Here is a 43141-nt window from a genome sequence, read left to right as displayed (position 1 = left end):
TGTCAACAACTAATAGTAACACTGGTATACTTGTACTGGTTTGTTTTACTTTACTTACCTTTTTTCTATAGCTTACCTGAACATCACCATTACTTAATTTTATTACCGATTCAGGAATTAGTTCAGTATCATACGCCGTTTCTTTCCCTACTAAAGCTAAAATAGATTGTTTGCTAAAATTAATCTTCGTTGGTGTCTCATGCATAGTAGTTGCTGAGCCAAAAAGATTATCAAATTCAGTTTGATTATCAATTTTCTTATATTCGCTATGATTTACATTGTTTTTTGCAAAATAATGTTTCGCTACGCGGTAAGGAATTGGAGTATTAGTTTTGACATCACTAAGCATCAGTAATGTTGCTCTAAAAGATCTGTTACTTACAGTTCTTTCCACTGATGCATACACTTCTAGACTTAAACAAGTCATAACTACTGCCATTATTACAATAGATTGACCTAATACTTTTTTTGGTTTCATGGTTTTATTAATTAAATGTTTACGAGTGCAATGAACTTGATTATTACAAGGGTTCTAACTTACGATCTTGCAATGCCTAAACTGTCTTATTTTTTAATCAGATTAGTATAGGTAAACTTTATAGAAGCACTATTCATCACCTGACCGTCTACAGTTATTTGAGAAGTTTCCATATCAAAATTCAAGTTTTTGGTTTTTGTATTGTAAACGGGTAAGTCCTTTGTTTTATAACTTACAACCACTTTTTTAGTCTTCCCATCCTCTTGCATATCGAAAGTTATATTTTTAGGAGAATTAATAAATTCAATGTTCTTGTTTTCGTCAAGAATACTGGTATATTCAATCTCAAGATTTTGCTTACCTATTTTATTTACAGCATCCTGAGCCTTATTCGTATCTTTAATAACCGAAGCAATGATTTCAAACATTGGAACATCTTTGAGGATCATAGTAGTATCATTGATAGTTATGGATGTTGCTTGAGGCGATTTACCTTGTACACTTACACTTCCCGAATATTCTCCTACTACAACTTTAGTATCACCAGGATTGATGTAAAAGCCATCATCCTTTTTACAAGAAGTAAAGAATAATCCGACAAGCGTTAATAAGGTAAATAAGGTTTTGTACAATGGCAACGTTTTCATGTTTCTCTTTTAATTAAGATAAGATGTATATAATTTGTTTGTTTGATTGTAAATACTTTCATGAACGATATCTTGCATAAAAAAAAATATTTTTTTCAAATAAATAATTAATGACCTGATAATCAGTAAATTATAAATTTATTTATGCAGGATCCTTTGTGTGGAATTTTTAATATTTGGCCCATCAGCTCACTCATTTTACACGTTACAATAGATTATTTTTAAATAGTTAACCTAGATTTAACTACTGGATAGCTATGCTTTAAAGAAGATTTGTTAGTCGATCTTAAGAATATACTATTTGTATGTATAGATATTATATCTTTACTTATTATTTGAGCCTAAATGTTTGTCTTAACTACAGTTTGTTTGTATTTTTAATATATAATCTATTTTCCTATTAATGAATTAGCTTACGTATAGTTTCTTCGAACATCAATTCATAATATTTTGCAAGACTTTTTATTTAATGATTAGATCTTTTATTGAGAGAGGCATGGCTCTAACTAAAAGCACTAGGTAAGTATATATTGGCCCAAGTCTACGTGTAATAGCATTTCAATGAACTAAAGGGAATAAAGTGCTTGTTTTAAATGGATCTCAAATGTATTTTATGGAATATTATTAGTTTGCGGGATGCAGTAGAGGGACAAATGTGTTGAATTAATATCCATGTAATCGTTTTAAAAGCAATGCTTGTCAGCATCGTGGTCAAAGTATTCTTATTAAATGATATGGCATCTGCGATTGTGGGATCAAGCTCACAATCCACATGTAGAAACCGTATTAGTAAACTAGTACTCAATGGCAGCGGAGTTTGCGATACCGCTTGCGTGCTGAAATTAGCCATTTAGAAAGTGCCACGTCATTCTAGCAATCCTGTTTTTAAGAATCGAAATATCATTCTGAAAGTCGATGTAAGCCAGATCTTCGTAGGCAGAAAAAACAATCGTGGTGGTTATGGTGGCGGAGGATCATTTCAGTGGTCAAATCGTTGCTTTCGTTTTTTGGACAACCCACTTCGTATCCCTTCCCTCAACTGCAAGGAATCAGGTTAAAATCAGTGAACTTCGGATTCCTGGTAGCGTAGCCGCCCTAGCTTACAATGACTACCTTGATCAAGAGACCAGTTCTTTTTTGCTTATCAACGTATTTGAGTCGCTACCGTATCATACTAAAAATAGTTGACAATCTTGGGGCAAATTAAACAGGTAAATTCGTTTCAGAGTATTGACTATCTTTTTGCTTCAAAGATTCATAAGTTTCTTATTTTTAGGTAGTTAACTTTTATTCGATGAGCTTGAGCAGTACCAGGCTGCCGGTGCGGTTAGATATTCACAGCTACGGTGTAACCGGAGGTGATTGTAATTGTTAATAGATTTTTGGACTACTTTTTGAGCCATTTCTTTGATCGTTAGGTAAACAAACCTTTACAGGGCAACGTCTGACCCCCTTTATTCACCCTTTGGTCTGGCACAGTTATGAGATAAAAATCTATTCAATCATTTAATTTTAGATTGTTCAACTGATTTTGTACAAAGTCACTTCTACGCAGGCATGTTTACTTCCAATCGGGAATACTTACTCACGATTGGGGTTTTCAACTTAATTAACCTATGGAATCAACTATTACATAAAAATCACCTAACTTTGTACTGTAATAAAAAATATTACAGTTATGAATAACGTAAGGTTTGCTACAGCGTTACATATACTTACCCTGCTTCAACTTAATAAGGAGCAATTACTTTCGTCTGAATTTATCGCGAATAGTATCAATATTAACCCGGCTGTGGTTCGAAAAGAGATCCGCAATCTTCGGGCGTATGGCTTTGTAGAGAGTAAAGAAGGTAAAGGGGGAGGGTATTGCTTAGGCAAACCTGCTTCGAAAATTCCCTTATCTGAGGTGTATCGGTCAATAAACATATCCTCTGTGCTCGGACGATCCAACACGCCTAATCCTGATTGCCCCATTGGTAAACAAATCAATACTCATCTGACCGATTTGTTTGCCTCGGCCGATGCTGCTTTTTTGAAACAGATCGGAAAAATTACAGTCGAAGATTTCAGTAAAAAGTTTAGTTAATTTTTTTACCCAATACTGTAATAATTATTATTACAGTAAACACAATTAAAAATATGATGATGAAAGTTGCATCAATTGGTGCCTGAATGATTAGAAAACAAGCAAGAGTTGGATTGGACCTTTTTGAGTCCAGCCATTGAAATGTATCAAGGTACTTGCGGCGAAAGAAAAGGATACTCTCGGATTAGGTACTCCGGTCTATAATGCTAAAGGTGGAAGTATTTTTAGATAGAAGACCTGGCCGTCGATGAGATCGAAAATCTCCAGTATATGGGCTGCCGTTTCACTGTAGCCTATTACAGTGTTAAATCACATGTGAAGTCGTTCACCACGACATGCACTTAAACAAAAGTCTGAAAAATGAAAATCATTTATGTCATGGACCCAATCTGTGGTTGGTGCTATGGAAATATCGACAATACCGTACGTTTATTTGAAGATTTCAAAGAGCAGGTAGAATTTGAAGTACTGCCAGGTGGCATGTGGTCGGGAGCAAATACTCGCATCCAGTCTACGGCCATGATGAATTACTTTTTAAAGCATGATGCCTCCATTACTCATCATACGGGCGTATTATTTGGATCCGCTTACCTGGACTTCATAAAGAATCGCCATGACGTGGTATTAGATAGTGAAATACCCTCAAAAGCCATTGTGACGGTAAGCATGATTGCTCCGAATCAAATCATGCCCTTTGCGGTAGAAGTGCTAAAAGCAAGATTTCTTCATGGCAAAGACTATAATCTGGATTCAACCTACATAGAGATACTTGCAAAGCTTCAAATCAATGAAAACCAATTTTTAAATTTCTTCAAAACAAACGAATTCAAGCAAATGACGCAGGACGTATTTAAAAAGGCAGCTAGTTATGCCCGTTCTTATCCGACGATGTTGGCTGAAAAGGACGACCAACTGTACCTACTTGAACAGGGGTACCTTCCTTATGAAGAACTAAAAGCACGGGTAGTAAGCCTTTTAAAGTAAGAGTAGAAATAAACAGCCCTTAACCTTGGAAAGAAGGGCTGTTTGTATTCTTTATATTCGTCTAGAGCGATACCTGATAAGCTAATTTTTTTCGCCATCCTGAATCAGCATAAAACCGATATACACCAGTAATTCAGCTTACAGTTTCCAACATGAAAGGATACATGATCATGACATATGCAAACTTACTCCCCCTGCTGTGAAGCGTCTATCAAGTACTCAGAATGTTCAAGTGTGATAGAATTTTCATGCCAAGACTTACAAGGTCTATCAGCACTGCTTTTGCTAAAAACGAATGGAGCTAAGTAGGGATCGGTAATTAGTACCATAAAATCGCGAATCTATACTTTATAACCCTAAGGAATCTCACTTACTTTTGGACTGCTAATATCTACGTGAGAATTAATAAGGGAGTATCCCTTCATCTTCACTAGTATGGGGAACAGGATACCGAAACGAAGTTACTGAGTCTGTTTCTCCTATGAAAAAGCTTCGAGCGTAACAACTAACTCAAGCGATGATTAGACATTTGTACGATGAAACCATAAATTATGTAGGGGAAACGGGCTTGGTGACGCTGTTTTATAATCTCGATCTATCAACCTGTGTGCAGGTGCTACGTAGTTGCTACACAGCTGGAATCCGCATCTTTGAGTTTGCTAATCGGGGTGAGAATGCCTATACACTTTTCGTGGCTTTACGTAGGTAGCTATATATACATGCATTTGCCCGATCTATCATTGGGGGCAGACACGATCTATGATCCAGCCACGGCAGAAAAATTTATTCACGCAGGAGCAGATTTTATTGTAGGTCCCATTTTATAATCCATCCGTAGGCTGTAGTATGTAAGAAGGCGTGCCTACCCTAGATTCCGGGCGTGGGTACATTCACAGAAATTTATCAGGCTCAGCAGGCCGGAGCGGAAATCGTAAAGCTATTTCCAGCCGAATCAGGCCAGTATAGAAAGCTGATTTGAGGCTGGAGCCGTGGTTATCAGTGTCAGTACGGCATATATGGGGAGATCTTAGTGATCTTCATCAACTGGAAATAACGATCAAGCAATGTCTGGGTTGTATTAAAGCCTATCAAACCGGGCAAGCCCGACTAATCAATCAGGAAGAGACTGCTTTATGAAACATTCATCTACTGCTGCCAGGATTCCGATGATTAACATTCATTCCCTGACCTAATACCGGCCAGAGGATTTTTTGATCCAGAGGTTCGATGAATACCTCCAAGAACATAAGAATTTACGACTCCTGCATCGTCATGATTTTTACCATCTTATTCTTTTTACGAAAGGAGCGGGTAGCCATGCCATTGACTTTGAAAGTTTTATGGTTCAGCCTTTCCAGATTTATTTTATGATTCCAGGCCAGGTTCATTCCTGGGATTTTACGAGTGAGGTAGATGGCTACGTGGTGAATTTTTCCAGTGCCTTTTTTCAATCCTTTCTCTTACGACCCGATTACCTGGAAACGTTTTCATTTTTTAGCGGCATAGCCCAGGAAAGCGTCATTAATTTGCCCGAAGCTATTCATGAATCTTTGGTTAGCCGATTTGAGCAACTCCTTTCACAACATAATCATACATCCTTGCCACGTGTAGATCGATTGAGAACACTACTTTTAGACATCTTTTTCTCTATTGAATCGTATACGGCGGCTAAGTCTACGCTTTCTGTAACTAATTATAACTACATCATTTTAAAAAACTATCAAAAGCTCATTGACAAAAACTTTCTGACCATGCGTCTTCCCATGGAATACGCTAAGTTACTTTTTGTAACGCCTAATCATTTAAATGCTCTTTGTAAGGAACACTTAGGAATGCAGGCAGGAGAGTTGATTCGCAATCGAATTCTATTAGAAGCTAAACGCCTCCTCATCAACTTCGGAATGAATATTTCGGAGATTTCTTATGCTTTAAATTTCAGTGATAATTCTTACTTCACGAAGTTCTTTAAAAAATACACGAAAATCACTCCAGAGGAATTTCGGAAACGGAATTCTTAGTGATATTAAGCTCCATATACGCCTATGAAAAGAAGTCCATTACAAGGCATGCTCCTGGCTAAGTGCCCCCATTGCCGGCATGGTAACATGTTTAAGTATCCCTTTTGGAAATTAAAAAAGTTTGATCAGATGTATACCTTTTGTCCCCACTGTGGACAGCGGTATGAAAGCGAACCGGGTTTTTTTATTGGAGCTACTTATGTGAGCTACGCCCTTTCAGTCGGAATTGTACTGGCTACAGCCATTGTGCTTTATAACTTCTTTGGCGACCCTTCTGCTTTTGCTTACATTGGCGTTTCCATCGGTTTAATGTTAGCATTAATGCCTTTTAATTTTAGAATTTCCAGAGTCATTTATATCTATCTATTTTCTGGAATTGAATACGAAGAAAAACCTCGTATTATTCCCAGAGAGAAGGAAGTTTAAGCCATTCCCATCTAAAAGATAAAAGGTATTCCATCTAAATGGAGTGCCTTTTATTTTTTTATCCTTTGGAAGAATACGTTTAAAAAATATAGTTCCACAGCGGAGAAGAAACCCCATAGTTAAGTGTATCGTTTTTATAATGGTGAATGGCGTGATAGATCCACAACCATTTAAATACATTTCTGGGAGGTTTATAGGCATGCACAATAAAGTATACAAACAAGTAACCAGCATAGCCTGCTAGGGAGCCAGGAAAAAAGCATAAGCGGCTTCCCCTAATAAGATAAAGCTTTTCCAAATGAACTTTTCATAGCCTATATAGACCGTTGGTGTTTCAATAAAAGAGACCCTATGACATTTCCTTTCGTTGGAAAGGTATGTATTACACTAAAAATAGTTGACAGTTTTGGTATCAAATTAAATAGGTAAACTCGCTTTAAAATATTGACTAATTTCTTGTTTATAGGATTTACGAACCCGCCATTTTTTAGGTAGCTCACCTTTCATTCGATGAGCTGGATTAGGACCGGGCACGCCGGTGCGGTAGGATATACACAGCTACGGTGTGGGCGGAAGTGATTGTAACTTTCAATGGCTTTCTCAACCGCTTTCTGGGCCATTTCGAAGTTAAAAAAAGTCCGATTAAGCAGCCATCTTCCTTTACTGTACGATTGACTCGCTCAGCTACTGCATTCTCGTAGGGGTCTCCTTGCTGAGTCATGCTGATGGTAATATTTGCTTGTTTTAGTAAGTCAGTATACTGATAACTACAGTACTGTAACCCTCGATCTGACCGGGTCGCCGGAGCGATGATGGATTAAGCTTGCACCAGTCTTTACTTTTAAAGCATTTTTAAAGCAGCTAAAGGCCTTCCAGTTGCAAAGACGGATATAAGTCCAGTCTACAATTTTTCTTGAGTACGCGTCCGTTACTAAGCTCAGATAGGCGAAGCCTTTTAGTAAAGGAATATACGTTATGTCACTAACCGCAGCGGCGGACCGTCCATAACCGATTAGGTTCATTTACTTTCAATTCTTTTATCAAGTTAGGATACTTGTAGAAGTGATGATGAGACCAAGTGGTTTTAATATATGATTTCCGCCGATTTTTAATTAATCAGCTGACTATCAATAACTTATTAAGCTTATATCGGCCTATTTTTATCCCGTGGAGCTTTCGGAACTCTTTGAGCTGATGATGTAAGATCTCAACACCAACGCAGGGTAGTTCTAATCTGATTTTTCTGACCTCATCTAATAATAGAGCTTGATGAAGTTCGCATTTTTCTTGCCGATTCTTTCGCTCATACCAAGCTTGCCGACTCATCCCAATCGGACTGTCGTCACAGCAGGCTACATAGTGTCTGCATGCTTACTAAAGGGTGATGCAAACTCATATAATCTACTGCTTGGACGGTACGCCGTGCGGCCCAGACTTTTTTCGGATGGGAATTTTGAGTCGCACGGGCGACCCCGTCTTTTCGACAATGTCTCCAACGACTCAGACTTGAGTCGTTCATACTTAAGTAACTTCTGAGTATCCGCTAACTGCTTCTGGAGCAGGGCTATCTCATCTTTTTCCTTGTTCATGATTGATTGAGGATCGTAGCGTCGCCGCCGATAGTACTGGTAGGCTCGATTCCAACCACGAAGACAAGTTCGACAAATTTTAGTGTGCTTCAAAATCTGGTTTTCGCTGATTAAACCGATTCGGTACGCTTCAATTAGTCGCCAACGAAAAGCAGCATCTTTTAAACTTTTCTTACGATTTAGTATAGAGTTGACTTTCTTGATTTTAAAGATTCACTGTCAAGCTCTTTTAGGGGTATACAATAGTCCGTTGCATCTTCTACCTTAGTAGGCAAGCTTAGTTGCTGCTTAGTTACTACTTAGTTACTTTTGATTCTCTTCCGCTAGCCAACGAGCCATATTTTGTCCCCTTTCGGTAAGCATATACCGCTGTAAAGGGCTGTTAGGCCTTGTTTTAATGACTGGGCTAACTACTTTCAGTAGAATCAAGGGTTCTAAGTACCGCTCCGCATTTTTGGTTTGATTACTCAAGCCAATCCTTTCTAAAACCTCTTTTCTTTTCATTGGGGGATTATTAGCCATGGCTGAAATAATGGCAAGCGAAGAAGGTTCTAGGTTCTCTATGATTGACTGATAGGTTTTTATTTGTTCCTTAGATAAAGGTGCTTCTTCAAAAGCAAGAACTTGTTCTGATAAATACTTTAGAAATCTACTCGTTTTTGGCGTTCTAAAATTGAAGAAAGGCCTTTCTTCCCCCTTGACAAACTCAGGGTGTATGGGAAAGGTGACTTCGAAGTACGTACGCTCGTCATCTATATCAAATTCAGCCACTGGGGAGCCGTTCTGCTTTAAGGTTTTCATGATCAAAGCTATACCCGTGGCATGGCCTTCCGTCAATCGCAAGGCTTTCAGGAAATCGCCCAATCTTCGATTCCGATAGCGTTTTGGTCTGGGGTGTCCAAGGCGTAGATCATCCAGCTTTACAGACCGATCAGGCCCTCCCGAATTAAAAAGTATAATCTTATCTGGATGGATAAATACCTTAATGGGTTCTCTTACCTGATAATCCCGGTGGAAAATGCAGTTAGCAATGGCTTCTTGTAAAGCAATCAAGGGGTAATTGAAAACTCGAATCGATTCTGCCTGGGATTCGAGTTTAATCACTTTTTCTAAAAGGACCTGTGAAATCAGGTAATCGGTGAGTTGCCTGATCTGATGGTGAACGGGTCCAGTAAAACGAGTTTCTGTAAAGTCTCGATCGGCGGGGCCCTGTGTGTACCGGACTACTTCGATATAGGTATAAGGAAAGAACCGATCTGGCCGCTCCGAGAAAAGCATCAAGGAGACGTTGCGAGGGAATTCTTGTTCAAGGGGTCCAGAAAGCAAAGCCATTTGCTGGAGTAAATCCCGCTTGGCAGTTTGTTCCAGGTTATCCAAGAGCCGGCTATTCGTTTGCTGCAAGTACTCTCTGATCCAGAACAAAGAAATATCTTCCAAGCTGGCCTGCGTATTCGGGCGATCATCGAAAGGTACCTGATTGGCCAAACTAATGAGTTCCTGCTGCTCGGGCAGAGAAGCTTTGACGGAATTAGCATACTTTCGAATATAGTAGTGAAAGGTCTTTTGCTTATCGGTAATGACTTCTGGTACCTGGTGAGGCCGGTTAGAGCTTCCCGGTATCCAGATCACCAATAGCTTCTTTTGATCTACATCTTCAATGAATAGCCTGGGGTAATATTCGGGCCGAATTAGTTGATTGAATCCGATCATTTCCCGTTGAATCTTATCCAATTGCTCCAATGGCAGTCCCTTCACCGGACGCTGAGCAATGCCATCCTTTTCCTCAATCCCCACGATGATGTACCCCCCTCCAAGGTTATCAAAGTCATTAGCAAAGGCACAGATACTGCGGTAAATGGCATTCGGATTCCAGCCTTCTTTGAACTCAACGCGGTCTGACTCGACCGAAGTATGGTTAATAAGACTTTCAAAATCAATAGGTAAGCTCATGGAGGTGTTAAAATAGAAACTTGAAAATAAGTTCTTTTTCCAAGTTTTTTACATTCATTTCGAAAATGAATGGATCTACAATTGATAAAATCGCTACTCAATAGTTAGGCTAAAAACCGTATTTCTTAAAAATGTCCAATATAAGAGAAGAGAAATGACAAAAAATCCTATGGCATTTTACAAACGAACCCTTATAAGACGTTCAGCAGTAACGCAAAGAAAAAAATTACGCATACCCTTAATTGCCAGAACGGCTCGAACGTCCGGCTTATGAAAATGGTCTGAAGGGTAAAGAAATAGTAAATGAATAAAGGATTATTTTACATGCTTTAAAGGTACATCGGTAAAAGGTTAACCTTAATGCTAACATAAGGAACCACTATACTTTGTCAGACTAGCAGCATATGGATTTCAAGGCATACTCATCGGTATTTTTCTGAAATAGGTTTTGCATGGTTACTCGGAAGAAAGAATACGGACAGAGTTATAAGAATGGATTTCTGCACCAAAAGTGGTGTTTTGAGACCGTACTCAGCTAACTACTCCTCAAAAGCCCCCCTTTTGGGGGGGCTGAATCGTTACGGTTTTCGGGCGAGTTGAGTCAACAGCAGATCAATGTCCTTGCCTTCCACCCGTGGAGCATTCGGATACATCAGCCGACCCGATTTATCGAAGATCATGTACCGGGGAATGGCCTCGAGCTTGGCTTTCTTTAAAAAGGCCGATGTCCGGGGGTTGACAATGAGGTAGTTTTCGGGGTAGTCACTCAGCTTTTCTTTGACGCTGGCTTTCTGCCAGGACGTCTTGTTATCATCAATGGACAGGTAGACAAATACCACTTTCTCCTTGGAAAGTGACTGGCGTAGCTCCTGGGACGCTTTCATGGCCGCCCGGCACGGCATGCACCAGCTCGCCCAGAAGTCCACGTAGACGATCTTACCGGCGTGCTTCTCAAGAACCTGCTCCAGCTTAGCCTTCGCACCGGACTCCTCCAGCAAAGCAACGGAGGTAATATCTTGTCGGCTGCTGTTAAACTCCAGGGAAAAATCGTTGTAACTTCGAGCGAGCAGATCCTGATCCCTGACTTCTTTTTCATAGATCTGATAATATTTCCTGAAATCTTCCAGTGCAAACGTGGAATAGATCCGGTGGATTTGTTTGGTTAACAGGTAGTCTTTAGCCGGCGTTGAAAACAGATCCGAGCGGCGGGTTTGATCAAACATGACTCGGTAATCCCGGCTCTCGCCATCCGTTCCCCGAACGAAAGGGGCCTGATTGACAATCAGCTGTTCTTCAACGGCATCCACTAGCCTGGGATAGTAGAAATGATCGACGATGGCGGGAGCCTGCAGGTCTTTGGCATGCAGGAGCGTGGTGATGGCTTCTTGGGATAACTCGCGGGCTTCCACCGCCACCAAATGCCCCATCAAGCGGGTTCTGGTCGAGTAGTGGGCACAACAGGCCGGCGAGAGTGCATCCTCGGATAAGAAATTCCAAGGTTAAAAGTGAGATGATATGTAGCTATGAAAATTTCATAGTTACAAGGTAATTTGAGGTTTTTAGTGATAAATATGAGAAATAATAATATATGCAATTGCTAAGATACGGAAGCCCAGACAAGATTATAATTAATTTTGGAAATTTATATGACCGCGGTCTCTTACTATTATAGTTAACTATTAAAGCCTAAATCTAGCTCGATAGGGTATATTGATACCCCTATTGCTTGTGATCTATTATAAGAATAGTTGTTCAATGATAAGATAAAATATTATAGATTTTATTTGCATTTTAATTAGTAAGTATCAATTATTAATCCTAACTTTCATAAAATGAAAATTATAACAATAGTACTATTACATAATATATATATATATTCTATGAAAGAGCAATCACGTCTAAGCAAAAAAGAACAAATTAAACAATGGGATGATTATTTTGAATATTATCGTTTTAAAGAACATCCGATTGGGCATACTTCTTTAATCATTAGAGCAAAATATATTCCTGCCAAAGCTGTTAGCCGCTATGCTGATTTAGAAAATAAGCGTTTTTCTTCCGGTAATTTTTCTTCTCAATCTATTCAGGAAGTAATTGCTACATTTGCAAAAGAATTTCCAGGAGTTCAATTGTTTGAATTGATTCATTGTTATGTTACTGGACAGGATAATAAAGGCCGAGTAACCTATGAAATTAAAAATATACACCCTTATTAATATTTTTACAAACAGTAATTATATCAAACAATATACAGTAATTAGGTATCGGTATCTTTTTAAAATAAAGATATCCCTCGTATCTTATTAAATTGATAGCTTTACTATCAGGAAAGATCTGTATTTCGAGTATAAAAATTAGGTATCAAGCACTTCATAATTTTCATAGCCTAGTCTCAAGCATTTTTAAACTACGCATTCATATCCCTTCCATGTTTCTTTCTAATACCTCTCTTACCCATGAAATTTTAACGCTCTCTTCGTATCTGACTGAGGAAGATAGTGTTGCTAAGTATTCTAAAAACTTATTAAATACTGTAGCTAATAAGTTTGGCCATACGTATTCTTCAAAAGTATGTGCTTTGAAAACTGAAAATACCATTCACGTATATCCTCCAGAAGTTATTTTTCAGTTGAATGTAAATAATATTGAAAAATTCCAATCTTTAGCCGAAGCTATTAATGAAGATACTAAAATTAAAATTATTCTCATTCAGTATGAATTTGGTTTATTTCCTGTAGGATCTAAAGAGGCTTTTTTTAGTCTTATAGAGAAAATAAATAAGCCTATTATTCTGGTTTTTCATACTGTTCTATCGGAGCCTGAATCAGACGAGCTTGAATGGGTAAGGCGTATAAAACATGCCGTTAGTAAAATAGTGGTACTGACTTATCATTCTGCTCAGTTATTGCAACAACAGTATGGAGTGGAATTCAATTTAATTGAAATTATACCTTATGGTACTCACTTGGTTCATTATAAAGATCGACAAGAACTTAAGCGGACGCTTGGTCTGTCTAATCGAAAGGTATTGGCTTCATTGGGTTTGCTGAGTCCAGATAAAAGTATCGAAATGACTTTAAGAGCCTTGCCTACAGTCATTCAAACTAATCCAAACGTTTGTTTTTTAATTATTGGCAAGACACATCCAAGTGTTCTTAGAGCCCAAGGAGAACAGTACCGAAGTTTGCTTAAAGCTTTGATAAAAGAGTTAAAACTGGGTCATTACGTTCGTTTTATTGATGATTGCCTGCCCTTAAATGATTTACTAGATTACATCCAGCTATGCGATATTTGTATATTTACTTCACAAAATACTAATCAAATAGCAAAAGATACTTTTGCTTACGCGATGAGTTATGGTCGTCCAATCATTTCGACCCCTGTTCCTTATGCCTTGGAGGTACTATCAAACGGTGCAGGCGTTATCATTGAATTTCAGAATTCTGCTCAATTAGCTGAAGAAGTCAGTAGTCTGTTAAATAATAAAGCACTTCAAGAAACCATGCATGAGAAAGTTTTACAGAAGATGGCTTCAACGTGCTGGGAGAATATCGCCATTGCCTACGCTAAACTTTTTTCTAGTCTTCATTCACCCAGTATACCTCTTCATTATGATTTGCCTGATATAGAACTTTATCATTTTAAAAAATTGAGTACCCACAAAGGCATGGTTCAATTCGCCCAAAACAATCAGCCTGATCTCGAAACGGGTTATACGTTGGATGACAATGCCCGGGCCTTGGTAGCTTTATGTATGCATTATGAACTAACCCTAGATAGTATAGACTTATCCTATGTAGAAATTTATTTATCTTTTATTGAATATTGCTGGAAGGAAGAAGGATATTTTCTCAATTATGTGGATAAACATGGAAACTTTACGGCTCAGAACTGGGAAACAAATTTAGAAGATGCCAATGGCAGAGCTTTGTGGTCCTTGGGATTTATGGTATCGAAAGCAAGTTTACTGCCACCGTTGATGCTGGCACGAGCTAAACTATTATTTGAAAAGGCTACTTCCTATTGGAATAGCATTTATTCTACTCGGGCAATGGCTTTCGCTATTAAAGGTATGTATTATTATTTGGATTCAGTTCAGTCGCTTCAACACTTAACCTTATTAGAAACCTTAGCCAATCGCCTGGAACGCATGTATAGGCATGAGGCTGAAGTCAATTGGAACTGGTTTGAAAGCTACCTTACCTATGGGAATAGTGTCTTACCCGATGCTATGTTATGTGCATTTCTGCAAACAGGTAACACCAACTATCAATCTATTGCCAAAGAATCATTTGATTTTCTGCTAGACCAGACGTTTACTAATCATCAAATTAAGGTTATTTCAAATCAGCAATGGCTTATGAAAGGAGGACACGCCGCCCCCTATGGCGAACAACCTATTGATGTAGCATACACGGTATTGGCTTTAGCCCGATTCAACGAAATATATCCGCAAGAAGGTTACGATACAAAAATGCGAACGGCTTTTAGCTGGTTTTTAGGTAACAATCATTTGCAGCAAATTATCTACAATTCCTGCACCGGTGGATGTTATGATGGTCTAGAAGAATTTCAAATTAATTTGAACCAAGGAGCCGAATCGACGGTGAGTTATCTTATGGCTCGACTTTGCATGAAAAGCTAATAGATCTATCTTGAATCACATTAAGAAAGTCTCCTTATGATTAAGGAAATATTTATTACAATAGAGGAATTCATTTAGTATAACTAATTCTAATAATACTCTTTAGTATTTATAAGTAAATGGAGTTGTAGATTACAGAATAATAGTGCTAAAGGCACAAATATTTAATCATTACAAGTACTGATATAACCTTATGTTTTACATATAAAACATAATTATTTAAATAAAGTTTGTAGATATAAGTTACTTAATTGTAAAAATTAAGCCTAATGAATCACTAATTTTAAAAGCAATGCCTTTCTTCTAGCTTAAGAGGGAGAATGAAATAATATTTCTAATTCTCTCAATACTCTTTTGATCTGTTGATTTAAATAAATTCGTTGATCATCAATGAAAAATCCCAATTCGTCGTCATATTCAACTGTAAAAAAAGCTCCATTTTCAAAATACCCAGTACCAGCATTGTAATACCGATTTAAACGGCTTGTAGAGGAGCCACCTATTAGCTCAGACTCTAATTCTGATAGTTGTTTTCGCATCCAAGCCACTAGTGAAGTAATGTCTTGAACTTTCCCACCTACTCCAACCCCCTTTATGAAGTCAATGCGATGTCCTGCATTACTAGCCTTCATTAATAGATTGTCTGTAAGAATAATCATTTCTGCAAAATCTTTTTTCCAAAACCTTTCTTCTAAAGAACCAACTTTAAATGAAGGCTTTTCTATCAATTTTTTTAATCGAGCTAGTAAAAGCAAAGGAGGGAAAGCATGATTGGCAGTTAATGAAAGCCTTTTTTCTTTATAAAAGGTTTGGCCTAATTGTTCTACTCTTGTAAGCACTACCGATTTTGGATTATAAGTAAACTCGAGTTTATTTTTCATGAGATATCTTTATAAACAGCATAATGGAGTTATAATAAAAATGATGACAGAACTTAATAATTATTTTACTGAAATGAAGACAATGTAAGAGGTAAGGTTCAAAAGATATTTAAATTACGCTTGTAAGCAAAAGAAAAACGAAATATAAGTAGTTAATAATTATAATTGATATTTATCAATTATAATTATTATAATCACTCAAATAAGCGAATTTCAGAATGGAATATTTTTTAAAAAAAGTTTAACTTTATTAAAAGTCGTTACTATAATTAAACATATTTGAACGTTAATAAGTTTGATTATAGATTAATAAATAGTTTGGCGGTGCTGTTGTGTGACTTTAGATAATAATCAGTGTAAATACCTATCATTATAAGTAAAATAAAAATATTTAATAGGTGTATTTATGCTTTCTTCCTGTTTTAAATTTCAGGACATAAATCAATTTCAATAAAGAAGGTAAATAGTATGAAATAATTCATATGAATAAAATAGTCTGAAGAATTCCGTTCCTTATTCATTTGCTCGCATTTTTAATAAATTATACTAGATAAATATTTAATCTTATGAGCAAAAAAACCAGTTCGTTAGAAATACAAACCGCCATAAATCGATTACAGCTTATGTTGGACGATTCTAATATAGAAGAGCCTTTCAATTTTTCGCAAAAAGAAGGGTTTACTGAAGCGGTTACGATCTTAAAGGAAAGGAGAGAAAAATTCATAGGATTTGAACACTTAAAAACGGTACGAGGGCGAGCCATTGCCGTAGCCGCAATCGAGTACTTACAAGGTAAATGTTCTCAGGAAATTATTTGCGGAATTTCTTTAAATAGATAATATCTGTAGCTAGATATAAACACCTTTGCAATAATCTTATCTAATATTAGTCTTAAATTATCTATTTAATAAATAATCTGTAAACAGTTCAAATTTAACACTATCTTTCATATCTGTTTTACCATTTGGCGGAATGGAGTAATCAGAATGGCCATTATTGCTCCCGATGTGTTGCAAACCATCGGGAGTTTTATATTGACTAATTTTTTATCAATTAAGGTATCTTTATTTGACTTAGATTAATTTTATCAACTGTTTTCTACCTTAATTATTACCACGAATACATTTTAAATATCAATTCTATATCAGAAACATACACTACTATAAATTTTATGTCCAAAAGAGCCTATTTTATTCTAATATAATGATCCAGTATTTATTGAGGTATGCAAGGTATTATTTTTAGCTTTAAAATATTTTTTACAATAATGTTTTTTTTAAGTTAAGTAGATTGAGTCAGTCCTGTGCAGTATCCTTTTCTTCAAGCACTCGGAGTTGCCATTGTGTTTTGAGCTTCCTGGGTATTTACTTAATGTATATTCAATTAATAGGTATGCTTCTCTTATATAAAGGTTAGTTGATGCTTTTCTACACCTTTTCGCTCCTGATTCATTGCTTTAGTAGCCTGTTATCAAATCGATAAGGAACGCATCACCTTTCATCGAAGCATCGAAGTGTCCGCTGAGCCATTAAGAAGCTTAACTGTACATGAGCAGGCTATCCAGGGTACATTTTGCTTGGCAATCCCTCAGGTACAGTTTGATTTTCCTCCGACGGAGCTAAAACGTTTTTGAAAATAACTTATTAATGGTAACTCTTATGCCGAAGCTTCGCTTTATTAGTAAATGATCTCGTCTACCTAGTTCTCACTAGTAATAGCTTAGCATTAGCCTTTTTGTCAGGGATTTACGTGAATTTAATTACGAAGGCTATCGATCGTTTCTTACACTCACTTTTAAATTACCAGTAAGCAACTTCCAGACTATAGAAGCGTTACAAACCAAAGAAGAATCTAAGATATAATCACTACTTACGTGTATCTGGGCGATGAGAAAAATTTCGAAACAGATGAACACCAACCTTTGCATTTGAGATGCCCCCTGTCAGGCCTATGTGAATGACATTTTAGTTGCGTAAACAATGGAGCAGCAAATCTCCAGAGTTGGAGTATAGCAACCATGCTTATGAGGTAAAAACTTATTTTAACCTGAATGGGGTCCGTATACCAGAACCCCAAACGGAGTATATTTTATAGCAAATCAAAAACATACGCGAGTTTGTAGGTCAGGATATAGCCTTGAATAAGAAGATACCTACTTACTTGAGGGAAGACAATGGTTCATCAAAGACTGCATTGGTTACTTTATTAGTAGTGAAGCAAGCCCTTTAGATTGGTAACGTTGCACAGAAGCCTGCCTGATTCGCTTTTGAATCAGACAGAGCCTACTTTCTATAACTATCTTTTAAGGTTCATCTATCTTTCTGAAGATGCTTTAAGTCCATGACTTGACTTATCCAATCATCGATAGATGGATCAGTGAAAAGGAAGTAACGTATAGTGGATATCGTTAATAATTCTTATTCTATGGCTATCCTTGAGTTCTTCCACTCTCGAATCGAACCACAGCATAATTGATCATGGGTCTGCTTTTCTGGATCCTTTTGTAGGCTGGGTAATGCTTTTATCTATTCAACTGTATTTTTATTTTCTTTTCAATCAAAGAAAATACTTATTAGGACATTTTAGGCAATAGATCCAAAATAATGAAGAGTATTCAACCAGGATAGATGTATTGGCACGCACGTGACACCTGAAAGTACTTCTAAAGCAGATGGCCAGTAACGAGAATTTCAAACAATGGAAAAGGCCGCAATTACAGATTGCTTTAGCGATTATGATTTCATTACTTAAAAAAAGGACAGGTGATTCACCTGGCAAGCCTACTGCCAAAGCGTACGGTCGAAGCATTGGCGTTAGTGAGGTCTTAGAAAAATGTGTAGAATAGGCTGTGAATTAGTTTTATTAAACATGTAGCAGACAAATCATAACCAGTAAAATACCAATAGCTATGAACCTATCCATTTCTATAGCAACATGTTAGGTTTTATGGTGTATATTTATTATCTTTCATCTACATAGGTTTTATTGTATCTAAGCTAAGTCTGAAGAGCTTAATTTAATTAGTATTACGTTCGACCTGTGTGAACGTTTGAAGAATCGAACTTCCTTTTTCTCACTACTTACCTTTCACGCTCCTGCTGCCTATTGCTTTAAGGGTTCAAGAGATATTTTTCTATGATTCAATCCCTGATTACGGGCACTGGTGCCTACATTCCGACGCTTGCAATTCCGAATGAAGATTTTCTTTCTTCCCAATTTTATAACCCTGATCAAACCCCGGTATCTCATCCCACTGAAACGACCATCAGAAAATTTGCGGCCATCACGGGTATTCAGCAACGCCGTTATGCGGCTGCGGGCATGACCGCCTCTCTGATGGGACTGGAGGCTGCCAGACAGGCTCTTGACCAAGCTCAGATCAACCCCGAAAAGCTGGATCAAATCATTGTCGCTCATAATTACGGAGATATGGCCCATAATGGGGCTCCCCGGGATCAGGTTCCGTCTCTGGCCGCCCGTATGAAGCAGGGCTTGGGAATTAAAAACCCTTATTGCATTGCCTATGATCTTATTTTCGGTTGCCCGAGCTGGCTCTTGGCTCTGATGCAGGCTGATCAGGCTATTCGCAGTGGAGTAGCTTCGAGCATTTTAGTGATCGGAACGGAGACCCTTTCCCGCGTGATCGATGCGAGTGATCGGGATGCTATGATTTTTGCTGATGGAGCTGGAGCCTGTATTCTAACTAAAACGGATTCTAAGCGTGGTTTTTTGAACAGTATCGCCCGCTCGGATACGCAAACCGAAGCTTCTTTTATTTATTCTCAGCAAGCAAACGATGGTTCAGAAGAGTCTCCCTTGTTTATTAAAATGAAAGGCCATAAGGTTTATGAATATGCCCTTCGGGAAGTACCTCCGGCCATGAAAAAATGCCTGGATGAGAGCGGAAGATCCATTGATGAATTAAAAATGATTTTTATTCATCAGGCCAATGAGAAAATGGACGAAGCCATTCTCCGGGAGTTCTATACCTTGTACGGGAAAACGCCTCCGGATTATGTTATGCCCATGAATATCAGCTGGATGGGGAATAGCTCAGTGGCTACCATCCCTACGCTGCTTCATCAGGTTCTTACGGGTGAACTAGAGCACTATCAGCTACATCCCAATGATCTTATTCTGTTGGCTTCCGTGGGGGCAGGCATGCACATCAATGCCGTGGTCTATCAGCTATGAACGATGCCTTTACACCAGAAACTTTGCTGGACCCTCTCTTTTCAGGGACTTTAATTTTACGCTATGATTCATGAAAACTTATTACTGATCATCACTCTTTTTTTCATCATGGCCTTGCTTTACATGGTGAGTCAACGCCTGAAGATCGCTTATCCCATATTTTTAGTAATCGGAGGTCTGGGTATCAGTTTTATTCCGGCAATCCCAGCCCTGATCATTGAGCCGGATCTGGTATTTTTAATATTTTTACCTCCCTTACTTTTTGAAGCCGCCTGGGAATCTTCCTGGCAGCAGCTCTGGAGGTGGAAAAGATCCATCCTGAGTTTAGGGTTTGGCCTGGTACTGGTTACTTCACTGGCCATTGCCTATTTTTCTGTAGCTCTAATTCCTGGATTTACCTTGTCTTTGGGTTTTTTACTGGGGGGCATTATCTCACCGCCCGATGCCATTGCGGCTACTTCCGTCTTGCGGGGACTGGATGTACCCAAGCGAGCACAGACGATTCTGGAAGGCGAAAGTTTAGTTAATGACGCGGCTTCGCTAACCATTTTCCGCTTTGCTCTGGCGGCTCTGTTAACGGGGAGTTTTACCTTTCACGAGGCAGTCGCTGATTTCGTAATTCTTTCCTTGATGGGAGTAGGCGTCGGGGTAAGTATAGCCTATATCCTTTACCTGATCATGCGGTATTGGGGTGGTACCTCTCGTATCATTACGCCCATTACCCTAATCGCTCCGTATCTCATGTACGTAGCGGCCGAGCACTTTCACTGGTCAGGCGTGATGGCAGTCGTCAGTGGGGGCTTGCTACTATCGGCTCGTTCGAGTACCTTTCTCAATTACCAAACCCGCCAGCAAACCCGGGAGGTTTGGGCAACGGTTGGTTTCCTCCTGAATGGATTTGTATTTACCATCATCGGTCTTCAGTTACCGCTGATTATCCAGGGGCTACAGGATTACACAGTAGGGCAGGTCATTTATTATTCTTTACTGATGAGTGCTCTGGTGATAATCATTCGTATCGTTTTGGTGTATCTTTCCTTTTTTGCCGCCCAATGGCTTTCGGCCAGCCCGTCCTCATTAGAGCCTCACCCTGGATTGAAGTTTTCTTTTCTCATTGGCTGGGCTGGTATGCGGGGCGTAGTGTCGCTGGCTTCAGCCCTGGCTATACCTTTGACGTTAGCAGAGGGGGGCGAGACATTCCCGCATCGAAATCTGATTCTGTTCCTTACGTTCGTTATCATTCTAATCACACTGGTGTTACAGGGGCTTACCTTACCGCTCGTGATTAAATGGCTGGGCATTAAAGAAACTGCTGAGCAGATTCCTGCTCAAAAGCAAATGGAATCCCTTCGTCTGGAACTCAATCAACTCTCCCTGGAGCATCTGGAAACGCATTATAGTTCCGAAATAGAGCAATACGAAGCCATTGAGCGAATTAAAGCTCAGCTTGATTCGTATCTTTTGATTACGCAAAAGACGTTACAATCCAGGGATCAGGGCTCTGGCTTACGAACGGTTCAGGATCTGTATCGAAAAATCATGCTTGAACTCATTGAAGTCCGGAGGCGGGGCTTGAGGAGAATCCAAAAACAGAATCGATTTGATGATGAGATTCTTCGGGCTAAAGAAAAAGAGCTTGACTACGAACAGGCTCGCTGGTCGCGTCATTAGCCTTTATACGTATGACGTATAAATAATACAGTTATCTGCACTTAACTACGCATGGCTTCGATGAGTCTCTATAGGTCATCGAAGCCATGCGTAGTTAGGTAATCTTTGTAAAGGGGCATCGCGTCCCATAAACTGAATAGTAGGGATCCAGGGATAAGATGTACGAGACCCGGTACTGATTCCTCGTTCCAGTTTACTCTAATTAAATCCGGTACGATCACGGGTCGAAAACTTCGTTGTTTAAGATCCGTCCAGTCGGCGGTTTTAAGAAACAAAAGAACTTGATTTAGCAGAGCAAACAGCAAATGCGTCATAATCAGAAGTATAAAGTGTGAAAACGGTACCAGATCAGGCGAGGCCTGCTCCATTACACAAGAGCGGGCTGACCCTGAATTTTTAACAAGCGATAATGAGAGCGTAAGGCCGATAAAAAGCTTCGGTTTTCCAGATAGGGTAAATTAAAGTCAGCCGCCGTCTGCTTCACGATTGCCGTCAGGGCTGGGTAGTGAATATGGCATACTTTGGGAAACAAATGGTGTTCAATCTGACGATTCAGACCGCCCAGGAAAAACGCCGCTACCTTGGAATGAGGAGCAAAATTAGCCGTCGTTCGCAGCTGATGAACCGCCCAGGCTTCTTCGATATCGCCCTGTTGGGTAGGCGTAGGAAAAGCCGTCCCTTCCACTACGTGAGCAAGCTGAAAGACCAGCCCCAGTACGATGCCTTCCGTCAGGTGCATAGCCAGAAAGCCAATACCCACCTGCCACCAGCTTAAGTCAAGGATTAGGTAGGGTAATACCAGTAGACAGAAATAGTAGATGAATTTACCGGCAAACAGGTTTATGTATTCGCTTTTGGGATGACCGGTATTCTCCTTTTGCCCGATTTTAGCTTTGAAAAACTTCAGATAGTCCTTTCGGAAAACCCATGAAAGCGAAGCCAGTGAATACAAACCAAAAGCATAAACATGCTGGTAGCGTTGCCAGGAACGAAGGGGTTCATCGGAATCAAGCCGGATTAAGCCCGGTGCAATTTCAATGTCTTCATCGTGGCCGGGGATGTTGGTGTAGGTATGATGAACAACATTATGCGTCATTTTCCAGACGTAGGGATTAGCCCCCATGAGATAGAAACTCTTCCCTAACCACCGATTAATCCAGACTTTGGATGAAAAGGCTCCGTGCAGGGCATCGTGAGAAACGTTAAATCCAATAAAAGCGGCAAACAGGCCAAGGCCTACGCAGAAACCCAGCATGGTCCAGGGGCCAAATTGATTAGACAGTAGAAGTCCGTAAAGCAGCAGAAAGCCACCCAGAAACAGGCCCGCCTTAAGCCACATGGCAGGATTGGCATGCGGGGAAAGAGCCTGCTTTTTAAAATAAGTATCTGTTCGCTCCCGCAGCGTAGCAAAAAATTGCGATTGGGAGACGTTGGTAAACCTGAGTTGATGGTTCATAGAAAAAGGGTTGGTACTGTGGTAAGTATAGCATAAGTCCAAAAGACGCCTGGAAGCAAAGCCGCAGGCTTTAGTGGTGAATACCAGAAGCGATAGCGTAAACGATCGCTAGCAGAAAGAGACTATCGCCAGCGAAAACGAAGAAACCAGGACTAAAAAAGCAGCAGGAGAATGGAATCGTTTGGATGTAGTCATGATCGTTGGTAAAACCGAACCGAATCAGGGGGCTAACCCAAAAGCGAGGCAGTGTGAGAAAGTAAAATGGAGTACTTTTAAAAGGCTCTGTTATGAATAGACCCCTCTTGTTCTTGTAAAACCTATGCCCAAGGTAGTTAGTTCATTTTCAATAACTAATAAAAAATGTATTAGCCTTAAAGGCAGGTATTCTTACTCTTTCAATACTTCTTTACCAGATAAGGTTAAAATCGGATGACTGAATTTCTATTCGGACTCAACGTGTACTAATAACTCTAAAGTATAGGATCTATGTTTCTAAGTTAATAGAAATAGTTATCGTACTATTACGATTAACATTCATTTATTTAACTTTGTCTCATGGGAGTTACTAAAACGGAGCGTTTCACTGCCGACCAAAACCGGATTGCGGATTTGGCTAAAGCCTTTTCACATCCTGCTCGCGTGGCTATCCTACAAATGCTGGCGGCTAAAAAAGCGTGTGTGTGTGGAGATCTGGTCGATGAATTAGATCTGGCTCAAGCTACCGTTTCGCAGCATCTCAAGGAACTCAAACGCATTGGCATCATTCAGGGAGAAATCAATCCCCCCCGCGTCTGCTATTGCATTAACCCAGCGGTCTGGCAAGAAGCCAAACAAGCCTTTGGAAGCTTATTAGAAACCAATACCGAAGTTTCCTGCTGCAAGTAGTGCTGCTTTTTTTTGAATATATCTATCGTAATATTACAATAAACCAATAATCACTATGGCCAATCAAATCAGTCCTATGATCTGGCAGGCGTTTAAAAGTACGCTGGAAGCAAATCCAGACCTACACCTGGCCTTTGAGTACCAACCCGGGCAACACGTGGATGCGTCGTTTCACATTACGGAGATCAAGCAGGCTCCCATTATATCCGTTGATTGTGGGGGAAAGATGAACAGCTGGACGGAAGTTATCGTACAGCTCTGGGAACCACCCGTCAGGGAGGCAGAGCGTTCCATGAGAGTGAGCAAAGCCCTTGAGATTATTAACCTCGTTGAAAAATCCCTGCCCCTGAATCCTTTAGCCGTAGTGAAAATTGAGTTTGGTAATGCCAGGTTCGACACCCGCCAACTATATCCCGGTGAGTTTTCCACTTCCTCAGAAGACTTTATTGTTCACCTCGTACCTGACTATACGCAATGCAAAGCCCTGAGCCGTAACGAAGCTTGTGGCATAACAGCATCGGATTCGGCGTGCTGTGCCCCTGTTGCCGAAAAAACAGCGTTAGAAATCGTAGCCGAAGGTGCTACCTGTACACCCGGTTCTCTTGGTTGTTAACCATTCTTTCTTATGAAAAAGATTCTGGTATTATGTACGGGCAATTCAGCCCGCAGCCAATTGGCCGAAGGCTATCTGCAACACTTTGCCGGAGACCGGGCTCAGGTCTACAGTGCCGGAGTAGATCCCAAAGGAGTAAACCCGGTTGCTATCCAGGTCATGGCTGAAGATGGAATTGATATTTCCCATCACACGTCTAATCATGTCGATGAGTACACCGGAATGGCCTTTGACTACGTCATTACCGTCTGTGATAACGCCCGGGAGCAGTGCCCCTATTTTCCATCCGCGGGGCAAATGATTCATCAAAGCTTTTCTGATCCGGGACATACAGAAGGGGAAGATTTGGTAACGTCTTTTCGGCGGGTACGGGATGAAATCAAGCAATTTAGCCAGAAATTTATCAATCAAAACGTGCCTGCTTAGAGGCAATTCGGAATGCAAGAAAAACGGCTTTCTTTTCTGGATCGTTATTTGACGCTCTGGATTTTCCTGGCGATGCTCATAGGCGTATCGCTGGGTTACTTTTTCCCGGATGCCCCTGCCTTCGTCAATCAGTTTAGTTCAGGCTCAACGAATATCCCCTTAGCCATTGGCTTGATCCTAATGATGTATCCGCCACTGGCAAAAGTTCGCTATCGGGAATTGCCCCTCGTGTTTGAGAACACCCGGATCTTGCTTTTATCGCTCGTGCAAAACTGGATTATTGGGCCGGTATTAATGTTTGGGTTAGCAGTCGCGTTTCTAGCTGATAAACCGGAATACATGACGGGCTTAATCATGATCGGTATTGCCCGTTGTATTGCGATGGTCATCGTCTGGAATGATCTGGCCGGAGGAGATCGGGTGTATGCCGCTGGGCTGGTAGCTTTTAACAGTATTTTTCAGGTACTCTTTTACTCGGTCTATGCGTATGTATTTGTAACCCTGCTACCTCCCTTATTCGGTTTGCAAGGCTTTGAAGTAGCTATTACCATGGGTGAAGTAGCTCAAAGCGTCTTTGTGTACCTGGGCATTCCTTTCCTTTTGGGTATTTTCTCCAGAGAAGTATTAAGCCGGGTGTTTAGTCAGGAATGGTACGAAACCAAGTTCCTGCCTGCCATTAGCCCGCTTACTTTAATTGCGTTACTGTTTACGATTGTAGTCATGTTTAGTTTGAAAGGGCAGTTGATGGTAAGCATTCCTCTGGACGTGGTACGTATTGCTATGCCGCTTACGGTCTACTTTGCCATCATGTTCTTTTCAGCCTTCTACCTATCTAAACGAGCGGGAGCTGGCTATTCAAAATCGACATCACTGGCATTCACGGCCGCTGGCAACAATTTTGAATTAGGTATAGCGGTAGCTATTGCTGTTTTCGGGATCAATTCAGGAGCTGCCTTTGCTGCCGTGATTGGACCCTTGATCGAAGTACCCGTGTTAATTTTGATGGTAGGGTTTGCTCGCCGGCAGCAAGCTACATTCAGGGTATAAGGTCTAATTTTCATGAACGGCTAGTCAAATAATGGAGGGCATTCACGCAACATCTGAATGTCTTCTTTCATGTGTAACATTTTACAAACAATCCCCTTTACGAATCTTTATAATTTTAAAAAGTCACCTTCCTGCTATTCTTTTATTCTTTCTACGGTAATTCGAATAAGGTCATACTCAAGACTAATTTAAGCAGTAGATGTCGTTGCCTAACCAACACTACTGTGGATTAAAGTAACGATTTCTAGTGAAAGGCGTTTCCCCCCATCACTCATTGAAATAGAGCTAATTACCTGAAAAAGAGTTTTTGATAGAGATTACTAATCTTCATGAAAGTAAGATGAATTCATCTAACGCGAGGAGTAACGTACGTTTAAACACTTTTCCTACCCTTGGAGTTAAATTACCATCATCTCTTACTTTGCCTTCGTCTTCTTTAAGAACGTAAAATTGTTAACGTTATAACATTCTAGTCTCTATATGTACCCTCTTTTTCAAAATACGGGAGAAATGGGGCAACAGCTGGCTTCTTTGGATTGGAGTGCTTCTTCACTGAGAGATCCGGATCTTTGGCCTCTTAGCCTTCAAATTACGCTTGGTACCGTGCTTCGGTCTCCAACTAAAATAGCTTTATTTTGGGGGCAGGACTTTCTTTTCTTTCCCAACACATCTTATAGTGCTCTACTGGATCATCCCACATCCTTGGGTCAGCCAATTCAGATCGTGTGGAAAGAATTAGGTCCATCGCTTGAACAGACCTGGAGGGGAGAGAAAACGGATGTGTTTATTTACAAGCCTGTACAACCAGCAGAAGAAGCTAGACAGTACCAGTTAAGCTTTAGCCCAGTGACAGATGAAACAGGACAGGTGGTAGGTATATTGTCCACGGCAGAAGAATCCCTGCCAGACTTTGCTAGAAATCAGGAAAGCGAGACGTATGCCAGGAGAGTTACGGATACCGTACCGGCTATGATTTGGACGACTGAGCCTGATGGCAGCTGTAGTTTCCTAAACAGACAATGGTATGAATACACGGGTCAGACCAAAACTCAGGCCGAAGGATTTGGATGGCTCAATGCCACTCACCCCGAGGATAAACAGGCGTCAGCTCAGAGGTTCCTGGAGGCTAATGAGAAGCACCTTTCCTTCGATATCCTTTACCGCCTGCGTAGGAATGATGGTACCTACCGCTGGGCCATTGATAAAGGGAGTCCTAGATTTGATAATGAAGGAAATTATCTCGGCATGATTGGTACAGTAGTAGAAGTACATGAGCAGAAACTAGCCGAAGAAAGTTTACGAGCTAGTGAAGCTAAACTTCGTTCCATTGTTTCCACGGCACCCGTAGCCATTGGTCTGTTTATGGGTCGGGATTTAATCATTGAAAACCCAAACCAGACCTTTATCGATATCGTTGGCAAAGGTCCCGATATTGTAGGGAAGCCTTTACGGGAGGTAATGCCTGAGCTGGTTAGTGAAAATCAGCCTTTTCTACAAATTCTGGATGATGTTTTTACCACTGGTCAACGTTTTCACTCGTATGGCTCTCAGGTGAAAATTGTACAAAATGGGGTAATGACCCATAATATCTATAACATCACCTATAGCCCCGTTTTTAATGAAGAAGGAAACGTATATGCCATTCTTGATATTGCCGTAGATGTAACGGGAGAAGCGAGAGCGAAGCAGGCTTTTAAGGAAAGTCAGGAGATTCTTCAATCCATGATCGATCTAGCTGATCTAGGTACCTACACTATTGACTTAGCTACTAATAAATTAGTTAAATCTCCCAAAGTAGCTGCCTGGTACGGCCTGCCTGAAGTCACAGATATTGAAAGTTCAGTGGGGGTAATTCTAAAGAGCGATCAGCAAAAAGTCCTTCAAATTTATAGGGATTCGTTACAGCCGGGTTCCAGTAGTGCTTACCAGGTAGAATATACCGTTATTAATGCTCAGACTGAGCAAAAGCGAATATTGCAAACCGTTGGTCAAGTCAGGAAAAATCTGGAAGGACAGCCCACGCACGTAGATGGATTAGTTAGGGATGTAACCAATCACTACGAAACAAAGGCAGCCCTGGAATTCCTGGTTCAGAAGAGAACGGAAGAATTAGAAGCGACCAATGAGGAACTGACCTCATCCATTGAGAATCTGGCCGAACTCAATGAGAAATTAGTACGCTCGAATGAGAGTCTGGAGCAGTTTGCTTACGTAGCTAGTCATGACTTGCAAGAGCCGCTCCGTAAGATTCAGCAGTTTAGTGATCGGCTGTATCTTCGCCACCGCCAGAGTTTAGGAGAAGATTCCCGTTTGCTGGATTGGAACACATGCGGACTATGATAAACTCTGTAAAAACAATGAACAGTATACTGTAAATCGATACTAAAATGGAAGAGCTAAAATACAAGGTAATTAAGACAGAACAGCAGTATCAGGAGTATTGCACGGTATTAGAAGGACTTGTAGACCGTTCGGATGTAAGTGCCCAGGATGAAATAGAGCTGCTGACGTATTTAATTGAAAAGTGGGACGAAGAACACGAAGCCCTATCTCTGGCAGATCCAATTGAGTTACTTTCTTCACTGATGAAAGACCGATCAATAAAAGCGAAAGACTTGGTTGAAATCTTAGGCGTGAGTAAAGGATTAGTTTCTGATATTCTTCATTATAAGAAAGGATTATCTAAAGAAGTGATCCGAACACTGGCCAGTTATTTTAAAGTGTCTCAGGAGGCCTTTAATCGGCCTTATAAATTAAAGGTGTCTGAAAATAGCCACTTGAAGAATGCTAGTGTAATAAATACAACTAAAGAGTTAAACGTAGCATAACTCTGTCATGAAAACGATATATAAAATGAAATAATAAATTATTATAACGATACTATAACGATATTAAATCATAATTTTTTATTTTTAAACGATAAACAAGATTCTACGTCTTCAATACTGACCGAGATTTTTGTCACCAACCTTACTACTTTATAATCTGGATATTTATTACAACTAGTATCTAGATACCTGAAAATCAATAAATTATTTTTTATGAATCACTTTAGTGACAAAAATCTCGAATCCTCAAAAGTTTTGATTATTACTTTGATTTTATTTTGATATCTATTTTGCGGCTTAATAAGTATTTGATATTCAATTTATTACGGATAGCTCAGTGACACATTTCTCGATTTAGGTGACATATTTCTCGGAGTAAATGACATATTTCTCGGTCTCGGTGACACATTTCTCGATTTCGGTGACATATTTCTCGGAAATCACTGATTTTGGAAATATTGATGAATTCTTATTTAATAATGAATTGATTTTAAGGCATGTAAATGTTTATATTGGGTGAATAAAAGGTTCTTCCATGACATATTTCTCGGTCTCGGTGACAAATATCTCGGTACAATCAAAAGTTTCGGCTATATTTGACTAAAGTTGCATTATGCATCTGATGTATAGTAAAGCTTTGATTTTCTGACCTTTAACCTTTCTGGTCGGTGACATATTTCTCGGAGATTTATTTCTGAATTCGTTACACCGCTGGAAACGTGAGTACTATGGCAAAGCCTTCCAAGCCTCTTTTCATTGAAGAAGTCCGGGATGTAGTTCCGGTGAAGAAATACATCCAGATCAAAGCTGGTAAGGATGGCCTGATAGAAGCTCAGAGCAGTTTTTCTATTAATGAATATCGGGTCTTCTTTCATCTGCTGGCTACTCTACACAGAGATGACGATGAATTTGCCTTGCAGCGAATCAGCATTAGTGATATCATCAGGGAAAATGGCCTGAAAGATTTTGGGGGCCAGTATGAGTTGCTGCGAGAAGCTGTATTTAATTTATCCCATCGAACTTTTTCCCGCATCGGTGAACTCGATGGCGAACCTTATAAGATTACTATTCCAGTGCTGGATAAGAAGGCAGAACCCTTACTAGAGGAAAATAAGACGCACATTCTGGTTCGCTTTCATCCGGATCTGAAACCATACCTGCTGCAACTGAAAAGTGAATACCTGAGTATTTCGACTAAATATCTCACGCAGCTGGCTTCCCCCTATTCCATCAAGCTGTACATGATCCTGAAGCATCGGCTTCGGCAACACACGGCTTATCCCAAATATCCGGTTGATGAGTTAAGATTCATGCTTTCTGTGCCTCCTGACACTTACAAGAGGTATGCTGAGTTTAAAAACCGGATACTGCTCCGCTGCATGGAGGAGATTAATCGCGAAACGGATATTCAGATTCTGGACATTACGGAGCTAAAGCGGCAACGGGTAGCCCATACGGTTTGCTTTGCTTTGAAAGGAAAACCGTCGTTAGAGCTTTCCGATCCGGATGAGCTGGAATTAGCTGAACCGGTTCCTGCCCCCGAGGATCCACTGTTTACCCGGCTGAAGAAGTACTTGGTGTCCCGATCCATTTATCAAGGCTGGATTGATAAGCATGGCACGGAGCAGGTTAAAACTAACCTGGAGCTGGGCCTTGCTTATCTGGAACAACGGAATGATATCAATAATCCGGTGGCCTATCTGTCTAAGATGGTAGCCAACAAACGACCTCCTGTTGCCGGTAAGGTAAAAGAGGTCGTTACTCCGGTGGTGCATAAGGTAGCAAAGCCTAAAGTACAGGATTCTCAGGAGTCGGCCCGTAACACCCTGCGGGATATCTACGCCAACCGAATCAACGAAGTGATGGTGGTGACTTTGCAAAACCCTCAGGAAGCTCGCCTGTTCATGGATTTCGTTCAGAACCTGAGCCAGCAGGAACGCATACCCGTACACCTGGAAATTGCCATTTCGCTTTTCAACAAACTGAACCTGACGCCTGAAACCCTGGCCGACCAGGTAAAGGAAGGCTCAGGTATGATTCAGGGGCTCAAGCTTCATTATTTTCAGCAGATCTATCCTGAAAAACTGAAGCAGGTACTGGACATCTATCAGCCTCTGGCTGAGAATATGGGATTTTCACTGGTATAGTAGTTACTAACTATTCATTTTACTAGTGAAAAGTATTGGTGTACAATTAATTAAGGTAATGATATAGCACGACATTTTGTGCAATAAATAATGCTACTTCTGGTGTAAAGAATAGTACTGATTAGGACTGTTTTCTGGCACTAATCTTCTTATCCCGCTCAATCCGCTGTTCGATGGCTTCGGCCAGATACTTCCGCAGAGAAGGTCGTTTACGTTCCGGCATGGATTCAATGATTGATTTAATGTCATCGATCTGGCTCTGATAAATGGGAACATTATAGGCCCGTTTGACATCGCCTGATTCGGCAGGTTCTTCCCGTGCCTCGATGTGCTTCGGGACGCTTCCGCCTTTATGAATAAATTCCAGAGCTTCCTTGGTCGGTAGCTGAATTTGTGGTTTCGGTTTCGCTGCCATATTAATGGGACGTGTGGTCAGTAGTTGTTTCTAAAATCTCCTGCATGAGAGCATTGAATTCCTGCTCTGCCGTTTTATCACTGGGGCGGTACTCGATGATACCCAGGCCCTGCACGGCCGAATGGGCATACACCACCCGATCTCCTAACTGAGCCATAACCGGAATGAGGTTTTGAGAGTTCTGTAGCAATTCGACGGCACCGGCGACGTAGTTACTTCTCGGCTCCACCCGATTCAGGAAAGCTTTCGGTTGTAATCCCGGATTCATGGCTTTCACCTCTCCGACTAATTGATCCACCGTTCCCAGCGTCCACATCTCAAAACTCCGGGGTACAAACGGAACCAGATACAGATCAGAAACCAATAAAGCAGCCCGCTGAGACACCGTATCCCGGCCACCCGTATCAATGACGATATCGGTGAACTTCTTCTCCATGGATTTGATATAGGTGAAGATCTTATCTCCGGTCAGCTTTACTGGGGTATAGCCTACCTCTCCCTGAAGTGTGTTATGCCGAAACCCTGTGAAGGACATCGCAGATGCCTGATCATCGGCATCTACCAGCAAGACATCCTTGCCCTGCCGGGCCAGCCAAACGGTAATATTTGTTGAGATGGTTGTTTTTCCGCTTCCACCTTTAGTTCCTCCGACTGTGATAATCATATATTTAGAGACAAATTTTAGTGCTGATAATGGTTGAAAAATAGTGCTGTTTCCAGTATGGATAGATGCACCAAATATAGGTACTTTCTGGTGTGAAACAATAAGATCGTATCATCAAACAGGCGAATCAAGACTGAATCTGAAAACGGTTGATGAAATCAGTTTCAGAGATGCCTAAGCGTTCTGAATTTATTAGCCTTATTAAGCGTCAGGGTGAGTCTGATAACAGGCATCTGAGAAAAGTCTGAATTGGGTCGGCAGTATCAACAGTATGCAGTCATTTTATAGACCTGTAAAGTAACCCCACTCGGTCGTGCGTCGAAATCCTGCTTCCTTCTCTCTGGTTACATTTCCAGTCATTCGCTTCCCCGCCTGCTAATTATAAAAAGATGAGTTGATGCAGGCAGTGGTCATGCTTTGAATGACTATGGGTTCCTAATTCATTTGTGTTGGTATTAAAATGAATAATATACTTTAGTTTCATAATATTGATTATTATCATAATTATCTGTTTTATAATAGAATATAAGTAAAATTTGGTGCTACATATGGTTGAAAAATAGTGTAAGTAATGATGGTGTTTTAGTGCTAAATAATAGCTCTGGAGTTAAGTCGGCTTAATGACTTTTAACAGGGGAGAGGAAGGTTTCAGGTTGCTTCTATACCTGCAATGACAGGTACTTATCCATAATTGCCAGGGTGCATCATTGTTTACTGGCAAGAGCCTGAATGAATGAAATCATGGGTAGCAACATTCTTCAGGATGCCTGTCCTACGCTTTGCAAAGGATTTGATAGCTGTACGCTGATCACATGATGCTGTCTTTACCTCTAGATTGATTTGTTACTCTCTGAGCTTACCTCGAATAACACCAGATTAAGTGCTAAATACATATAGAAAATAGTGTAATTTTTAGTATAAGTTACAGCACCATAGTTAATCGTTAATCTACTAATAATAAAGCAATTATTAGTAGAAATAGGTTTTATTAAATTTTGAGCATATTACAATCATTTTTTCAGATTTATATAGAACACTACCTGAATTTTAAAGAAACTGTGATTTGTGAGTATATCTACTTAAATTCAGTAGTGCTCTTTAAAAGAGCACAAGGCTTTTAAGAAAGTATTTAATCTTGAATAGATCCAGCCAAATTGGGCTGCCGAATCGATACCTAATCTTAGTAAAGTACAACCTTTAACCTGCCTACTTTTTATGAAATCACGCCCACCCAAAATCACAATTTTGCCCACCAGACCCTTCTCCGTGCTAGTATTTGTTGCTGTGGTACTTATCCATTCAAGTTAGTAATACACTATTATCTGTAACATTCTATTAGACGTCTAGCCAATGACAACCTTAAACTTGAAAAGTTTGAGCGACTATGACCTCAGTCAAAAGCATAGGTAAAATAGGTGAATCAGCTAGCAATGAGTTTAACAATTGCTGAATTTCCGCCGGAGCTAACATTTGATTAACTAAAAAAGGGGGTAGCGGAAAAAGTTGAGCCAGTTATACTATATTTTTTTCTCGTACCGATCTATTATTTTTAGATATGGTTTATCGGTGAAAAACAGAAAAAGATCGGACGTTTGAGTTGAAGGTATTAGATGAGAAGATCAACCAGCACTCATAATCCTCTTTGCAAACGATTAGAGTCCTTGAGAGCCGAAACTTAATTAAGATCCAAGGGGCAGGATTGGGGGGTTAGAAAGCAGCTTAAAAAGAATCAGCGGGCCCATGAGAGCAGCCAAGCAATGGATTCATAATTCGATGAAAAGGACTCTTTGCAGTACCCAAATATAATCTGAAGAGAAAGGTACGATAGTCAGGTTAATAGAGAATATAAGGAAAGATCAGCCCTCTTAGTGTATCTAATAAAGGGGATATCTATGTCGGTACTAGTGTCTTGCGAAAAAGGCTCGGTATTTCTGGGACATTATCCGGGCAAAAAGCATTCGTTAACAAATGAGCGGATAGAAAATCTAAATCGGTAAATGCCGAAGAATATTGGTTGAGAGAAGTGTGAAAAGATTGCTAGAAGAGAAGAGCTGTACTGAATCAGAGGAAATAGTATCTCTGATTATCAGTGATTTAAGGTGTGGCTGGGAACCGAGCCTTAGATAAACCCAAGAAAAGGCTAATCTCAGACTAACTTTTTCCTGGGCAAATGCCGGTAGTTACCGGTAGAATGCTACACCGGGCACTACTCGGTAAATGCCTGAGAAATACCGGTGTTTTTTTAGGTAAAAGGGCACTTGTTTTCAAGTCAAGAGTGTAGGCAACCTTTCCGATGATTGCCGAGAAATAAATCAAAACATTAGTAGACCGCAAGACTCGGTATTTGCCGGGGAAATACCGAGAAACCACACGATCGGCTGAGTACCGATAGATACCGGGCATTTGCCGAGCAGTGCCCGGTACAAATATTTGACCGGAATATGCCGGACATTGCCCGGGAAAGAATCTCATGTAATCAGTACACTTACGGCGTATCGAGGATGAGATCTTTAGGATCGCTCGGTATTTGTCGGTAAATACCGAGCGATTACCTAGAAGCTTGATTCGGCTTCAATCCTTCGGTGCATGCCCGAGAAATACCGGTACAAAAGATTCAATGTTTTCCCGGAGTAGTCAATACCTCTGCCTAACTCATCATCAATTCAGTAATAGATAATGAGTTGGGTAGAGCTGAAAAAAGCCAGCATGTTGAATAGTGCTTTGAATTGATGTATCAGTACTTCAGGTACGCTATCAAGCCATAACCTCGCCTGAGAAGAGATGGATAATTAAGCAAAAGGTAAGGTTAGAAGTTGGAAAAATATTTGAGACTAGTCTAGGCTTACAATGCTTAAAAGAAAGGCACTAAATAGGTACTAGTAACGGCTGTGGTGTTTAATGAAAAGAGTAAAAAGTAGTTTTATTGAACAGGGTCATCTATCCTGCTTCGTTCTATTAAGCGAGCTGTAGTAGATAGGCCTGATCCTCTCAAATCACCCATACAAGTCATGGGGGAGAATAACCCTGAAGTTAACTAGAACCTACCTACGGTAAGGACTGGCTACCCAAAGGCCGTGAGAGGCAACTTGTGGTAGAGCAGGAAAACGCTACCCCTTGTAAGATACAGTTAACGACTGTTAAATTAAGAAAGAGCTGATCGGGTAGCTTAGCGTGAGTCAGGAATGAATATAGATTTGTTATACTTTTTAAAGGGAACCGACTCCCGGCCTTAATCGCCCTATGACTCTGACGCGATCCGATGACGAACGATTGGGGGAGAAATACCAGAATATTTCCACTTTCAGCTATTCGAGAAAATCAAAAATGGAAATTTCCAAAAGGTGATAGGGCGGGCGTAAAAGAGGGATTGATTAGCTATTTTATAATTTTCTTTCTAGTAAAGTGTTGATTTTAAAGCTATTAGATTGTTTGTAAGGCCAAAACGAGTGCAACTTTTATAACTAATTGTCTATCAGGTATTTAAAAGGTAAAAAATCATTGTTTTCAGCTTTGGCAAATAGAGCGCATATAATTTTAGGTAATGTTTGTGGTTTTATAACATTTTAAGAACGGACGTTGATAGAATGTCATTCTTAATCTTTTTACTTAACTTTACCCGTGGAACACTCCTTTTTTGCTCATTTCTCTCTTTTGTCAATTTGTCATGCTTCAAGCTTATGTTGCTTACTTCCGGGTTTCCACCCAACGCCAGGGCCGATCGGGTCTGGGACTCGAAGCTCAGCAAGCGGCCGTCGATGCGTTCTTAAAAAATAAAGGAGAAGAGATCAAGCGATTCACCGATATTGAATCGGGCCGAAAGAATGATCGCCCCCAGCTTCAGGCCGCCATCGCGTATTGCAAAGCTCACGGGGCCGTCCTTCTCATTGCCAAGCTCGACCGACTCACGCGTAATGTTGCTTTTGTCTTCACGCTTCGGGATGCGGGCGTGGAGTTTGTTTGCGTGGATATGCCCGAGGCCAATACCCTGACCATTGGCATGATGGCTACCCTGGCTCAGTACGAACGGGAGCTCATTGCCGAGCGGACCCGGCTCGCCCTAGCTGAGAAAAAAAAGCGAGGGGAGACGCTGGGAAATCCTTTAAATCTAACGGAAGAAAGTAGACAGAAGGGGCGAAGCGTTCAGCAAGCCAATGCCCGGACCCATGAAAATAACCGTAAAGCCGGACTCCTGGCCGAGTCGCTTCGCAAGGGGGGGCACAGCTGGGCCGAGATCACCCGCCTCTTTAATGCCAATGGCTTTTTGACCCGTCGGGGAAAAGCGTTTACCATCAAGCAGGTTCAACGAGTGGTCAAGCTACTAGAAAGTTGAGCGGGAAAGCAGTTTGGCGTTTACTCTTCTAGATATGTACAAAGCAAAGAATCGATTTCTAGCATTATGCTTTCAATTCAAATTCTGAATTGTATATATCTTTAATAAGATTTCAAGTTTGTTTAGATTACTCTACTTCTTTTTCGTAATATATTCTTCGTATTGACAAGTTTAGTAGAAGGATTAAGTATTGATTCAAATCCTTTAAAATCTACCCTTATTCTAGTTTTACCCATCGATTGTAAAAATTCTATTGTATTCAGATAGCATTTTTATCTTTATACAGCACCTAAAAGGCATAGTTGATTTCGTTTAATTGTACACTTCAGTAGTCTTTTAAGAAGTTGATAGGACGTGAAGCTGATAATTATAAGTTTTCCTGATAAAACAAAACTACGTTTTCGAATGCATGCTTATATTCACCACTCGCGTATGTTCCCAAAAGTAAGTTATGCAACTGATTATCAAAATAGGAATAGACAACTGTAGAAGTAAAACTTTCACTAGTGATACCCTTTTTTGCATTTTTAATTAAGCGATGTGTAGTAGACAAACATTACTCTTCAATAGCACTTATGTGTCAATCTTCCTCTCGGTACAAGTTTTGTAAACTCGCTTACAACAGGTGCACAATGGGGATAGCTCTGGAAAACATATATATTTTAAATGTTCCCTTCGCTACGAGACGAACGCTGTTCTGATGAGAATAATGAATCATGGGGTTATTCGCCAACACGTAGGAGTTATTTCACACTTTATACTAGTAAAAACTAAAGTCTGTAGCTTCGAGTACAAATAATTCTCCCAGTTAAGTTCTTTCCTTACTTCTTTTGGATAGGAGACCGTATACTATATGCTACAGAATAGTATTCTTATTCACCTTTCAACCCCTACCAATTAATATCTTTCGTATATATAATCTTCCGGTGTGAAGTATTCAGAAGCAAGTACCATAAGAATGGCATCTTCGGAAAAGTCATCCATTTGATGCCAGTCTTCAGGATTAAGAATTAGGCACTTGTCGGCTGAATTAAGAACAAATTGCTGCTTATGCTGACTGTTATCATTGTAAATGGTACAGGTTCCTTGCAAACATATAGCGGCCTGTATAGTATGATGATGCCGATGTCCGCCCCGAATCGAATTATCTACGCCATAAATGTAGAAAATACGTTTAATTGGAAAAGGAATTACTTTTTCGACTACCGTAAGGTTACCACGTTCGTCGGTAAATGTTTTCAGGTCGATGAGATGAGCCACAAGGTTCTAGATATTGAGTTAATAGGATTTAGTTTGTTTGTAGTAGTCTGATAGGAACATTTAATGAGAAAATTGACTTCTCTGCCAAATTGCTGTTCCCAATGTAGCGGATGCAAAAGTTCATGAAATCCGATATCTTAGTAAAGTGGCAGAATTTGCGTTGCTGCGTAACGCTAATGCCTATACGTATAGTTTATAGAGGCAGGAAATCACATCCCTGTTTAAGATATTCCGTCTTCAGATCGTCGGTAATACCATTTCAGATACGCTTTTTTTCACTAGCATAAAGAGGCCATACGCTGCATGATGTTTCTGAAAGAAATAAACTGCCCGTACTCCTCGGGAATATCGAATTCTTCCAGATCAAAAGTCAGCGTAACCGCCTGCATACGTCTCGGGTTGGATTTCTATCATGGGTATTTCCACTGCCGTCGCAATGGGAGCTTTCCGGGTAAAGATACGAACCAGATTAATGAGTTCCCGCCAAAGCGTCTGCGAGCCAAAGTCACTAAATACCAAACCGGGTTCAGGACTTACCGCCACCGAACGAATCTCTACTTTTCTCTGCATGAGTTTTCGAATAAACTCAATTTCAAACACAAATGAATTGGTTTGCGTAGCCAGCATTTCATTCAATACCTCCCGACGCAGAGCCTTGATACCCGCCTGCGTATCTTTGATTCGGGGGGAAAGCAGAAATACATTCAGCATTTTCAGACACTGGGATATTACCTTCCGCTTGAAAGGTAACTGCCGGAAATACTGTTTACTGCGAGCCCCATACACAAACTGACATCTGGGGTTGACTTGCAGTAACTCCACCATCTCTACCACCGGTTCGATGCCGAAGGGAAAATCAATGTCGGTATAAATAATAATTTCACCGTGCGAAGAAGCCGCCCCTTTACGAATGGACGCTCCTTTGCCCTGGTTTTCCTGATTGTTTAAGAAAAGGATACCCGTCTCCCGGCTCAAGCGTTCGACTTCTTCCATTTGCAAACGGGTAGAACCGTCGTTTGAAATGATGCATTCAAGTTCGTATGCGGGCCAAATGGCCTTGAGTTCCTGCATACGTTTCAGAATCAAATTACTCCAGCCTTCCGAGGGGTTATAGCAGGGAATAACTAGGCTGATTCTCAGGGGTTCGGTACTTACGTTGTTGAAGCCCACGACTAATCAATTCAAATTGTAAAACAAACCAAATCAGCGTACAGGGAATGACTTTCATGAGGTAGGGATAGAAAAACTCCCTACGCCAGAGGGGGGGACAAAGGTCCGTGGCAGGAAAAATGGCCAGCAAAACGACCAGCCCCGCACAGGTATACGCCCAGCGGGGCCGCTTTTCTTTTTCGAGTAAAATATAGAGAGCCGCTCCTTGAATAGCGATGATGTACGTTTGAGCTTCAGCGGCATGATTAAAGAGAATCACCCATAAGCATAAGTAAGCCAGTAAACTCAAACGAATACTCATTAAACACTCGTTCACTCATCAATTTCATTTAACACTACTGATGCATCATACTTTTTATCTACAATTATCAAAACAAAAGCTGTAGAAGCATAAGTTTGCTTTAAACCTAATTCCTTCTTATAATTCAAAATAATTTGACCCTCCCTGTCTTTTTTTAGGCTAATAGGGTGTAAAAAAAAATCCTCCTCTACTTTAGGCTCTGTTAAGGCAATAACAAATTGTTTAGAGAAATCGATTGAGGTTGATATTTCTTCTTTACCCATCATGGAAGACGAACTGAAAAAAGTATCTAAATCATGTTGTGTATAGATATTAGGATAAGCTAATCGACCATGGACTGAATTATTTATGTAATACCCTTGAGCAACCTTAAAAGGTATATCCGTTTCATTGACATTGGCAGAAGTATCATCTTTATGTACGGCTATTATTCTTATTATGTATTCTTTACAAGCTAGAGCATAAATAAAAAATAAGCTTACTGATAAATTGACTATAAGTGCTTTCATTGTCTTTAATGTAGTTAATGAATTCGTTGAATTGGCTTTCATTAGTCCTAGAGGAACATTTATTTATAGTTAGTAATTTGTAATTGATAGTATATATATTACAAATTAATGATAAAAGTGTGTATAGTTTTTATGTATTGACTATAAGGGGATTAACTTTAAATATTGATCAATACCATTATTGCATCTGTATTGTTTCGTAAGTATAGTTTGAACTAAACACTTTTCATTTGATTTAGAAACATTACTACTATTTAGAATATGATGTAAGTGAAAAGCAATTCCACCAAATTTTAAAACTTGTTTGGCAATTCCTGCGTGCATTAAGCGTAAAGCAATATCGTTATCTTCTCTTCCCCAACCGTAAAAATCTTCATTATAGCCATTGACTCTGATCAGATCCTCACGCCAGAACGCCATATTACATCCTCTTAATTTCATACAATCATAAATATGATATCGTTTCGAAAAATATTTCCTTAAAATTTTTATACGTAGAACATTGAATTTGTTTTTTAACCCATCTTGTATGGGATGAAATACTAGTTTACCAGTTTGTATTGTCTTTTCTGACAAACGCTTGTTCATCAAAACCCGGCTGCCGGTCATAAACGTGCCCGGTTTGCTGAGTTCCAGATGATCTTCAATGAAATGTTTGTGAAGAATAAGGTCTCCGTCCACCTGAATGATGTAATCCTGGGTAGCTCTGGCAATGGCCTTATTGCGAATTTTAGCTAATTGAAAACCTTCGTCCTCCTGCCACACGTGAATCAGAGGCACAGGAAACGTCTTTCTCAGGCTTTCAATCAGATCATACGTCTCAATCGTTGAACCATCGTCGGCAATGATAACCTCGTCTGGAAGAACGGACTGACGACTGACACTGAGTAAACAAAGGTGCAGAGCTTCAGGCCAGTTGTACGTTGAAATGAGGAGAGTCGTTTTTACTACACGATTTGAATTAACTGCGGCCATATCCATTGTCACAGGTTTTGATATTGTTCGATACGACCTTTAAGTTTTAGGGTAAAAATTAAGAGCAGGTAGTTGAAATAGTTTTACTATTCCTAGTACACTATATCGTGTAGAATTAATTATTCTAATACCTAATATGTATTATTTAGATAGCATAAATCGAACTCCTAAATTTAGATTAAACTTTAGAGGGTCTTTTTGGTAAATAGTCTCTAAACTACTTTTATTTATAAAATAATATTCAATCCCTGGCTCTGCCAAGATACTAAGCTTAGGTGTTAATAAATATTGAAAACCTATTGAAGTACGAGCTGCAATATGTAAAGGCTTATCTGTAACACGCTCCGAAATTCCAATAGTAGTTTGATTGTGTAAAGTATAGCTATCTTGGTATGAACCAGTTACTGCTTTTTTAATATGGGACCCAATGGTTAGATAACTAGTAAAACTCTTATACTTCATAATATTAAAATTAAGCTGGATTGGGATACCGATGTAGTGTAGTGTAAGTTCACGTTTTACATATGAATTCGCACTTCCTGACTGTAGCTGAGATTTCAGCTTCGTATAACTTAACCCATAAACAAAGCTTAACTTTTCAGTTAACTGATGTTGAGCAGATATACTAGCGGTGATAGGAGCTTTATACTTGACATCGGTCGCTACAGCTTCAAGCTCATTAGCTAATAGTATATCGTCATATAGTTCTTTGAACGGAGTGCCTGGTAACTCTTCACCGACAATAGGATTTCCATCACTACTGGTATAGCCACTAAACTGTTGACTAGCATCACTAAACATTTGACCTGTAGTTAGGTTCATAGCAAAAGGTTTAACCTTGTGTCTAGTTTTTACCTGGGCTATTTCCTCTTCCAAAGTATCTTTTATTTCTTTCAATAGAGGTTGCTGATCTGTTTTAGCTTTAGCGAGATTAGTACTATCCATCTTATCTATATTTTTCACTAGGGTTTCCCAGGAGACGGTTCGATCGAATAAATAAGGGCTGGCAATAAAATTACTTTTATTTACTTTTGAATTATCCGTCTGTTGTTTAATCAAAGCAGTAAAATCATTAATAGCAACTTGTTTTAAATCATCCAATATTTGTTTTTTTTCAATGATTTGCTTTTTATCCAATGAATAATAATCAGAATGTTTTATGGTATTATATTCGCCAATAGAACTGCTAAGTACAGTATTGTCATTGTTATAATCTTGATCTTTAATACTTTTCTTGCGTTTATAATCATCATTACTTTGAGTAGTATTGTTTGCTACAATGGGATTAGAGATTGATTTAGTCTGGTTAATGTATTCTTTAAAAAAAGCTACATTTAAAATCAAAAGAAATAAGATAGCTATGCTTGCGGTATAAATATGTTTTTTAGATACTGTAAAGGAATATTTATTATACTTAATGAATATTCCCTTTTTACGTGGGGAGCTAAAAAGTTCTTTTTCTATATCCTTCCATAAGTCTTCTGGTGGATTTTCTGAATATCCATCGAGCTTATCGCGTAGTTTATTTAACCATTTTTCATTCATATTGCACTTCTTTTATGATTCTTCAATTTACGAACTAACAGACTTTTTGCTCTGTGAAATTGTGAAGCTGAAGAGTTCTCAGCAATGTCTAGCAAATTAGCAATTTCTTTATGGCTTTTTTCTTCAAAAACGTATAGATTGAAAACAGTTCTATATCCAATAGGTAAAGTCGCTATAAGTTCAAGTAGATCTGATTCATCTATTTGCTCTAAATCAGGCTCTTCATCAGTAACTGTATCAGCTAAAGTTCCTAATTCAGTGGTAAAGTCCAATTTAGCGTATTTTTTTATATGTTTTAATGACTCGTTAATGACTATTCTAGACATCCAAGCTCGTAAAGAACCTATTCCTCTATATTCAAATTCTGTAATAGAATGAAACATTTTTATAAAACTATTTTGTAATATATCTTTAGCATCCTCTTTTTCTCTAACGTAGCGAGAGCATACCGTGAATAAATTAGCAGCATAAAGATTATACAGCTCTTTCCAACTAGCTTGATTTTTCAATAGTAAACGATCTACTAGTTCTCGTTCTTTATGTTCCTCCTTTATCATCGATTTTACAATAAATATATGTTACTCGAACCGTTAGACGGATATGCATTAAAGCAATTTTAAAATTAGATGATGGATATTTTAAATTCTCTCATGGTCATTATCCATAGCTAGTACTTTATATGGATATAAGTTACTAAAGTAAATAAATGTAATTCTACTTGATTACGCCTATAATATCATTATCAATGAAACATTTTTCACAAAAAAAATGATGTAATAACCCTTTATCAGTACTATAATAAATTTAATAATAATTTGTTATTTCATCAGGTAATTAATAATAAATGAAATAACAAATTATTGCCAAATTTTATCTTTATACAAGTACTCATACTTTACAATTTAATTAAGGGTTATCATGCTAATTAAATAAATAGTAAAGTATGAGTATTTATTATTTGATCTGATGTATGGTCATCTTTCCAAGAATTTTTTCTGTCT

At 39.5% G+C, this 43141-nt stretch carries 34 protein-coding genes and 1 pseudogene; 18 read left to right on the top strand and 17 right to left on the bottom strand.

Annotation, left to right across the window (positions count from 1 at the left end; translation table 11 throughout):
• Positions 1–478 (bottom strand): hypothetical protein (locus QE357_RS24955; protein ID WP_309714076.1); only part of this gene is annotated, 478 nt, incomplete at its 3' end.
• 86 nt (positions 479–564) lie between these two features.
• Positions 565–1125: a DUF4840 domain-containing protein gene (locus QE357_RS24950; protein WP_309714073.1), complete on the bottom strand. Its 561-nt coding sequence runs from the start codon at positions 1123–1125 to the stop codon at positions 565–567.
• Positions 1126–2803: 1678 nt separating this feature from the next.
• On the opposite strand from QE357_RS24950, the gene QE357_RS24945 reads away from it, so the two are divergent.
• The 5 genes from QE357_RS24945 to QE357_RS24925 all read left to right on the top strand — a co-directional run bounded on the left by QE357_RS24945 (position 2804) and on the right by QE357_RS24925 (position 6639).
• Positions 2804–3211 carry an Rrf2 family transcriptional regulator gene (locus QE357_RS24945; protein ID WP_307144379.1) on the top strand — a complete coding sequence of 136 codons (408 nt, stop codon included), beginning with the start codon at positions 2804–2806 and terminating at the stop codon, positions 3209–3211.
• A 360-nt stretch (positions 3212–3571) separates the two neighbouring features.
• Entirely contained in the window at positions 3572–4195 is a 624-nt protein-coding gene (locus tag QE357_RS24940; RefSeq protein WP_309714068.1) for a DsbA family protein, read from the top strand.
• A 517-nt stretch (positions 4196–4712) separates the two neighbouring features.
• The gene (locus QE357_RS24935; RefSeq protein ID WP_309714065.1) at positions 4713–4904 is read left to right on the top strand and encodes a hypothetical protein; all 192 of its coding nucleotides are present in this window, start codon (positions 4713–4715) and stop codon (positions 4902–4904) included.
• A 502-nt stretch (positions 4905–5406) separates the two neighbouring features.
• Positions 5407–6213: a helix-turn-helix transcriptional regulator gene (locus QE357_RS24930; protein WP_309714062.1), complete on the top strand. Its 807-nt coding sequence runs from the start codon at positions 5407–5409 to the stop codon at positions 6211–6213.
• 24 nt (positions 6214–6237) lie between these two features.
• Positions 6238–6639 (top strand): DUF983 domain-containing protein, encoded by a 402-nt coding sequence (locus QE357_RS24925; RefSeq protein WP_309714059.1) that lies wholly within the window; start codon positions 6238–6240, stop codon positions 6637–6639.
• 79 nt (positions 6640–6718) lie between these two features.
• On the opposite strand, the pseudogene QE357_RS24920 reads toward QE357_RS24925, so the two are convergent.
• The 4 genes and pseudogenes from QE357_RS24920 to QE357_RS24905 all read right to left on the bottom strand — a co-directional run.
• Positions 6719–6927: pseudogene (locus QE357_RS24920) on the bottom strand (sterol desaturase family protein); the annotation flags it as partial.
• Positions 6928–7142: 215 nt separating this feature from the next.
• Positions 7143–7259 (bottom strand): hypothetical protein, encoded by a 117-nt coding sequence (locus QE357_RS24915; protein ID WP_309714056.1) that lies wholly within the window; start codon positions 7257–7259, stop codon positions 7143–7145.
• A gap of 1272 nt (positions 7260–8531) precedes the next feature.
• Positions 8532–10178, bottom strand: coding sequence for an RNA-binding domain-containing protein (locus tag QE357_RS24910; protein WP_309714053.1), 1647 nt, complete (start codon positions 10176–10178; stop codon positions 8532–8534).
• 578 nt (positions 10179–10756) lie between these two features.
• Positions 10757–11605, bottom strand: coding sequence for a TlpA disulfide reductase family protein (locus QE357_RS24905; protein WP_309714079.1), 849 nt, complete (start codon positions 11603–11605; stop codon positions 10757–10759).
• A 453-nt stretch (positions 11606–12058) separates the two neighbouring features.
• Between QE357_RS24905 and QE357_RS24900 the strand changes: the two genes are divergently transcribed.
• Positions 12059–12394, top strand: coding sequence for a hypothetical protein (locus tag QE357_RS24900; protein ID WP_309714051.1), 336 nt, complete (start codon positions 12059–12061; stop codon positions 12392–12394).
• Between the two features lie 212 nt (positions 12395–12606).
• Positions 12607–14823 (top strand): glycosyltransferase, encoded by a 2217-nt coding sequence (locus QE357_RS24895; protein ID WP_309714048.1) that lies wholly within the window; start codon positions 12607–12609, stop codon positions 14821–14823.
• Between the two features lie 308 nt (positions 14824–15131).
• Here QE357_RS24895 and QE357_RS24890 read toward each other — a convergent pair whose 3' ends face one another.
• Positions 15132–15704 carry a hypothetical protein gene (locus QE357_RS24890; protein WP_309714046.1) on the bottom strand — a complete coding sequence of 191 codons (573 nt, stop codon included), beginning with the start codon at positions 15702–15704 and terminating at the stop codon, positions 15132–15134.
• 566 nt (positions 15705–16270) lie between these two features.
• On the opposite strand from QE357_RS24890, the gene QE357_RS24885 reads away from it, so the two are divergent.
• The 3 genes from QE357_RS24885 to QE357_RS24875 all read left to right on the top strand — a co-directional run bounded on the left by QE357_RS24885 (position 16271) and on the right by QE357_RS24875 (position 21569).
• Positions 16271–16543, top strand: a complete 273-nt coding sequence (locus QE357_RS24885) for a hypothetical protein (protein ID WP_309714043.1) — start codon at positions 16271–16273, stop codon at positions 16541–16543.
• Between the two features lie 2296 nt (positions 16544–18839).
• The gene (locus QE357_RS24880; protein WP_309714040.1) at positions 18840–19898 is read left to right on the top strand and encodes a ketoacyl-ACP synthase III; all 1059 of its coding nucleotides are present in this window, start codon (positions 18840–18842) and stop codon (positions 19896–19898) included.
• A 63-nt stretch (positions 19899–19961) separates the two neighbouring features.
• A complete protein-coding gene (locus QE357_RS24875; RefSeq protein ID WP_309714037.1) occupies positions 19962–21569 on the top strand; it encodes a Na+/H+ antiporter in 1608 nt (535 codons plus the stop codon).
• 367 nt (positions 21570–21936) lie between these two features.
• Here QE357_RS24875 and QE357_RS24870 read toward each other — a convergent pair whose 3' ends face one another.
• Positions 21937–23025, bottom strand: a complete 1089-nt coding sequence (locus QE357_RS24870; protein WP_309714034.1) for an acyl-CoA desaturase — start codon at positions 23023–23025, stop codon at positions 21937–21939.
• 555 nt (positions 23026–23580) lie between these two features.
• On the opposite strand from QE357_RS24870, the gene QE357_RS24865 reads away from it, so the two are divergent.
• The 7 genes from QE357_RS24865 to QE357_RS24835 all read left to right on the top strand — a co-directional run bounded on the left by QE357_RS24865 (position 23581) and on the right by QE357_RS24835 (position 30971).
• Complete coding sequence (locus tag QE357_RS24865; RefSeq protein WP_309714031.1) at positions 23581–23910, top strand: metalloregulator ArsR/SmtB family transcription factor; 330 nt, start codon at positions 23581–23583, stop codon at positions 23908–23910.
• Positions 23911–23965: 55 nt separating this feature from the next.
• Complete coding sequence (locus QE357_RS24860) at positions 23966–24523, top strand: DUF6428 family protein (protein ID WP_309714028.1); 558 nt, start codon at positions 23966–23968, stop codon at positions 24521–24523.
• Positions 24524–24535: 12 nt separating this feature from the next.
• The gene (locus tag QE357_RS24855) at positions 24536–24949 is read left to right on the top strand and encodes an arsenate reductase ArsC (RefSeq protein ID WP_309714025.1); all 414 of its coding nucleotides are present in this window, start codon (positions 24536–24538) and stop codon (positions 24947–24949) included.
• A 12-nt stretch (positions 24950–24961) separates the two neighbouring features.
• Complete coding sequence (gene arsB, locus QE357_RS24850; protein WP_309714023.1) at positions 24962–25996, top strand: ACR3 family arsenite efflux transporter; 1035 nt, start codon at positions 24962–24964, stop codon at positions 25994–25996.
• A gap of 702 nt (positions 25997–26698) precedes the next feature.
• Positions 26699–28336 (top strand): PAS domain S-box protein, encoded by a 1638-nt coding sequence (locus QE357_RS24845; protein WP_309714020.1) that lies wholly within the window; start codon positions 26699–26701, stop codon positions 28334–28336.
• A gap of 47 nt (positions 28337–28383) precedes the next feature.
• A complete protein-coding gene (locus QE357_RS24840; protein ID WP_309714017.1) occupies positions 28384–28824 on the top strand; it encodes a helix-turn-helix domain-containing protein in 441 nt (146 codons plus the stop codon).
• A gap of 728 nt (positions 28825–29552) precedes the next feature.
• Positions 29553–30971, top strand: coding sequence for a replication initiation protein (locus QE357_RS24835; RefSeq protein WP_309714014.1), 1419 nt, complete (start codon positions 29553–29555; stop codon positions 30969–30971).
• Positions 30972–31092: 121 nt separating this feature from the next.
• On the opposite strand, the gene QE357_RS24830 is transcribed toward QE357_RS24835, so the two are convergent.
• Entirely contained in the window at positions 31093–31386 is a 294-nt protein-coding gene (locus tag QE357_RS24830) for a hypothetical protein (RefSeq protein ID WP_309714011.1), read from the bottom strand.
• Position 31387: 1 nt separating this feature from the next.
• A complete protein-coding gene (locus tag QE357_RS24825; RefSeq protein ID WP_309714009.1) occupies positions 31388–32050 on the bottom strand; it encodes an AAA family ATPase in 663 nt (220 codons plus the stop codon).
• A 3664-nt stretch (positions 32051–35714) separates the two neighbouring features.
• On the opposite strand from QE357_RS24825, the gene QE357_RS24820 reads away from it, so the two are divergent.
• A complete protein-coding gene (locus tag QE357_RS24820) occupies positions 35715–36380 on the top strand; it encodes a recombinase family protein (protein WP_309714006.1) in 666 nt (221 codons plus the stop codon).
• 897 nt (positions 36381–37277) lie between these two features.
• Here QE357_RS24820 and QE357_RS24815 read toward each other — a convergent pair.
• The 7 genes from QE357_RS24815 to QE357_RS24785 all read right to left on the bottom strand — a co-directional run bounded on the left by QE357_RS24815 (position 37278) and on the right by QE357_RS24785 (position 42697).
• Positions 37278–37640 carry an FdtA/QdtA family cupin domain-containing protein gene (locus tag QE357_RS24815; RefSeq protein ID WP_307144325.1) on the bottom strand — a complete coding sequence of 121 codons (363 nt, stop codon included), beginning with the start codon at positions 37638–37640 and terminating at the stop codon, positions 37278–37280.
• A gap of 363 nt (positions 37641–38003) precedes the next feature.
• Positions 38004–38711 (bottom strand): glycosyltransferase, encoded by a 708-nt coding sequence (locus tag QE357_RS24810; RefSeq protein ID WP_309714005.1) that lies wholly within the window; start codon positions 38709–38711, stop codon positions 38004–38006.
• Between the two features lie 37 nt (positions 38712–38748).
• The gene (locus QE357_RS24805) at positions 38749–39111 is read right to left on the bottom strand and encodes a hypothetical protein (protein ID WP_309714002.1); all 363 of its coding nucleotides are present in this window, start codon (positions 39109–39111) and stop codon (positions 38749–38751) included.
• Positions 39112–39122: 11 nt separating this feature from the next.
• Complete coding sequence (locus QE357_RS24800) at positions 39123–39620, bottom strand: hypothetical protein (RefSeq protein WP_309714000.1); 498 nt, start codon at positions 39618–39620, stop codon at positions 39123–39125.
• Between the two features lie 141 nt (positions 39621–39761).
• Complete coding sequence (locus QE357_RS24795) at positions 39762–40601, bottom strand: glycosyltransferase family 2 protein (protein WP_309713997.1); 840 nt, start codon at positions 40599–40601, stop codon at positions 39762–39764.
• Positions 40602–40736: 135 nt separating this feature from the next.
• The gene (locus QE357_RS24790) at positions 40737–42140 is read right to left on the bottom strand and encodes a hypothetical protein (RefSeq protein WP_309713994.1); all 1404 of its coding nucleotides are present in this window, start codon (positions 42138–42140) and stop codon (positions 40737–40739) included.
• Positions 42137–42697 (bottom strand): RNA polymerase sigma factor, encoded by a 561-nt coding sequence (locus QE357_RS24785; protein ID WP_307144382.1) that lies wholly within the window; start codon positions 42695–42697, stop codon positions 42137–42139. The genes QE357_RS24790 and QE357_RS24785 overlap by 4 nt, the downstream gene beginning before the upstream one ends.
• Between the last annotated feature and the right edge of the window lie 444 nt (positions 42698–43141).

The organism is Siphonobacter sp. SORGH_AS_0500 (assembly GCF_031453245.1).
In the GTDB taxonomy this organism is placed as follows: domain Bacteria; phylum Bacteroidota; class Bacteroidia; order Cytophagales; family Spirosomataceae; genus Siphonobacter.
The sequence above is the reverse complement of the archived record's forward strand: the minus strand, read 5'-3'. Positions and strand labels throughout refer to the sequence as shown.

Excerpts from the sequence above, each read along its gene's own strand:
- QE357_RS24950 (WP_309714073.1), bottom strand. The coding sequence starts at position 1,125 with ATGAAAACGTTGCCATTGTACAAAACCTTATTTACCTTATTAACGCTT.
- QE357_RS24945 (WP_307144379.1), top strand. The coding sequence starts at position 2,804 with ATGAATAACGTAAGGTTTGCTACAGCGTTACATATACTTACCCTGCTT.
- QE357_RS24940 (WP_309714068.1), top strand. The coding sequence starts at position 3,572 with ATGAAAATCATTTATGTCATGGACCCAATCTGTGGTTGGTGCTATGGA.
- QE357_RS24935 (WP_309714065.1), top strand. The coding sequence starts at position 4,713 with ATGATTAGACATTTGTACGATGAAACCATAAATTATGTAGGGGAAACG.
- QE357_RS24925 (WP_309714059.1), top strand. The coding sequence starts at position 6,238 with ATGAAAAGAAGTCCATTACAAGGCATGCTCCTGGCTAAGTGCCCCCAT.
- QE357_RS24915 (WP_309714056.1), bottom strand. The coding sequence starts at position 7,259 with ATGGCCCAGAAAGCGGTTGAGAAAGCCATTGAAAGTTACAATCACTTC.
- QE357_RS24910 (WP_309714053.1), bottom strand. The coding sequence starts at position 10,178 with ATGAGCTTACCTATTGATTTTGAAAGTCTTATTAACCATACTTCGGTC.
- QE357_RS24905 (WP_309714079.1), bottom strand. The coding sequence starts at position 11,605 with ATGGGGCATTTGGTGGCGGTGGAAGCCCGCGAGTTATCCCAAGAAGCC.
- QE357_RS24900 (WP_309714051.1), top strand. The coding sequence starts at position 12,059 with ATGAAAGAGCAATCACGTCTAAGCAAAAAAGAACAAATTAAACAATGG.
- QE357_RS24895 (WP_309714048.1), top strand. The coding sequence starts at position 12,607 with ATGTTTCTTTCTAATACCTCTCTTACCCATGAAATTTTAACGCTCTCT.
- QE357_RS24890 (WP_309714046.1), bottom strand. The coding sequence starts at position 15,704 with ATGAAAAATAAACTCGAGTTTACTTATAATCCAAAATCGGTAGTGCTT.
- QE357_RS24885 (WP_309714043.1), top strand. The coding sequence starts at position 16,271 with ATGAGCAAAAAAACCAGTTCGTTAGAAATACAAACCGCCATAAATCGA.
- QE357_RS24880 (WP_309714040.1), top strand. The coding sequence starts at position 18,840 with ATGATTCAATCCCTGATTACGGGCACTGGTGCCTACATTCCGACGCTT.
- QE357_RS24875 (WP_309714037.1), top strand. The coding sequence starts at position 19,962 with ATGATTCATGAAAACTTATTACTGATCATCACTCTTTTTTTCATCATG.
- QE357_RS24870 (WP_309714034.1), bottom strand. The coding sequence starts at position 23,025 with ATGAACCATCAACTCAGGTTTACCAACGTCTCCCAATCGCAATTTTTT.
- QE357_RS24865 (WP_309714031.1), top strand. The coding sequence starts at position 23,581 with ATGGGAGTTACTAAAACGGAGCGTTTCACTGCCGACCAAAACCGGATT.
- QE357_RS24860 (WP_309714028.1), top strand. The coding sequence starts at position 23,966 with ATGGCCAATCAAATCAGTCCTATGATCTGGCAGGCGTTTAAAAGTACG.
- QE357_RS24855 (WP_309714025.1), top strand. The coding sequence starts at position 24,536 with ATGAAAAAGATTCTGGTATTATGTACGGGCAATTCAGCCCGCAGCCAA.
- arsB (WP_309714023.1), top strand. The coding sequence starts at position 24,962 with ATGCAAGAAAAACGGCTTTCTTTTCTGGATCGTTATTTGACGCTCTGG.
- QE357_RS24840 (WP_309714017.1), top strand. The coding sequence starts at position 28,384 with ATGGAAGAGCTAAAATACAAGGTAATTAAGACAGAACAGCAGTATCAG.
- QE357_RS24835 (WP_309714014.1), top strand. The coding sequence starts at position 29,553 with ATGGCAAAGCCTTCCAAGCCTCTTTTCATTGAAGAAGTCCGGGATGTA.
- QE357_RS24830 (WP_309714011.1), bottom strand. The coding sequence starts at position 31,386 with ATGGCAGCGAAACCGAAACCACAAATTCAGCTACCGACCAAGGAAGCT.
- QE357_RS24825 (WP_309714009.1), bottom strand. The coding sequence starts at position 32,050 with ATGATTATCACAGTCGGAGGAACTAAAGGTGGAAGCGGAAAAACAACC.
- QE357_RS24820 (WP_309714006.1), top strand. The coding sequence starts at position 35,715 with ATGCTTCAAGCTTATGTTGCTTACTTCCGGGTTTCCACCCAACGCCAG.
- QE357_RS24810 (WP_309714005.1), bottom strand. The coding sequence starts at position 38,711 with ATGCAGGAACTCAAGGCCATTTGGCCCGCATACGAACTTGAATGCATC.
- QE357_RS24805 (WP_309714002.1), bottom strand. The coding sequence starts at position 39,111 with ATGAGTATTCGTTTGAGTTTACTGGCTTACTTATGCTTATGGGTGATT.
- QE357_RS24800 (WP_309714000.1), bottom strand. The coding sequence starts at position 39,620 with ATGAAAGCACTTATAGTCAATTTATCAGTAAGCTTATTTTTTATTTAT.
- QE357_RS24795 (WP_309713997.1), bottom strand. The coding sequence starts at position 40,601 with ATGGATATGGCCGCAGTTAATTCAAATCGTGTAGTAAAAACGACTCTC.
- QE357_RS24790 (WP_309713994.1), bottom strand. The coding sequence starts at position 42,140 with ATGAATGAAAAATGGTTAAATAAACTACGCGATAAGCTCGATGGATAT.
- QE357_RS24785 (WP_307144382.1), bottom strand. The coding sequence starts at position 42,697 with ATGATAAAGGAGGAACATAAAGAACGAGAACTAGTAGATCGTTTACTA.